Source organism: Polymorphobacter sp. PAMC 29334, assembly GCF_019431245.1.
Classification (GTDB): Bacteria; Pseudomonadota; Alphaproteobacteria; order Sphingomonadales; family Sphingomonadaceae; genus Polymorphobacter_B; species Polymorphobacter_B megasporae.
This window is the reverse complement of sequence record NZ_CP080243.1, coordinates 337,982-393,719: the sequence shown is the minus strand read 5'-3', so window position 1 is coordinate 393,719 and position 55,738 is coordinate 337,982. Positions and strand designations below refer to the sequence as shown.

Below are 55,738 nucleotides of genomic sequence, written 5' to 3'. Positions count from 1 at the left end.
GCAACGATGATGCATCCGGGGGCGGCCTTCGCGGCGGCACGGACGAGATCGGGATCGTCGAGCGCGGCGGTGCCCATGACGACGCGGGTGACGCCAAGGCTCAGCCAGCGGTCGATGTCGGCGCGGCTACGAATCCCGCCGCCGACCTGGACGCGTCCGGGGAAGGCGGCGACGATGCGCTCGACCGCGGCGGAATTGACCCCGCTCCCGGCGAACGCGCCGTCGAGGTCGACGACGTGGAGCGCGGCGGCGCCGTCGTCGTGGAAGCGGCGCGCCTGCGCGGCGGGGTCGTCGGCGTAGACCGTCGCCCGCGCCATGTCGCCCTCGGCGAGGCGAACGACCTGCCCGCCCTTGAGGTCGATCGCCGGGTAGATGGTGAAGCCGCTCACGGCCGCCACTCCAAAAACCCGCGGAGGAAGGCGAGGCCGTATGCCTGGCTCTTCTCGGGGTGGAACTGGACGCCGAGGATGTTGTCGCGCCCGACCATCGCGGCGATCGACCCGCCGTGATCGGTCGTCGCGAGGCGGTGCGCAGGGTCGGCGACCGTGAAGGCATAGCTGTGGACAAAATACGCCGCTGCGTCGGGAGTCAGCGCGGCGAGCGCGGGGTGGGCGGCATCGAGCGACACGGTGTTCCAGCCCATGTGCGGGACCTTGAGCGCCGCGACGTCGGGGACGATCCGCGCGACGGTGCCGCCGATCCAGTCGAGCCCGCGGTGGCTGCCGTGCTCGACCCCCTCGGTCGCAAGCAACTGCATGCCGACGCAGATGCCGAGGAACGGGACGCCGCGGCCCTTGACCGCCTGCGTCATCGCATCCTCGATCCCCGACGCCGAGCGCAGCGCGCCGATGCACTGGCCGAACGCGCCGACTCCGGGGAGGACGATGCGGTCGGCGCGGGCGATGACGTCGGGGTCGCTCGACACGCTGACCTCCGCGCCCGAGTCGGTGCCGACCGCGACGCGAAGAGCGTTATCGACCGAGCACAGGTTGCCCGCGCCGTAATCGATGACGACGACCTGCTCAGCCATCGAGCGCCGCGGCGGCACCGCCCAGCGTGCCCTTGGTCGACGGGATCGCGTCGAGCTTGCGCGGGTCGAGGCTCACCGCCGTCCGCAGCGCCCGCGCGAGGCCCTTGAAGCAGCTTTCGACGATGTGGTGGTTGTTGACGCCGTACAGCGTCTCGATGTGGAGCGTGATCCCCGCCGACCCGGCGAAGGCGGCGAACCATTCCTTGAACAATTCGGTGTCCATCTCGCCCAATCGCGGCTGGCTGAACGCGGTCTTCCAGACGAGGTACGGGCGCCCCGAGATGTCGAGCGCGACGCGGGTCAGCGTCTCGTCCATCGGGATCAGCGCGTCACCGTAGCGGGTGATGCCGCGCCGGTCGCCGAGTGCCTTCGCCACCGCCTCGCCGATCGCGATGCCGCTGTCCTCGGTGGTGTGGTGCGCGTCGATGTGGAGGTCGCCCTTCACCGTCACGTCGAGGTCGATCAGCGAGTGCCGCGACAGCTGCTCGAGCATGTGGTCGAGGAAGCCGATCCCGGTCGACACGGTGTAAACGCCGCTGCCGTCGAGGTTGACGGTGACGTCGACGCTGGTCTCGTTCGTCGCGCGGGCGACGGTGGCGGTGCGGGCGGTGGTCATGGGGCGGATCGGTCTCCGGCGGGCCTTGCGGGCTAGAGCAAGCCGCGCGCCGGGGCAAGCGCTGGCGGTGGTGCCGCGCGAGCGCAAGCGCTGGTGCGCGCCGCCGTAACTGCTTGGCGGGGGGACGTGCCGTGTTGCGGAGCTTGACCATGATGAAGTCGATCGCCGGGGTTGCCGTCCTGCTCGCCGTCCCCGCGCCGGGTCTAGGCGTCGCGGTCGCCGACCCTTCGGCGCCGGTCATCAACTTCGATCAGCTGCCGCTCGACGGCGGCCCGGACTTCGTCGATGTCGCAGCACGCGAATCGTGGCGTTCCCCGGCGGCAACGACCTCGCTCGCGACGCTCGAGATCGTCCCCGAGCCGCGTGTCTGGCTGCTGCTCGTCGCGGGCTACGGGATGGTCGGCTTTGCGCTGCGCAAGCGCGGGTTGCTGCGCCACGTCGCGGGTTAAGATCGAATTGAGTTCCGCCGAGTGGCCCGTGACCATCCGTCCAAATCGGGCAGAGGCTCGCCGACATATTGTATTGGCCATGCTGCAGCAGGCCGGCTGAGGTGCAAATTGCGGGCGCGGTAACGTACAGTAGTGGTCATGCCATTAAGCTCATGGATGCCAGCAGCCCTGTCGAACGATGCGCAAGTCTTTTCATGCTTCGTGCCGGGAACACGCCCGACCTCTGCTTGTTCGTTGGCCGATCAACGGACAGGACTGTCATGCAAAAGATATTCGCCGAAGGTATCGTCCCGCTATTGGGCGGCGCGCAGCCCGGTATCCGCGTGTCAGCGGTGACGGCATGAAGCGCGCCGCAGCGCTGCTCGCGACCGCCGCCCTCGCGGTCACGGTCGCCGGGATCGCCCGCGCGTCGGACACCGGCGGGCTGACGAAGGTCGCCGGTTTCGACCATCAGGTGACCGGCGTCAGCGTCACCCCCGACGGCAGGACGTTCGTCAACTTTCCGCGCTGGACCGATGACGCGCCGATATCCGTCGCCGAGGTTCTTCCCGGCAACAAGCTGCGGCCCTACCCCGACGCGAAATGGAATTCGTGGCGCAACGCTAAGCAGAACGAGATGCCGGTCGGCGATTACTTCGTCTGCGTCCAGTCGATCGTTGCCGACGGTCGCGGCTCACTCTGGGTTCTCGACCCGGCCGCGCCCGGCAACGAGAAGATCTTGCCGGGCGGTCCGAAGCTGGTGCGCATCGATCTCGCGACGAACAAGGTGGTCAAGGTCATCAAGTTCGCCGAGTCGGTCGTCCTGCAGGGCAGCTATCTTAACGACATTCGCTTCAGTCCCGACGGCAAGACTGGGTACATCACCGATTCAGGGACGCGCGGCGCAATCATCGTCGTCGATCTCGTTACCGGCGACTCGTTCCGCTTGCTCGATGGTCACCCGTCGACCCAGGTCGAGAAGGATGTCGTCGTCAAGGTCGACGGCAAGCCGCTGCGTCGCCCCGATGGCCGCCAGCCGGCGTTCGCCGCCGACGGCATCGCCCTGTCGAACGACGGCGCAACCTTATACTGGCAGGCGCTGACCGGACGGACGCTCTACTCGATCGCGACGAGCAGGCTGGCGAAGGGCGTGCCTGCTGGCGACGTCGCCGCAGCGGTGCGGACGGTCGGCACGACGACGGTCGCCGATGGTCTGTGGATGAGCCGGGCGGGCGTGCTCTACGTGACGTCGCCGATGGACAATTCGGTCAAGCGCTGGACCGGAAAGTCGCTTGAGACGGTCGTCAGTGATCCGCGACTGCGCTGGCCCGACACGATGTCGGAAGCGCCTGACGGGACGATCTACGTCACCGCGTCGCACATCCAGGACACGTCGTGGTTCAAGCCGGGCGCACCGGCATCACTCCCCACCGCGTTGTTCAGTTTCCAGCCGGGACGCTAGGCTGACCGCCGTCAGCTAAAGCTTGCGGCACAGTCGAGCGGGGCTTGTCCGGCGACGCTCGCTTATACGAGCGTCGTCGGCTGGGCTCGCAAATCCGGCGGGACAGCCTCGCCCGCCAGCAGCGCGACCGCTTCCGCCAGCGGCAGCACGCGCTGCTCACCGCCGCCGAGTGGGCGGAGCGCAACGGTGCCCTCCTCGGCCTCCCGCCGGCCGAGAACGAGCATGTACGGGACATGCGCGAGGCTGTGCTCGCGGACCTTGTAATTGATCTTCTCGTTGCGGAGGTCGGTGTCGACGCGCAGCCCCGCCTTGGCCAGCGCCGCCGAAACGGTTTCGGCATAGCCATCGGCGTCGGACACGATCGTCGCGACGACTGCCTGCACCGGCGCGAGCCACAACGGGAAGCGCCCGGCGTGGTGTTCGATCAGGATGCCGATGAAGCGTTCGAACGTGCCGAGGATCGCGCGGTGGAGCATGACCGGCTGGTGGCGCGCGCCGTCCTCGCCGACATAGCTCGCGTCGAGGCGCTCGGGCAGGACATAGTCGAGCTGGATCGTGCCGCACTGCCACGTCCGGCCGATCGCGTCGGTCAGATGGAATTCGAGCTTAGGCGAATAAAAAGCGCCTTCGCCCGGGAGTTCCTCCCAGCCATATTCCGGCCCCTGCCGCCCGGCGAGGCGAACCGCCTCGCGCAGGTCGTTCTCGGCGCGGTCCCACATCTCTTCGCTGCCGAAGCGCTTTTCGGGGCGCAGCGCCAGCTTGACGGCGTAGGTGTCGAAGCCGAGGTCCTTGTAGACGACGTCGAGCAGGTCGCAGAAACGCCGGACCTCGTCGACGATCTGGTCGTCGCGGCAGAAGATGTGCGCGTCGTCCTGGGTGAACTGGCGGACGCGCATGATGCCGTGAAGCGCGCCGTGCGGCTCGTTCCGATGGCAGCAGCCAAACTCGGCGAGGCGCAGCGGCAGGTCGCGGTACGACTTGATCCCCTGGCGGAAGATCAGGACGTGCGCCGGGCAGTTCATCGGCTTGAGCGCCATCAAATCGCCTTCGCCGGTCAGGATCGGGCCTTCCTCGTTGGTCCCGGGAACCTCGTCGGGCACGACGAACATGTTCTCGCGGTACTTGCCCCAATGTCCCGACGCCTCCCACTGGCGTGCGTCCATCAACTGCGGCGTCTTGACCTCGAGATAGCCCGCGGCGTCGAGGCGGCGGCGCATATACGCCTCGAGCGCGCGCCACAGCAGATAGCCCTTAGGGTGCCAGAATACCGAGCCCTGCGCCTCGGACTGGAGGTGGAACAGGTCCATCTCCGCGCCGATCCGGCGGTGGTCGCGTTTTGCCGCTTCCTCGAGCCGCAGCAGATGCGCATCGAGCTGCTTCTTGTTGAGCCAGCCGGTGCCGTAGATGCGGCTGAGCATCGCGTTTGCCTGGTCGCCGCGCCAGTACGCGCCCGACACCCGCGTCAGCTTGAACGCGTTCGGATCGAGCTTCCCCGTCGACGGCAGATGCGGCCCGCGGCACAGGTCGAGCCACGCGTCGTCGCCAGTCCCGGCGCGATAGATCGTCAGCGGCTCACCGTCGGGGAGCTCGGCCGCCCATTCGGCCTTGAAGGTCTCGCCGTGCGCGGCGAAGTGCGCGACGAGGCGGTCGCGCTCCCATTCCTCGCGCACCAGCGTCTCGTTACGCCCGATGATCCGGCGCATCTCGGCCTCGATCGCGGGCAGGTCGTCCTCGGTAAACGGACGATTCTTGGGCGCGAAGTCGTAGTAGAAGCCGTCGTCGGTCGATGGGCCAAAGGTGATCTGCGTCCCCGGGAACAGGTGCTGGACCGCCTCGGCGAGGACGTGGGCGTAATCGTGCCGCGCGAGATCGAGCGCTACGCCCTCGTCCTTCGACGTGACGAGCGCGAGCGATGCATCGCCCTCGATCGGCCGCGACAGGTCGACCAGCGTGCCGTCGACCCGCGCTGCGATCGCCGCCTTGGCGAGTCCCGGACCGATGCTCGCGGCGACGTCGGCACCCGTAGTCCCGCGCGAAACTTCGCGAACGGAACCATCGGGCAGGGTCAGGCGGATCATCTGGGTCATAGCGCCGCGCACCGTAGGAATGCGCCAAGCCAAGTCAACCACGACGGACCCGAAGCGGACCACTCGCGTTGGCCCGGCATCCTCACCATCACCGGAGCAGACCATGATCAAGGCCGTCGGCTACGCCGCCAAGCACAGCTACAGCAAGCTGAAGCGCTACGAATTCGAGCGCGAGGAGGCGAAGGCGAACGAGGTCGAGATCGCGGTCATGTTCTGCGGCGTCTGCCATTCGGATATTCACCAGGTGAAGGACGAATGGTCGAACACCGTCTATCCGTGCCTGCCGGGACACGAAATCGTCGGACGCGTGACCAAAGTCGGCGGCGACGTGACGCGCCACGCGGTCGGCGACATGGTCGGGGTCGGCTGCATGATCGACAGCTGCCGGACCTGCGAGCCGTGCCGCACCGGCGACGAAAATTATTGCGAAGGGCCGAACAGCTGGCTCGCGACGTACAACGGGCCGATGGTGCCCAAGGCAAAGGCCGACGACGGCAAAAATCATTATGGCCGCGACAATACGTTCGGCGGCTATTCGAACATCGTCGTCGTGCCCGCCGATTTCGCGCTCAAGATTCCGGCGGGGCTGCAGCCTGAAGTTGCCGCGCCGATCCTGTGCGCGGGCGTCACGACCTATTCCCCGATGAAGCATTGGGGGGTCAAGGCGGGCGACAAGGTCGGTATCGTCGGTTTCGGCGGGCTCGGCGACATGGCGGCGAAGATCGCCAAGGCGATGGGGGCCGACGTCACCGTTTTCACCACGACCAAGGACAAGCTCGACGAGGCCAAGCGGATCGGTGTGACCGGGGTCCTCGAGGACGACACCAAGACGATGACATCGCTCAAGTCGAGCTTCGACTTCATCCTCTCGACGATCCCCGAGAAGCACGACATCAACCCGTTCGTGAAGCTGCTCAAGCGCGACAAGACGCTGACGATCTGCGGCGCGCTCGAACCGATGAAGGGGGTCGACAACAGCGAAGTCGCGTTCCACCGCCGCTCGGTCGCGGGCTCGCTGATCGGCAATCTCGCCGACACGCAGGAAATTCTCGACTTCTGCGCCGAGCACCACATCGGTCCCGACGTCGAAGTCATCGCGATCGACAAGATCAATGACGCCTACAAGGCCGTCATCGATGGTGACGTCCGCTTTCGATATGTGATCGATCTCGCGACGCTCGATCGCAACGACGACTGATTCCGCGCCGCCGTTGCCGCGCTAGGCGGCGACGGCGGTCCCCCGACGACGGGCGCTGACGCCGACGAAAGCGAAGCCGGTGATCATCAGCGCCCAGCTGGCGGGCTCAGGAACCGGGGCGAGCGCGATGCCCTGGAACTTCGAATTGTCGGGGGCGGTGGCGAGCTTGACGAAGGTCTCGGTGGCGGCGCCGGTCGGGCGGGTTGTCGCCGATAACACGTCGGTGATGCCGTAGATATACGTCGCGCCGAGGTCGCCGATGATATAATTCGTCGCGTAAAGGTTGACGAGGCTGCCGTCGACTTCGCCCGCCAGGCCGAACAGTCCGGTCGTTCCCGATGCCGCGGTGTTGGCGACGAGGTTCAAACCGGCGAACAGCGTGTAGGCGAGGTTCCAGTTGCCGCTGCCGTCCTTGACCCACTTCTGCAAGCCGCCGTCGCCGAGGCTGGTGGCCGCCGAGTTGTTCTTCGGCTGGCCGGTGTCGGTAACGTACATGATCGACGACGTCGCGAAGAAATAGCTTTCGGGGCTAAGGTTGATCTCCTTGCCGACGGCGTTGACGCCGTTCGACGTCTGCGCGGTCAGCGTCAGCTTGCCGGTGCCGCCACTGTTGCCGAAGCCCGCAAGCTTGGTCGGGCCGTTGCCGCCGTTGGCGAGGGTTGTCGGCAGCGCGCCCGCGGTGCCGAGCGTGCCGACGAAGTCGCGATTGTTGCCGCTGCCCGACTTGCTGTCGACCGAGACGTAAAGCTGCCCGCCGACGACCTGGACGTCGCGGGTGTCCTGCGCCTGCGTCTTCGAATTGGTATCGAGGCCGGTGATCGCGGTCGCGCTCGAAGCGCCGCCGGTCGCGTAGAACACGCCGCCGGTGGCGTCGCCGCTGCGCCCCTGGCCCGAGATATAATACGACTTGCCGTCGACGGTGGCGACGCTGCGCGGGTTGTTGCCGTTGAATACGCCGTACAGCGCGGTGGTCGTGTCGACCGAGCCATTGGTGCCGATCCTGGCGACGACGCGCGCGACCGGGGTGTAGCCTGCACCCTTGAGGCTGCCCGATTGGCCGAGCGCGGTCGGCTTGCTCGGGTCGTTGACCGCGGTGCCGTATGCGGTCGGGTTGGCGTTGAACGCGGCGGCGTTGACCCCGTAGCCCGCAATGACGAGCGACTTGCCGTCGGCCGAGCGCTGGAGCAGCGCCTCCGACGACGACCCGTATTCGCCCGAAATCGCCGAGTTCTTGCCGATGGTCGTCTGCGGCAGGACGAGCTTGCCGGTGTACGCCGCGCTCGTCGTGCCGGTGTGCGAATATTCGAACAGCGACAGTGGCGCGGCGGCGTTGTCGGCGTAGGTGCCGGTGCCGCCGACGACGCCATTGCCTTCGACCGCGACGACCAAGCGCCCCTTGGTGAAGGTCAGCGCATCGGCGCTCGCGGTCAGCGTCGCGGCGGCGCACAGCAATAGGGCGGTGAACTTGATCGTCGTCATGGCGGTGTCCCCTTCGCGCGACCATGCCGATCGCAGTTACCTTGGCGTTAACAGCCGCGCATGACGGTTTTGCGTCAGTGTGCGGGGAGTTTCGCCGGGGCTGTCTCGCAACTAAGTGTGGAGTGATGACACTCCCTGCCACCCTCGACCGCGACGGCGTCGCGCTCGCCTATCGCTACCACGCGGGCTCGGGGCCGACGGTCGTCTTCCTCCCCGGCTATATGTCCGACATGAGCGGAAGCAAGGCCGAGGCGCTGGCGGTCTGGGCGGGGCGGCGGGGGAGGGGCTTTCTGCGCCTCGACTATTCGGGGTGCGGGGCGAGTGGGGGCGACTTCGCCGACGGCACGATCTCGCGCTGGGCCGGCGACGCGCTCGCGGTGATCGACGCGGTCTCGCCCGGGACGGTGGTTCTCGTCGGCTCGTCGATGGGGGCGTGGATCGCGCTACGAATCGCGATCACCCGACCCGAAATGGTCGCGGCGGTGGTGACGATCGCGGGGGCGCCCGACTTTACCGACTGGGGGCTCGACCTAAGCGCTGCCGATCGCACGGCGCTCGACCGCGACGGCTTCGTCGAACGCCCGAGCCTGTACGGCGCACCGTATCGGTACCACGCCGGGCTGATCGCCGACGGAGCCGTCAGCCGCGTCCTTGGCGGCGAGGTCGCGATCGATTGCCCGGTCCGACTGCTCCACGGGCAGGCCGACCCCGATGTGCCGTGGCATCTTAGCCTCGACGTCGCCAATGCCTTGCGTTCATCGAACGTGCAGGTGACTCTGATCAAGGACGGTGACCACCGCCTGTCGCGGCCGCAGGATCTTGCCCTGCTGTGCGCGACACTCGACGCCCTGGAGGCCTGAATGCGCGCGCTGCTCCCGTTGATGCTCGTCACCCTCGTTGCCGCCGCGCCCGCCCGGCCGCCGCTCGAGGCGCAGCGCTACCGCGAATGCCTCGCCCTTGCGCAGAGCGATCCGGCGCAGGCGATCGACAAGGCGACGCAGTGGCGCGGTGCGGGCGGCGGGGTGCCGGCGCGCCACTGCCTCGCGCTCGCGCAGGGGCAAAAGGGTGACTTCGCCGGCGCGGCGACAACGCTCGCCGGGGCGGCACAGGCCGCCGAGGCCGAGAACGATCCGCATGCCGCCGACCTGTGGGGGCAGGCGGGCAACGCCGCGATGCTGGCAAGGCAGAATTCGACCGCAATCAGCGACTTCGCCTCGGGGATCGCGGTCGCGGGCTCGGAGCCGACGCGGCTCGCAGCGCTGCTGACCGACCGGTCGCGCGCTTTGGTCGACGCGAACCGCACAACCGAGGCACGGTCCGACCTGACGCGGGCGACGTCGCTCGACCCGTCGGCGGTCCCCGGCTGGCTGCTGCTGGCGACGCTTGAACGGCGGATGAAGGACCTGCCTGCTGCCGAAAGGGCGATCCTCGAAGCTGCGAAGCGCGAGCCGACCGACCCCGACGTCGCGCTCGAAGCGGGCAATATTGCCGGGGCGCAGGGCCGTACCGACCTCGCGCGGGCCGAGTGGAAGAAGGTCGTCGACGGCGCACCGGGGTCGGAAGCAGCGGCGGCGGCGGCAAAGTCGCTCGCGCTGAATCCGTCTTAGATGCTGGCGCACGTTCCTGGCTGACCTATATTCGCCGCGTCCGCCAAGGAGCCGCCGAATGAAATATCTCCACACGATGGTCCGCGTTACCGACATCGACGCGAGCCTCGCCTTCTACAAACTGCTCGGGCTCGCGGAGATCAAGCGGATCGACAACGAGCGCGGGCGCTTCACCCTCGTCTTCCTCGCCGCGCCGGGCGACACCGCCGCGCAGGTCGAGCTGACCCATAATTGGGACCCCGAGGATTATACCGGCGGGCGCAATTTCGGGCACCTCGCCTACGCGGTCGACGATATCTACGACACCTGCGCGCGGCTCGCCGACGGCGGGGTGACGATCAACCGTCCGCCGCGCGACGGCCACATGGCGTTTGTCCGCTCGCCCGACGGCATCTCGGTCGAGCTCCTCCAGGCGGGCGGCGCCAAGCCCCCTGCCGAGCCGTGGGCGTCGATGCCGAACACCGGCGTCTGGTGATGGAAATCGTCCAGATCGCGGTGCTCAACGACAATTACGTCTATCTCGTGCACGACGGCGACGAGACAGTCGTGATCGACCCCGCGGTCGCGGAGCCTGTTCTCGCGGCGGCAGAAGCGCGCGGCTGGACGATCACGCAGATATTGAACACCCACTGGCACCCCGACCACACCGGCGGCAATCTGGCGATCAAGGCCGCGACCGGCTGCCGGATCACCGGCCCGGCGGGGGAGGCGGCGAAGATTCCCGGCATCGACCGCGCGGTCGCCGAGGGCGACACGGTGCAGGTCGGCTCGGTGACGGGCCGTGTGATCGACGTCCCCGGCCATACCGCCGGGCATAACGCGTATTACTTCGCGGGTGCCGACGTGCTGTTCTGCGGCGACACCCTGTTCGCGCTCGGCTGCGGGCGGCTGTTCGAGGGGACGCCGGCGCAGATGTCGGCGAGCCTCTCCAAGCTGATGGCGCTGCCCGACGATACGCTCATCTATTGCGCGCACGAATATACCCAGTCGAATGCGCGCTTTGCGGTCACCGTCGAGCCCGCAAATACCGCGCTCGCCAGCCGCGTGATCGACATCGACGCGGCGCGCGCGGCGGGGAAGCCGACGGTGCCGTCGACGATCGGCCTCGAACGTGCGACCAATCCGTTTACCCGCGCACGCTCGGTCGCCGACTTCGCGACCCGCCGCGCGGCGAAGGATGCGTTCCGCTGACACCGGGGCGCAGGTTGGTGCGTTGATCGTCGAGGGAGACCGAAAATGCGCCTGATCCTGCCGCTGCTCGCCGTGCTTGCCGCAGTTCCCGCGACCGCTGCCGTTGATGCCGCGCGAATGCTGTCGGGCCACGCCACCGGCCCGGCGATCAACTGCCTCCGCTCGCGCGAGATCGTCGGCCAGACGTTGGTCAACCAGAGCGTGATCGTCTTCGAGATGCGCGGCCACAAATACTACCGAAACGACATCGCGCCCGCGTGCGGCGCTCTCCAGTCCGACCGCTCGATCGTCACCCGCGAATACACGTCGGGGATATGCCAGGGCGACATCTTCCAGGTCTTCGACCCGACAAGCCGGATCGGCTACGGCGCCTGCACCTTCGGCCCCTTTACCCCGTACGAACTCCCGCCGCACAAATAATCCGGCGACGATGGGCCTAAGCGGCAGCGCGCCAACTAGGATCGCGCAACGTCCGGACAACCCACCAGGCAGGCAGCGCGAGCAAGGCGAGGAATACTAAGCCGGTCCAGCCGACCGAGGCCAGGCTGCCGAGCGGCCCGAGGTGGAGCGGCACCAGGCCGAGCGGATAGAGCAGCCCGACGGCGCACGTCCCGAGCCAGCCAATTCGCCGTCTTCAGCCGCGCATGAGCAAGAACAACAGCACGCGCAGCACAACAGCACAGACGAGCACTACAAGTGCGATCCTGGCCACTTTCTTGCGCGTATTTGTATCCAAAATGCGTTCCTTTCCCGTGGCCTATCATTGACGTCGCATTGTGGTCAATGCTGGTGCGGTGCCCGGCGACGATGCTCGCTGTCGCGGCTGTTGGGTTATTTTTGAGACGAATAGATGCTTGCGTCTGCAGCACCGAGGTCGGGCTGAGCGTCGGCTGATTGGCGCTGCCAAGCGTTCCGAACTCGGGTTTGCGATCGCGCCACCCCAAAATAATTTTCGCGCCGCCATTGTATCGTGAGCGCATTTAGATATATCTGTAATATCGATAGATCAAAATGGAGTTTCGATACGATGTTCAACCGTCACAATCACGAGCATAATCACGACCACGGCGGCGATGGCCGTCACAACTTTGGAGAACGAATGATGCATTTTCGCGGAATGGGCCGCCACGGTCACGGCGGACCCGGGCGCGGACGCGGCGGCCCGGGTGGCGGCCGGATGTTCCAGCACGGCGACCTTCGCCTGCTGATCCTCGCGCTGATCGCCGAGGCCCCGCGCCACGGCTACGAGATCATCCGCGAGATCGAGAGCCGCCTCGGCGGGGCGTATGCGCCGTCGCCCGGCGTCGTCTACCCGACGCTGACGATGCTCGAGGAGCTCGGCTTCGCCACCTCGGAAACCACCGAGGGCAGCAAGCGCCAGTATACGATCACCGACGCCGGCACCGCCAACCTCGCCGAGAACCAAGCGACGGTCGACGCGATTTTCGCCAAGATCGAAGACGCCGGCAGCGGCCCCGACTTTGGCCCGCGCATCCTGCGGGCGATGGCCAACCTCCGCTTCGCACTCAAGCTTCGGCTCGGTCGCGGCGGGGTCGACGACAGCGCCGCGGCGAAGATCGCGGCGGCGCTCGATGCCGCCGCCGCCGAAATCGAACGGAGCTAGGGCATGGACAGCGTCGCGACGATCCCGACCGCGAACGGGTCGAAGTATCTCCAGCAGCTGTGCAAGCACTGGAGCCACAAGTTCGAGGTCAGCTTCGACCCCGCCGCCGGGACAATCCCGTTCCCGACGTCGGTGCTCCACCTCGCGGCCAGCCCCGAGGCGCTAACCCTGACGCTCACCGCCCCCGACCCGGCGGTGTTCGACCGGATGGAGGGGGTGGTGATCGAACACCTCCAGCGGTTTGCCTTCCGCGAGGAACTGAAGGCCGACTGGGTGCGGGCATGATCGCCGGCAAGGACGCGGGGTGCAAGCAACCGCCCGGCGTCCTTGCGCCACGGATCGACGCGACACGATGCGAGGGCAAGGCGGATTGCGTCGTCGTCTGTCCGTATGACGTCTTCGTGGTCCGCAAACTCGACGCCGGCGAGCGCCGTGACCTTCCGCTCGTGACCCGGCTTAAAGTCTGGGTCCACGGCGGCGAGCAGGGCTTCGTCGTCAACCCCAACCAGTGTCACGGTTGCGGGCTCTGCGTTGCCGCATGTCCGGAAAAAGCGATCAGCCTGACGCGCCTCGTTGCCGAAATGGGCTGACGCCTTAGCCGTACAACCGATCGAGCTTTTCCCCGTAGACCGCCTCGATCGCATGCCGCCGGATCTTCAATGACGGCGTCATCTGCGCGTTCTCGACCGAGAACGGCGCATCGGCGACGATCACCCGGCGGACCTTCTCGACCGTCGCGACGCGGGCGTTGACGCGGTCGACCGCCGCCATCAGCGCGCGGGCGAATTCGGGTTCGGCGTGCAATTTCGCGACGTCGCCCGGCATGCCCATGTCGCGCGCCCAGCCGATCGCCCATTCGGGATCGGCGACGACGACCCCGACCAGATACGGTCGCCGGTCGCCGTGGACCATCGCCTGGAGGATTTCGGGCTGGAGCGTCAGCATCCCCTCGACCCGCGCGGGCGAGATATTGTCGCCCTTGTCGTTGACGAGGATGTCCTTCTTGCGGTCGGTGATGACGAGATGCCCGTCGGCGTCGATCTTGCCGATGTCGCCGGTCAGCAGCCAGCCGTCCTGGAGCGCGCGATGGCTCTCGACATCGTTCATCCAATAGCCGTCCATCACCAGTTCGCCACGGACGAGGATCTCGCCGTCGGCCGCTATCTTCAATTCGACCCCCGCGAGCGGCGGCCCGACGGTGTTCATCTTGATCCGTGCGCGCGGGCGGTTGCACGCGATCAGCGGCCCCGCCTCGGTCTGGCCGTACCCCTGGCACACCGACACGCCCAATGAGGCGAAGAACAGTCCGACGTCGGGGTTGAGCGGCGCGCCGCCCGAAACCAAAGTCTTCAACCGCCCGCCGAAGCGCCCCTGCACCCGCTTGCGGATCGTCGCGTCGAGGATCGCGTCGAGCGGGCGATCGAGCAGCGGCAGCGTGCCGCCGCGGTCGTAGCGTTTGCGCCCGAGCCGCAGCGCATTGTTGAGCAAAGTGATCGCGGTGCCGCCCTGCTTTTCGACCTGCTTGCAGATTCGCGCGCGGAGCACCTCGAACAGCCGCGGCACGACGACCATGATCGTCGGGCGGACCTCCTCCATGTTCGCCGCGAGCTTCTCAAGCCCCTCGGCATAATGGATCGACGCGCCAAGCCCGATCGCGACGAACTGCCCGCAGGTGTGTTCGTAGGCGTGACTGAGCGGCAGGAACGACAGGAACGAATCGCGTGCGCCGTCGGCGGGAAGCGGAAAGTCGGTCTCGATGATGCTGCTTGCGGCGGCGACGTTCTGCAGGATCGCGCCGTGGTGCTGCTTGACCCCACGCGGCACGCCGCCGGTACCGCTGGTATAGATCAGGCAGGCGAGGTCAGGGCGCCCGGCGGTGACACCGGCGCGGACCGCCGCAACGTCGCCGGGCTGGCTCGCGATCAGCGCCGCCCAGTCGAAGAGCGCGGTCCCCGACTCCTGGCCGATCCGCAGCGCCTCGATGCCGATGACGATGCGGCACGCCTCGGCGCGGAACACCGCCGGCATCAGCGTCGCGGCAAGTTTTGCGGTCGAGACGAACGCCGCGACCGCGCCGCTGTTGTCGAGGATGTGGAGGTGGTCGGCGCCGGTATTGGTGACATAGGTCGGCACCGTGATCGCACCTGCCGCCATGATCGCATGGTCGGCGATCAGCCATTCGGGGCGGTTCTCGCTGACGATGACGACGCGGTCGCCACGCTTGATCCCGATCGCCTTGAGCGCCGCCGCCATCGCCGCGATCCGCCGCGCGGTCTCGCGCCACGAGATCGACCGCCATGCGCCATCGCTCTTGTGCCACAGGAACGGCTCATCGCCGTAGAGGTCGGCCTGGTCGAAAAAGTGCAGGACGAGGTTGGTCGCGGCGTCCGCGCGCGCGGCGAAGGAGGCGGGAGTAGTCGTCATTCTAACGCCGATGTCATCCCCGCGAACGCGGGGACCCAAGGTCACTAATCTCGGTGACCTTGAGTCCCCGCGTTCGCGGGGATGACAGCTTTGAGGCGGCGCTCATGGTGATCCTATAACCCCAGCGCGACGCCTTCGCTGCGCGGATCGGCACCGCCGCGCCAGCCGCCGGCGATCCGCTCGATCCCGTTCGCCTTGAGGCCGAGCGGATATTGCACCGTCTTGTGCCCCATCGCCGTCAGCGCCGGCTCCATCGCGCCGAGCATCGTCCCCTTTTCGAGGATCAGCGTGTCGTCGTTGGTGAAGATCAGCGGCAACGCGATCGCGTCCTGGATGCTCAAATGCCAGTCGAGCACGCCGACGATCGCCTTCGCCACCTGCGCTGGGATCGTCGGCCCGCCTGCCGCGCCGACGACGAGGACGACCTTCCCCGCCTTGTCGTAGACGATTGCGGGCGACATCGACGAGCGCGGGCGCTTGCCGCCCTGCACCCGGTTGGCGACCTTCTCCCCGGCGATCTCGGGGGCGAAATCGAAGTCGGTGAGTTCATTGTTGAGGACGAAACCGTTCGCCACCAGCGACGAGCCGAACGCCCCCTCGACGGTCGAGGTCAGCGACGCGACATTGCCCGCGCGGTCGGCGACGGCGAAGTCGGTCGTCGCCGGGATCTCTCGCGACGGCGGCGCGTGACGGACGGGGGCTCCCGGCGGCGTCCCCGGCGCGGCATGGGCCATCGCCTTGGTCGCGCTAATCAACTTGCCGCGCGCCTTGATGTACCCTGGCGAGATCAGCCCGGCGGTCGGCACCTCGACGAAATCGGCGTCGCCGCCGTAGGCCGCGCGGTCGGCGAAGGCGAGGCGCTCGCTCTCGGCGAACAAATGCCACGCGACCGGGCTGTCCTTGCCCAGCTTGGTCATGTTGAAGCCCTCAAGCTGGCCGAGCATCGCGACGACCGCGATCCCGCCCGCCGACGGCGGCCCCATCGAGCAGACGCGGTAGCTGCGATACGCGCCGCACACCGGCGCCCGCGCCTTGGCGCGATACGCCGCCATGTCGGCCATCGTCATGTTCGACTTGTTCGTCGGGGCCGACGTCACCGCGGCGACGACCGCCGCCGCGACCGGACCCTTGTAGAAGGCATCGGGTCCGTTTGCGGCAATCGCCTCGAAGGTCTTCGCGAGGCGTTCGTTGACGATATGCTCGCCCGCGGTCTTCGGCGTGAGGTCGGCATGGAGGAATAATGCGGCGGCGTCGGGGGTGCGCGCGAGCGTCTTCGCCCGCTCGGCGATCGCGCTCGCCATCCGCGGGGTGATGTCATAGCCGCCGCGCGCGAGGGCGATCGCGGGTTCGAACAGCTTTGCCCACGGCAACTTGCCGTATTTATCGTGCGCCAGCTTGATCATCGCAACGTTGCCGGGAACCCCGACGCTGCGTCCGCCGGGAATCGCCTCGCGGTATGGCTGCGGCGTGCCGTCGGGCAGAAGGAACAGCTTGTCGGTCGCCGACGCTGGGGCCTTCTCGCGCCCGTCGAACGTCGCGGGGGTCGCGCTGCCGACCGGCTGGTAGACGAGGAAGCCGCCGCCGCCGATGCCCGACGATTGCGGCTCGACGACGGTCAGCGCGAGCAGCGTCGCCGCGATCGCATCCATCGCATTGCCCCCCGCCTTGAGCATCGTGATCCCGGCGGCAGCGGCGCGCGGGTCGGCGGCGGAGACCATCGCCTGCGGCGCGGCGGGGGCCTTGGCAGCGGTAACCGCTGGAACGAGCGCGCATAGTGCCAGCGCCGAGACGAAATGCTTCACCGGAATTCCCTGCTATCCTTGCGCAACCATATCGACGCCGGGCGCGCGATCAAGCGTCCAACCCCACCACATCGGCGACTGCGGCAAAGCCGTCGCGGCGAAGGAGGTTTGCAAGGTCGATCTTGATCTGCCCGACGGTCCCCGGGCCGCCGTAGACCAGCCCAGTGTAAAGCTGGACCGCGCTCGCCCCGGCGCGGAGCTTGGCATAAGCGTGCGCCCCCGTCGCTACTCCGCCCGCGCCGATCAGCGGCAGCGCCTTGCCGGTAGCGCGGGCGAAGGCGCGGAGGACTTCGGTCGACGGGGCGAACAGCGGCGCGCCCGACAAGCCGCCGCCCTCGGGGCTGGCGACGTCTGGACGCGCGAGCGTCGTGTTCGACACGATGAGCCCGGCGACCTTGCCGTCGAGCGCGACGCGGGCGATGCCGTCGATCGCGTCGTGGTCGAGATCGGGCGCAACCTTGACGAACACCGGTACGCGGCGCGCCTCGCCGAGCACGGCGGCGATCAAGGCGGTGAGTTCGCCGGGGTCCTGCAGGCCGCGCAGCCCCGGCGTATTCGGCGACGAGATGTTGACGGTGATGTAGTCGGCGACGTTGCGGACTGCGATCGTCCCGGCGACATAGTCGGCGACCCGGTCGACGCTGTCCTTGTTCGCACCGATGTTGAGACCGATCACGCCCGTCGGACGCTTCGCCCCGAGCCGCGCGACCGCCGCCGCGACGCCGCCGTTATTGAAGCCCAGCCGATTGATCACCGCTTTGTCGGCGACGAGGCGGAAAATGCGCGGCTTGGCGTTACCGACTTGCGGGCGCGGAGTAACGGTGCCGACCTCGACGAAGCCGAAGCCCAGCCGCAGCATCGCGCCGGGCACTCGCGCGTCCTTGTCGAACCCCGCTGCCAGCCCAACCGGATTCGGCAGCTGGATCCCGGCGATGGTCGTCGCAAGCAGCGGGTCGTCGAGGCGATCGCGCGGGCCAAGTCCCCATTCGAGCGCCGTGATCGTCAATTCGTGCGCACGTTCGGGGTCGATGCGGAAAAGCGCGGAGCGGATCAGGTCGAACACCGCGCCACCATGCACGGCAACACGCGTGGGGCCAACCGTCGCGGCGATGTATGCGGGCGCACGCAGCTTATATCAGAGGCCAACGCTCGGAGGATCGACATGGTCAAGGCAGTCTGGAACGACACGGTCATCGCGGAATCGAACGACACCGTGGTCGTCGAGAACAACCATTATTTCCCGATTCAGTCGGTCGCGCCGGGCATCCTGTCGCCGACCAAGACAACCAGCATCTGCCCGTGGAAGGGCACCGCCAAATATTATTCGGTAAATGCGGGCGGCAAGACCAACGTCGATGCAGCCTGGTATTACGCCGAACCGAAGACGGCGGCCGCCGAAATCAAGGGCCGCGTCGCCTTCTGAAAGGGCGTCAAGGTCAGTTGAACCGGGGGCGGCTCCCTCCGCCCCCGGTCCGGACCTTACTTCACCGACGCGAGCGTCTTGCCGAGTCCGGCGACCTTGTCCTTGGTCGCTGGCGTCGCATGGTCGGCGATCTTGGTCGTCTCTTCGGCAAGCTTGCCGACAAGCGTCTTGATCTTCTCGCCGTCGGGCTGGTCGGCGTGCAGCGCCTTCTTGAGCGCTTCGAGGTCGCGCACGATACCCTTGGCGCCGGGAATGTCGGCGTCCTTCAGGCTGACTTCCCAGTCGTCGATCAGCTTGATCGCGGCGGCGGGGGTGATGCTGTCGACGCCCTTTTCGAAGGCGTGCTCGGTTGCAGCGAAACGGGCAGGCATGGGTCAAGCTCCTGAATTGGCCGGGATGGCTGCGGCTCAACCGATGATGCGGAGGTTGGTTGTGCGGCGTTTCGGCACGCCGGGCCGTCCCGCAATCGTATTATTGTCATGACTTATCGGTTGACGCCGCCGCGTGACGTGCGATGTCGCAGCGGCGCTTATCCCACTTGCATTTAGCATCGACCCCGCAGGACCATGACCCCCAGGCCGATCCTCCTACTGATGCTTGTCGCGGGTTGCAGCGGGACGGCTCCGCCGAAGCCGAAAGCGGCGCTGACGGTCGCGACCGAGACGGCAGCGCTCACCGATTATTCGCCGCGCCTCACGGTCCTCGGTACCGTCACCCCGCTGCAATCGGTCGCAGTCCGGACGCGGGTCGACGGCCAGGTGACCGCCGTCCTGTTCCGCGAGGGCCAGACCGTCCGCGCCGGGCAGCCGCTGTTTCGCCTCGACGACCGCGCCGTCCGCGCCGGGCTCGAGCAAAACCGCGCTGCGATGGCGAGCGCGGCGGCCACCCGCCTCCAGGCCGCCGCCGACCTCAAGCGCAGCGAAGCGCTCGTCAACAGCGGCTTCGTCACCAAGGCGACGATCGAATTGAAGCAGGCGGCGGCCGATACCGCGGCGGCGAACATCGGCGGCGCGGCGGCGGCGATCTCGGCCGGGCAGACCGCATTGTCGTATCTCACCGTTCGCGCGCCGGTCGCGGGGCGGACCGGCGAGATCAACTTCAAGACCGGGGCGACCGTGCGGACCGCCGACCTCCTGCCGCTCGTTACAGTAAACCAGCTGTCGCCGATCCTTGTCCGTTTTGCGGTGCCGCCCGAACAGATCCAGCCGCTGCGCTCGGCGCTCGCGGCGGGGCCGGTGACGGTCGTCGCGCGGGTTCACGACAGCACGACGCCGATCGCGACCGGTAAGCTCGTTTTCCTCGACAACAGCGTCGACGCCAACACCGGCTCACTCGCGGCAAAGGCTGAATTCGGTAACTCCGGCGATGCGTTGTGGCCCGGTGCGCTGGTCGACATCGACGTCCCGCTCGGCGGCACCGCGCAGCGGATCGCAGTTCCCGAGGCGGCGGTCCAGAACGGCCCCGACTTCACCTTCGTCTGGACCGTTCCCGCGACCGGAGCGGCGACGATGACCAAGGTCGTCGTGGCCGGGCGCAGCGGCGGCAAGGCGTATCTCACGAGCGGCCTCAACCCCGGCGCGGTCGTCGTCACCGACGCACTCGCCAAGCTTCGCGACGGCGACAAGGTCAAGATCAAGCCGGCGAAAGCGAGTGGCGACGCCGCCGCATGACCTGGATCCGCGCCTTCGTCGACCGGCCGATCGCGACGATCCTGTTGACGATCGCGATCATCGCGGCGGGCATCTTCGGCTACCAGCAGCTCCCCGTCGCGGCGCTGCCGCAGGTCGATTTCCCGACAATCCAGATCAGCGCCAACCTGCCCGGGGCAAACCCGGCGACGATGGCGAGTGCGGTGGCGACGCCGATCGAGCGCCAGTTGTCGACCGTCGCCGGGATCGACCAGATCACGTCGTCGTCATCGACCGGATCGACGAGCATCACCGTCCAGTTCGCGCTCAACCGCAACATCGACGCCGCCGCATTGGACGTCCAGTCGGCGCTGTCGGCGGTCGCGCGCAAGCTGCCGATCGAGATGACGACGCCGCCATCGTTTCAGAAGGTCAATCCGTCCGACCAGTCGATCCTCGTGATGGCGCTACGCGACCCGACGATGCGGCTGTCCGACCTCCAGACGATCGCCGACACGACGATCATCCCGCGATTGTCGACACTGGAGGGCGTCGCCCAAATCGACGTCTTCGGCGCGCGCAAGTTCGCCGTCCGCATCCAGTTCGACCCGACCAAGCTCAGCGCCCGCGGGCTGACCCCGGAGGACGTTCGCGTCGCGGTCGCGGCGGCGAACAGCAACACCGCGGTCGGGCTGATCGGCAACGGCCCACGCAACTACATCCTCGACGCGACCGGCACCCTCAAGCACGCCGCCGACTTCACCCCGATCGTCATCGCCTACAAGAACGGCCTGCCGGTCCGCCTCGGCGACATCGCCACCTCGATCGACTCGATCGAAAACCTGCGCGGCGCGGCGAAGTTCAACGGCAACCCGGGGCTCGCAATGGGGATCAAGCGCCAGCCGGGGGCGAACGTCGTCGCGATGGCCGACCGGGTCGAGGCGCTACTGCCGTCGATCCGCGAGAGCCTCCCGGCGAACGCGCACTTCGACATCATCGTCGACCGCTCGCAGTCGATCCGCCATTCGGTCGCCGACGCGCAGACGACATTGGTCGGGACTGCGCTGCTCGTCGTGCTGGTGATCTACCTCGTCCTCGGCGACCTGCGCGCGACGCTGATCCCGGCGATCGTCCTGCCGGTCGCGGCAATCGGCACCTTCGCGGGCATGTTTCTCGCCGGGTTCAGCCTCGACAACCTCAGCCTGCTCGCACTGACGCTCGCGACCGGCTTCGTCGTCGACGACGCGATCGTCGTCCTCGAAAACATCGTCCGCCACGTCGAACACGGCGAAAAACCGCGCGAGGCGGCGGTGACCGGGACGAAGGAAATCGCCTTCACCGTCGTCTCGATCTCGGTCAGCCTCGTTGCGGTCTTCATCCCGTTGCTGTTCATGGGCGGCGTTATCGGGCGGCTGTTCCGCGAGTTCGCGGTGACGATGACGATCGCGATCGCGGTGTCGGCGGTGATCGCGCTGACGCTCGCGCCGATGATCGCGTCGCGGGTCCTGCGCGAGGGCGACGAGAAGCCGGGGCGGATCGCGCGCTGGTCGACGCGCAACTTCGACCGCGCGCAGCGCGGCTATGCGCGCGCGCTCGACTGGGTGCTGGCGCGACGGCGGATCGTCCTCGGGCTGACATTGGCGTCGATCGTCGTCGCGATCTGGGGCTTCGGCGCGATCCCCAAGGGCTTCTTCCCGACCGAGGACACCGGCAACATGTTCGTCGGTGTCGAGGTCGCGCCCGACGCCGCCTATCCGACGCTTCAGGCGAAGCAGGACATGATCGCCAAGATCATCCTCGCCGACCCCGCGATCCTCCGGGTCAATTCGTTCACCGGCACCGGCGGCGGCGCGGGACGGATATTCGCGCCGATGAAGCCGCGGAGCGAGCGCGATTCGGCCGAGGTGGTCCAGACGCGGCTGCGCAAGGCGCTGTCGGGCATCCCCGGCGTCCTCGCCTCGCCAAACATCCCGCAGAATCTGACGCTCGGCGCGCGGCCGAGCTCGACCAACTTCCAGTACACGCTCCAATCGGTCGACCAGACCGCGCTGTTCGCTTTCGGCCAGGCGTTCGAGGCGCGGATGCGCGCGACCCCGGGGTTCGAGGACGTCAATTCAGATCTCCAGCGCGGGGCACGGCAGGCGCGCGTGATCATCGACCGCGACGCCGCCTCGCGGCTCGGCGTGCCGGTCCAGGCGATCCGCGACACGCTATATTCGAGCTTCGGGACGCGGCAGATCTCGACGATCTACACCGACGTCGACAGCTATCAGGTGATCCTCGAGATCGCCGCCAACGAGCAAATGACCCCCGACAGCATCAACACGCTCTACGTTCGCGGCGACACCGGGGCGACGGTGCCGCTGTCGGCGGTGACCCGCGTCGTCATCGAGGGCGCGCCGCTGTCGATCAACCATCAAAGCCAACTGCCCGCGGTGACGATCAGCTTCAACCTGACCCCGGGCACCGCGCTGAGCCAGGCCAAGACGCGGATCGACGCCGCCGAGGCCGAGATGGGCATGCCGTCGACGATCGAGGGGTCGTTCCAGGGCAATGCGCAGGCGTTCGAGGCATCGACCGCCGGGATGGGCTGGCTGTTCCTCGCCGCAGTGCTGGTGATCTACATCGTCCTGGGCGTGCTGTACGAAAGCTTCATCCACCCGATCACGATCCTGTCGGGGCTGCCCGCCGCCGGCATCGGCGCGGTCGCGGCTTTGGCGATCTTCCACATGCCGTTGGACGTCATCGGCATCATTGGCGTCGTCATGCTGATCGGCATCGTCAAGAAGAACGCGATCATGATGATCGACTTCGCGCTCGCCGGGCAGCGCGCGCACGGCTGGACCCCGGCGGTGGCGATCCGCGCGGCGGCGACGACGCGCTTCCGCCCGATCATGATGACGACCTTCGCCGCGATCGCCGGGGCGCTGCCGCTCGCGCTCGGGCTCGGCGCCGGGGCCGAGCTGCGCCAGCCGTTGGGCGTTGCGGTCCTCGGCGGGCTGATGGTCAGCCAGGTGCTGACATTGTTCATCACTCCGGTCGTCTACCTGAGCATCGAATCGGCCGGCGAGCGGCGACGTGCGCGGCGGCTGGCGGCGCAGCCCGAACTGCCGCTCGACGAGCCAGCGGTGCGCCTTGCTGCCGAATGATGTGCGACATGACGTGCGGCATAACGTTCATCGGCGCGACAACCGGCGCAGTATAACGATGTCCGGTAGTTCGACGGGACGGTGTCACATGCGTTTACGCTTTCTCCTGCCGGTCACGCTGATGCTGGCTGGTGCCATGCCGGTCGCGGCGCAGGAATATCCGCCGCCCGACGGCTATGCCCAGTCAGGCTATGACACCGATGGCCAGTCGGTCGATTCGATCGCCGTGTTCTTCGAGCCGCTGTCGCGTTACGGGCGCTGGGTCGACAGCCGCTTCGGGCGCGGCTGGACACCGAACGTCAACCGCGACTGGCGGCCGTACACGATCGGCCATTGGGAACAGGGTGCCTATGGCCAGACATGGCGGAGTGACGAGCCGTTCGGCTGGGCGGTGTTCCACTTCGGCCGCTGGGGCTTCGACCCGGCGATCGGCTGGATATGGACGCCCGATACCGTCTGGGGCCCGGGCTGGGTCGCGTGGCGCGACAGCGACGACGTCACCGGCTGGGCCCCGCTGCCGCCGCGCGTCGTCCTCAACTTCGACGCCGGCTATGGCGACGGCTTCAATAGCTGGGGCTTCGACCAATGGTATCAGCCGGCGTGGGTGTTCGTCCCGCGCGGCAATCTTTATGGCCGCTCACTGCGCGGCGTGATCCTGCCGTACGGGCGCAACCGCGATTACTGGGGAGCAACGCGCGGCATCACGCATTACGATCGCGTTGGCGGCCGCGTCTTCAACCGCAGCTTCGACGGTGAGCGGGGGGGCGACCGGGGCCGCGGCGATCCGCGTGGCGGACGCCCCGATTTTCGCGGCAACCTCGGGGGTGAGCCGGTGATGCAGGGCGGCGGCCGCCGTCCCGACGTCCGCCCGCAGGGTGCGGTCGGCGGCGACGTTCGCGGCTATCAGGGGAATTCGCGACGCGACGGCCGCCCGCCCGACTTCGTGCCTCCGGCGAACGTGCCGCCGGGGACCATGCCGCCGCGCGACGGCCGTGGCGGCTTCCAACCGCGCGGAGGGTTTGTCCCGTTCCAGCCGCAGGGCGGTCGCCCACCCGTTGCGGTCGCCCCGGCGGGCAACGCGGCCCCCGTCCGGCAACCCGCGCCGATCGCCCAGCCGCGCCCCGAGGCACCCCGCCCGGCACCGCAGCCACGCACCGGTCCTACCCAGTCGCGCGAGGCCGGCGAGCGCGTTCGTCCTCAATGATGACGGGACAAATGACGATCGGGTGACACCAACCCCTTGCGCGGGCGCGCCGCACTGCACAGTATGCGGGCGAGCGACCAACGCCCGGAGGATGATTGCCGAACCCGCCCGCCTTCGACGAAATGTTCGGCCATGTCGCGTCGGGCGGCAGTATCCGCGATTGCTACGCCCCGATCGGCGCATGGCTCGCCGATTCCCCGTTCGAGGTGATGGCGACGCGGCGGCGGCAGGCCGAGCTGTTCTTTCGCCGCATCGGCATCACCTTCGCAGTCTACGGCGACCCTGATGCCGCCGAACGGTTGATCCCGTTCGACATCGTCCCGCGCATTCTCGGTGCCAAGGAATGGGCAACGATGGAGGCGGGGCTGGTCCAGCGCGTCGGCGCGCTCAATTCATTCCTCGCCGACATCTACGGCAAGCGCGAAATCCTCCGCGCCGGCATTCTCCCCGAGGAGCTTGTCCTGCGGAATCCGGGCTTCAGCCTCGCGATGGTCGGCAAGCGCCCGGTCGGCGACATCTGGGTCCATATCGCCGGGATCGACCTTGTCCGCACCGACGCCGACGATTTCTACGTCCTCGAGGACAATGCCCGGACGCCGTCGGGGGTGTCGTACATGCTCGAGAACCGCGAGGTGATGCTCAAGCTGGTCCCCGAGCTGTTCGCCAAGCTGCGCATCCGCCCGGTCGAAAATTACCCCGACATGCTGCTCGAAATGCTGCATTCGGTCGCCCCGGCGCGCGCGGGCAACGATCCGACGAGCGTGCTGCTGACCCCGGGGCAATTCAACAGCGCGTTCTACGAACACAGCTTTCTCGCCGACAAGCTCGGCATCGAACTCGTCGAGGGCTCCGACCTCTTCGTTCGCGACGAGCACGTCTATATGCGGACGACCGAGGGGCCGCAGCGCGTCGACGTCATCTACCGCCGCCTCGACGACGCATTTCTCGACCCGCTCGTCTTCCGCCCCGATTCGATGCTCGGCGTGCCCGGGCTGATGAGCGCGTACGACGCCGGCAACGTCAGCCTCGCGAACGCGGTCGGCACCGGCGTCGCCGACGACAAGGCGATCTACAGCTACATGCCCGAGATCATCCGCTTCTACACCGGGGCCGAGCCGATCCTGAAGAACGTGCCGACATGGCGCTGCCGCGAGCCCGAGGCGCTGGCGTACGTCCTCGACCATCTTCCCGAGCTGGTGGTCAAGGAAGTCGACGGGTCGGGCGGCTATGGCATGCTCGTCGGCCCGCACGCGCCCGCCGCGACGATCTCCGCCTTCGCCGCCAAGCTCCGCGCTAACCCCGAGAAGTTTATCGCCCAGCCGACGCTCGCGCTGTCGACCTGCCCGACCTTGTGCGACGCCGGCATCGAGGCGCGCCACGTCGACCTCCGCCCGTTCGTCCTGACCGGGACCAATGGCACGCGGATCGTGCCGGGCGGCTTGACGCGGGTGGCACTCGATCCGGGCTCGCTGGTGGTCAACAGCAGCCAGGGCGGTGGGACGAAGGACACGTGGGTGGTCGATGATTGAGATGCGCCACGCATCCTCACCCTGGTCGCCAAGCGGCGACCTGTCCCTCCCCCTCAAGGGGGAGGAAGTGCAGTGCTGAGCCGCACCGCCGGCAACCTCTACTGGGTCGGGCGCTACATCGAGCGGGCCGACTTCCTGTCGCGGCTGATCGAGGCGACGTTGCGGCTGGCGTCGCTGCCGTCGTCGTACGGCGGCATGACCAATGCGTGGGAATCCGCACTCGAAGCCGCGTGGATGACGCAGGCGCATGCCGAGCGCGGGCTCGCCGCCGACGAGTTCGGCGTCAGCGAGTTCCTGACAGTCGATCCGACCAACCCGAGCTCGATCCGCCGCTGCCTCGAATGTGCCCGCGCCAACGCCCGCGCGGTCCGCACCGCGCTGACGCTCGAGGCGTGGGAGGCGATCAACGGGGCGTGGCTCGACGTCCAGCGCTATGGCACGCGACTTGAAGGGCGCGACGATCTCGTCCGGCTGCTCGACACGGTCAAGGCGTCGATGCTCGCGTTCGACGGCGCGGCGCACCGGACAATGCTGCGCGGCGACGCCTATTGGTTCATCATGCTCGGCAGCGCGGTCGAGCGCGCCGACAACACCGCGCGGCTGCTCGACGTCAAATATCATTTGCTCCTGCCGCGCGGCGAGAAGGTCGGCGGGTCCCTCGACTACTTCCAGTGGACGACGATCCTGCGAACGGTATCGGCGCTGACCGCGTATCGCTGGGTCTACCGCGATTCGGTCAAGCCGTGGCTGATCGCCGACCTGCTGATCCTCAACCGCCAAATCCCGCGCAGCCTTGCGTCGTGCTACGAGGAAATCCTGCGCCGTCTCGACCAGCTGTCGCACGCGAGCGCGCGGCGCGGCCCGGCGCACCGGCTTGCCTCGGCAGGCTATGGCCGCCTCGAATCGGGCAATATCGACAAGATCTATTCGAGTGGTCTCCACGAATTTCTGCGCGACTTCATCGCCGACAACAACCGGCTGGGGGCAGCGATCGCCGAGCAATATCTTTTCTGATCGGGGGATCGGGTGCGCATACGAATCGACTACACGACTGCGTATGATTATTCGCAGGCAGCGAGCAGCGTCGTCCAGCTGCTTCGTGTCCAGCCGCGTGGCGGGTGGGACCAGCATGTCGCGCGGTGGCGGGTCGACGTCGATGCCGACGGCAGCCTGCGCGCCGGGACCGATGTCTTCGGCAACGCGACGCATTTGTTCACTGCGTCGTCGCCGGTCACCAGGCTGACGATCAGCGTCACTGGCGAGGTCGACACCGACGAGGCGCACGGCGCGGTCCGCGGCTTCCTCGAACCGCTGCCACCGGCGATGTTCCTCCGCACGACCGACCTGACCACCGCCGACCCGGCAATCACCGCCTTCGCCCATGACCAGCCGCAGGACGACATCCTCGATACGCTGCACGCGCTCAACCTGGCGATCAATGCGCGGATGGTGTTCGACGCCGACGCAACCGGCACCGGCACCGATGCGGTCACCGCTTTCGCGCAGGCGCGCGGAGTCTGCCAGGATTACACCCACGTCTTCTGCGCCGCCGCGCGGATCCTCGGTGTCCCGGCGCGCTATGTCTCGGGCCATTATGTCCGCCCCGAGGCGCAGCCGGCGGGGCACGCGTGGGCCGAAGCCCTTGTTCCCGACCTCGGCTGGGTCGGCTTCGACCCGACCAACGGCATCTCGATCACCCCCGCGCACGTCCGTGTCGCGGTCGGATTGGACTATCTCGACGCCGCCCCGGTCCGCGGCGCGCGGCGCGGCGGCGGGGTCGAGACGATGCACGTCGCCGTCAGCGCGGTCGACACCGGCGCGGTTTCGCGTCAAAGTCAGCATCAGGGACAGGCGTGAGCGTCCAGCACGGACAGTTCAGCGTCGAGGGGGAACCGATGACCTATTGCGTCGGGATTTTGGTCCGCGACGGGCTGGCGATGCTCGCCGACACGCGGACCAACGCCGGGTTGGACAACGTGTCGAGCTATCGCAAGCTGCGCGTGATCGATGCCGGTCCCGGGCGGACGATGGTCGTCGCCAGCGCCGGATCGCTGTCGGTGACGCAGGCGGCGATGACCCGGCTGACCGACGCGATGCTGCTGGCGGCGGTCGGGGAGGACGGCGGCGAGCGCGCCGGTGCGCCTGAGACGCTCGCCACCGCACCGACGATGTTCCGCGCTGCGACGCTGATCGGCCAGGCGCTCCACGCCGCGCGCGCCGCGGTCGACGAGGCGGTCGGCGGCGACCGGATCTCGACCAGCGCGACATTATTGTTCGGTGGCTGCATCGCCGGGCGCAAGCCGCGGCTGTTCCTGATCTACGCGAGCGGCAACTTCATCGAGTGCCAGCCCGACACCCCGTATCTCCAGATCGGCGAGCATAAATACGGCAAGCCGATCCTCGACCGCGTCGTCCAGTACGACACGCCGATCGCCGAGGCGGTCAAGGTTGCGCTGATTTCGTTCACCTCGACGATGCGGTCGAATCTGGCGGTCGGGCTGCCGATCGACCTGATGGTCCTGCGCAGCGGCGAAACCGAACCCGAGCTCGTCCACCGCATCACCGACGACGACGATTACTACCGCGAGCTCACCGAACGCTGGTCGGCCGCGATGCGAAACGCCACCGCGAGCATCCCGCTACCGCCGTATGGCGCGGCGGCGGGGCAGGGAGTGCTGGTCTAAGCCGTAACCGCGACCGTGGCGGTCTTCGCGGTCCGCGCCCGCAGCATGATCGCGAGCACCAGCCCAAGCCCCGCGACGCCGGTCATCGCGAGATAGCCCGGCGCGCCGATGCGGTCGTATAGCGGGCCCGACAGCAGCACGGCGGCGGCGTAGGTCGGCGCGTTGGCGAGGCCCATGTAGATCATCTGCGCGGTCGGCGTGCGGTCATCGCCGAACAATGTCTGGATGAAGCGCATCCCGCCGAGGAAGGTCGCGGCGAAGCTGAGTGCGTGGAGCAGTTGCAGCGGGATCAGGATCCACAGCGGCGGCAGCATCGCCAGCGCGGTCCAGCGGATCACCGCGCCGACGCCACCCGCGACGATCAGCGATTCGGGGCGGAAGCGCGCCGACCAGCCGCCGAGGAAGATGAGGAAGCCGACCTCGGCGAGCGTGCCGATGTTCCACAGCATCGCGATCGTGCCGCCCGAGAAATGCTGGACATTGGTCCAGACGAGCGACCCGGCGGTGTACAGGAAGGCGGCGCTCGCCTGAATCAGTCCGGCGGCGAAGATGAACAGCGTAAATTCGGGGTTGCGGAGCATGCCGAGGCCGGCCGCGAGCCGCTCGCCGAACGGCTCGCGCTTTTCGGCGCGGGCAAGGACGGGTTCGCGCGGCATCAGCGCGCTCCACGCGATCATCGCCGCCGAAATCACCAGCAGGAACGCCCAGATCGGCCAATAGCTTTGCGTCGCGTCGTTGAGGAATCCGACCGTCGTCGTCCCCGCGACGAAGGCCGCGCTCGCGAGGCCGCGCGCGACCCCATACGGCGGGCGGCCGGTGCGAGTCAGGCGGAGCAGCGTCGTCTCGACCACCGGCAGCAGCCCCCAGAAGGCGATGTCGAGGATAAGGATCAGCGCGAATACCGCGACGAAGCCGGTCAGCAGCTTAAGCACTGCGAATCCGGCGGTCAGGACGATCGTGAACATGAACAATGGCGCGCGGCGGTCGCTCCGCCCGTCGGCCCATGCTGCGGTCAATGGCCCGGCGAGCGCGCGGCTGAACCCGGCGATCGCGAGGACGACGCCGATCTCCGCACCCGAAAACCCGTGCACCTTTTCGAGCCACAGCGGCAGGAACGGGATCAGGCAGCCGAACCCGGCAAAATACAGGCAGGCGAGGACGGTCGAACGTATCGCTGGGGTCATGCACGGCTCCGGAGGCGTTCTCCACCATGCGACGCGGCGGACCGTCGCGGCAAGCCCGTAGCGCCCGCGAAAAGCGTCGGGACTCTTTACACATCCGTTACGGACTTATCTTTCCGATCGAAGGAAATCAGTTACATAACGGCATGGCACGCAAATTGCTTACATTCCCGTAACGAACGCATCGTGTGTTTGGGGAGTGTTTTTGGTGCGTATTCTGCTGTCGGCCCTCGTTTCGTTCCTGATTGCCTCGTCGGCATCGGCGCTGACTTATTATCCGAACGCCATGGGGATTCGCGTCACCAGCGCGACAGGATCGTTCATCCAGCTTGCCGAAGTCGTCGTCGCCGATAGCGAGGCGATCGACGTCGCCGCCGCCGCGAACGGCGGTGTGGCCTATGCCCTGAACGCGCTCGGGTCGAGCGGCGCGGCGAATGCAATCGATGGCCGGACCGGCGGCAACGCCGCGAGCGGAATTTACCAATCGGTCGGGACCGCCGGCGATTACCTCGACATTTACTTCGGCCGCCGCATCATCCTGTCGTCGATCGTGCTGTTCGGGCGCACCGATGCCGATACCGCCGGAAATACGTTCGTCGTCACGGTGTTCGACAACTTCGGCCGCTCGCTGTTCACGAAGATGGTTGACGCCAGCGCGGGACCGGCGACGATCTGGTTCGATGTCAACGGCACCGCCGTCGTGCCGGGACAGCAGGTGATCGAAGGGCGCGGCACCAGCGGCACCGTCCCCGAACCCGCGAGCTGGGCGTTGCTGATCGCCGGCTTCGGCCTGATCGGTACCGCGCTCCGCCGCCGCCGGACCGGCCACGCCGCCGCCTGACCGGCGCGATCCCTTTTCATTGGCGGGGTGCGCGCGCAGTGGCGTAGACCGGGGAAAATCCTTGGGAGCCCGACCGATGCCATTACCCGAACTGTTCGACCTGACCGGCCAGACCGCGCTGATCACCGGATCGTCGCGCGGCATCGGCAAGGCGATCGCCCACCGCATGGCCGAGCACGGCGCGAACGTCGTCGTCTCGTCGCGCAAGATGGACGTCTGCGAGGCGGCGGTCGCCGAGATCAACGCCGCCGTTGGGCGTGACGCGGCGGTCGCGATCCCGGCGAACATCGCGTCGAAGGAGGCGCTGCAGAAGCTCGTCGACAAGACGATCGAGCGCTTCGGCCGGATCGACACGCTCGTCTGCAACGCCGCGTCGAACCCGTACTACGGACCGCAGGCGGGGATCAGCGACGACCAGTTCATGAAGATCCTGCAGAATAATATCGTCTCGAACCATTGGCTGATCCAGATGGTCGCCCCGGCGATGCTCGCGCGCAAGGACGGCTCGATCACGATCATCTCGTCGATCGGCGGGCTCAAGGGGTCGACGATCATCGGCGCCTATTGCATCTCCAAGGCCGCCGACATGCAGCTCGCGCGCAACCTCGCCGCCGAGTTCGGGCCGTCGAACGTCCGCGTCAACGCGATCTGCCCCGGGCTGATCAAGACGGATTTCGCCAAGGCGCTGTGGGATGACCCCGCGACGCTCAAGGAAGCGACCGGCGGCGCACCGCTGCGCCGGATCGGCGTTCCGGACGAGATCGCGGGAATGGCGGTGTTCCTCGCCGGCAAGGCGGGCGGTTTCACGACGGGGCAGAGCTTCGCGATCGACGGCGGCGCGACGATCGTCTGAGGACTAGAACAGCCGCGGCTGCGCGGGGACAGGCACTGCGACCGGCGCGCCGCCCCGCCGCGCGACCTCGGTCCGCGCGGAGAAGCGGACGTCTTCGTCGCGGTCGGCAGCCAGCGCAGCGAGGCACGCGTCGTCGAGGTCACGCCAGTTCTTGCCGCGGTTCGGCCCGGCGGGGACGCGCGGCAGCAGCCCTGGCTCGGCGCTCCACGCGATCAATTGCTCGACGGGCGCGACGCTGAGCATGTCACGGAGATGGTGCGCGGTGACGTACGCGTCGGGTCCGGCGCGGTGGACCGGCAGCCCGAGGTCGCGGTCGAGCCCCTCCGGCATCCGCCAATAGCGCAGCACTTGGTTCGAGAACGACGGCGCACCCGGCCAAACCCGCAGCGCGCATTTCCACGTGCAAATCCACGGCAGCCCGCCGGTCAGTCGCGGGGTGCACCACTTGCCCTCGAAGCTCGCGCGGTGCGCGGCGAGCGCGACATGCGGCCCGCGCAGCACCCCGCTCGCGACGTCGGCGAACAAGGGCGAATCGGCGACGTCGCTGTCGATGATGTGGTGGACTGCGGCGGTTACCGGCGGGATGCTCCGCCCGGGGTGAGTGAGGAGGTTGCCGCGCCCCGGCGTCACCTGCCAGACGCCGTTGTCGTCCTGCGCGACGTCCTGCCAGCCGATTTCACAGACGCCGTGCGCCGACGGCTGGCCGCCGGTGGTCTCAAGGTCGATGACGCGAACGCTACGCACCGATGATATATGTGTCAAGTCTCGTGCAAATAGAAGCGCTTGGTCGCATTTAGCTGGTCATCGAGCTCGTAGACGATCGGCTGGCCGGTCGGGATCTCGAGGCTCGCGATGTCGGCATTGCTGATTCCGGACAGATGCTTGACCAATGCCCGCAGCGAATTGCCGTGCGCGGCGACGACGACGCGCTGCCCGGCGCGAAGTTCGGGGGCGATCGCGCTGTCCCAATATGGCAGGACGCGGGCGATCGTGTCCTTGAGGCTCTCGGTCGCGGGAACCGCGATCCCGGCATAGCGGCGGTCGGCGGACAGGTCGTAGCGCGACCCCGCCTCCATCGGCGGCGGCGGAATGTCGAACGAGCGCCGCCATTCGTGCACCTGCGCCTCGCCGTGCAGCGCCGCGGTCTCGGCCTTGTCGAGCCCGGTCAGCCCGCCATAATGGCGCTCGTTCAATCGCCAGTCCTTGACCACCGGCAGCCACAGCAGGTCCATCGCCTCGAGCATCAGGTTCGCGGTCTTGATCGCGCGAGACTGCACGCTGGTGAAGACGCGGTCGAAGTCATAGCCCCGCTCGCGCAGCAGTTCGCCCGCCGCGGTCGCCTCAGCGATCCCCTTCGCCGTCAGCGGCACGTCCCACCAGCCGGTGAAGCGGTTCTCAAGGTTCCACGCCGACTGGCCGTGACGGATCAGGACAAGCGTCGGCATGATCAAAGATCCAGGTGCATGAAACGCAGGAACGGGTCGGGGCGATAGTCGCCGAACATCTCGCCGTCCTTGAAGCCGAAGCGGCGATACAGCGCCAGCGCCGGATCGAACGCCGGGCCCGAGCCGGTCTCGAGCCCAAGGCGGATGTAGCCGCGGTCGCGCGCGACCCCGATGATATGCGACAGCAGCGCCTTGGCCACGCCTTTGCGCAGATGTTCGGGAGCGGTGCGCTGCGACTTGATTTCGCCGTGGCCCGAATCGACCTCGCGCAGCGCGGCGCAGCCCATCAGCGAATGGCCATCCCACACCGTCCACCACGCGATCTCCGGGGTGCGGAGGCTGGTGAGATCCAGCGAATGGCGGCTCGGCTCGGGCGAGTGCGCGCGCATCTCGCGCATATGGTATCCGACGAGGTCGGCGACCTCGGGTCCGGACAGATCGTCGTCGAGGGTGAGCATCGAATCGAGTTACCGCAGCCGGTCGACGACCTCAAGCAGTGCCGCGAGGCAATCGCGGCCAAGTGCCCGGCAGCGTTCGGGCGACCAGCCGGCTACGGGGTCGGGGTTCTCGGCGGCATCCTTGAACGGCATTTCGAGCGTCATCGCGAGACAGCCGAAGCGATTCGCGAGCTGGTTGGTGCTCATCGTCAGGTTCGCTCGGCCGGGGGCCGACGGCGGATAGCCGATCCGCGTCTGGAAGTCGGGCGAGAGGCGCGCGAGGATCGCCTTGTAATCGCCGAGCAACCCCAACTGCCGGTCGGTGATCTTCGGAATACCCTCGAACCCGGCGATGAAGTTGTGCGGCAGCGATTCGTCGCCGTGGACATCCATCGTGAAGTCGGCCCCGGTCGCGTCCATCGCGGCGAGCGCGTGGACCACTTCGGGCGAGCGGTCGAGCGTCGGCCCGGCCCATTCGCGGTTGAGGTTGGCCCCGACGGCGTTGGTCCGCAGATGTCCGCGGCGCGATCCGTCGGGGTTCATGTTGGGGATGATGTGGAAGCTCGCCTTCGCGCGCAGCGCGGTTGCGACAGGATCGGCGGCGTCGATCAGCCGGTCGAACGCGCCCTCCATCCAATACTCGGCCATCGTCTCGCCAGGATGCTGGCGGGCGTAGAGCCAGACCTGCAAGGGGCCGCCGGCGATGTCGATGCAGTCGAGATCCTGCCCGTCGAGCGTTGTACCCAGGACGCGAGTGGTGACGCCCGGCGCGGCGGCGATACGCGCGATAAGGTCGTGGTGCCGCTCCATCGTGTACGGCGCGAAGTAAGCGATCCAGATGCTGTCGGCCGCCGGGGTGACGTCGATCGTCAGGATGCCGTCGGCATAGCTCGTCTCGGTCCGCGTCCAAGTCTGCCGGTCGGTCGAGACTACGGCGCGATAATCGGGCCAACCGCCAGGATATGCCGACCCGGCGCAGTTGGTGATCCGCACGCGGCACGCCTCGCCGCGCGCCCCCGACAGGCGGAAATAAAACCACTGGTAGAAGTCGCTGTGTGCGTCCTTGCGGATCGCGAGGTCGATCGCCTGCGGCCCGTCGGCGCGCAGCACCTCGATATTGCCGCTGTCGAAGGCGGCAGAAACGGTGATCGGCAAGGCGTGCCCCTACTTGTACGGGTAATGCTGGGTGACGCCCGACGGTCCGGGGAAGCCGTCGAGCAGCGCATGCGCCATCGCCGGAACCGACCGCGACAACGATGCCTGCGGCGAGCGCGTGTCGATCGCGACCTCCGCATTGCCCTCCCAGATCAGCGCCTCGTCCGAGCGGCGCTTGACCGTCAGGTGCATCGCGTCGATCTCGACGGCGTTCTGGCTGCCATGGCCGACCGGGAACGACGCCCCGCCGCCGAGGCCGACCCCGCCGCCGCGACCGCCGGTGAAGCCGCCGCCGCCGATGCCGATCGAGAACGGCGATGGGCGGCGCGGACCGACCGCGACATTCTGATTGATCGCAAGGGTAGCAATATATGCGGGGCCGGTTTCGACCGGGACGGGGGTGAAGCCCTGCGCGCGAAGCGCGTTGGCGACCGCGTCGAAATAGCTGCGGGTTTCGAGCCCGAAGGTCGCCTTGGTGTCGGCGGGCACCAGCGCGATCGTGCCGCGCGTCACCGGTGCGCCCAGGTGGAAGCGCTTGACGTCGATCCCCGCGTTCGAGGTCGCGCATCCCGCGACGGCGACCAGCGCGGCGATCGGGAGCAGGCGAAACAGACTGATCATCAAAACTTACCCCAGTGAACCTTGTCGCGCCGTACCAACGCGCATAACGCGAGTCCGACGCATATCCCTTGCTCGAGCCACCCGGAGTAGCCAATGGCCACCGCGACCGCAACGACCGGCACCGTTCTCGTCACCGGGGGCGCCGGTTACATCGGCAGTCACGCGGTGCTCGCGCTCGTCGATGCCGGGCGGCCGGTCGCGGTGATCGACACGCTCGCAACCGGATTCCGCTGGGCGGTGCCCGAGGGCGTTCCCTTCTATCAAGGCGATGTCGCCGACCCCAACCTGATCGACCGGATCGCGAGCGAGCAGGGCATCTCCGCGATCATGCACTTTGCGGGATCGCTGCTCGTCCCCGAATCGGTGGTCAAGCCGCTCGACTATTACCGCAACAACGTCGTCGCCTCGCGCAGCCTGATCGAGTCGGCGGTGCGGAACGGCATCAAGCACTTCATCTTCTCGTCGACCGCGGCGGTCTACGGCGTCCCCGAAGTTGTGCCGGTCGACGAGATGACGCCGAAGTCGCCGATCAATCCGTACGGCAATTCGAAGCTGATGACCGAGATTATGCTCGCCGACGTCGCCCGCGCGCACCCGATCAACTATGGCGCGCTGCGCTACTTCAACGTTGCCGGGGCCGACCCGGCGGCGCGGAGCGGCCAGTCGACGCGCGGCGCGACCCACCTTATCCATGTCGCCGCCGAGGCTGCGCGGGGCCTGCGAAGCGAGGTCATGGTCTACGGCACCGACTACGACACCCCCGACGGCACCGGCGTCCGCGACTATATCCACGTCTCCGACCTCGCCGCCGCGCATGTCGCCGCGCTGGGCGCGCTCGAAGCCGCGCCGACCGAATCGTTCGCGCTCAACTGCGGGTACAGCCGCGGCTTCTCGGTGCTCGAAGTCCTCGACGCGGTTGACCGGGTGACCAACCTCAAGCTCAAGCGGACGATCGCGCCGCGCCGCGCCGGCGACCCCGACACGCTCGTCGCCGCCACCGCACGCATCCACGAGCGCCTCGACTGGACCCCTAAGTACGACCGGCTCGAAACCATCGTCAGCCACGCGCTCGAATGGGAGCGCCAGCTTGACTTGCGCGGGCTTCGTCCGTAGGCACCGCGCTCCATTCGCCTGCCTGTATTTCATCTTGGAAGTTCCCATGAAGGTCCGCAATTCCCTCAAGTCGCTGAAGTTGCGCCACCGCGACTGCCAGATCGTTCGCCGTCGCGGACGGACCTATGTGATCAACAAGACGAATCGCCGGTTCAAGGCGCGCCAGGGCTGATCTCGCTCCTGTCGCCGATTCCGGCGACAGCCAAGTGAAGACACCGACCGCAGTCGTCTGGGACGTCGGGCATGTCCTGTACGACTGGGACCCGCGCTATCTTTTCGCCAAGCTGATTCCCGACTCGGTCGAGCTCGACTGGTTCCTTAGCCACGTCGTGACCAAGGCGTGGCACTTCCAAAGCGATGCCGGCCGCCCGATCGCGACGATGATCGCCGAGCTGTCCGCGCGCTTCCCCAAATACGCCGATCTGATCGCCGCTTACTGGCCGCGCTGGCTCGAAACGATTCCTGGACCCATGCCCGGGATGCTCGACCTTGTCGCCGAACTCGACGCGGCCAACGTCCCGCAGTTCGCGATCACCAACTTCGGTGCCGAATTCTGGGCGATGTTTCGCCCGACCGCGCCGGTGTTCGACAGCTTCGGCGATATTGTCGTCTCGGGCGTCGAGAAGGTCGCCAAGCCCGACCCGGCGATCTACGCCCTCGCCCTCGCCCGCTTCGGCCTCGCCCCCAGCGAAGGCGTGTTCATCGACGACCGCGCCGACAATATCGCCGCCGCCGACACCGCCGGACTGATCGGCCACGTCTTCGTCGACGCCGCCGACACAAGGATGTGGCTGGCCGGGCAGGGCTTCTCTGCGGCTGCCGCCAAGTGACGATCATCACGATCGTCGCGGCGATCGTGATCGACGAACACGGTCGGGTATTGCTCGTTCGCAAGCGGGGAACGACGGCCTTCATGCAGCCGGGCGGCAAAATCGATCCTGGCGAAGCCGCAGAAGTGTGCCTCGCCCGTGAACTCCGCGAGGAGCTCGGCGTCGAGGTTGCGCCCGGCCCGGTCTTCGTCGGACGTTTTAGCGCGCCAGCCGCGAACGAACCGGACGCGATCGTCGACGCCTTGCTCTATCACGCTGCAATCGTCGGCGTGCCCTCGCCCGCAGCCGAGATTGACGCCATCACCTGGCTTTCGCCCGATTCTGCCGATCCGCCGCCGCTGGCTCCGCTCACCCGCGACATAGCGTTGCCGATGGCGGCCAGCCTGCGTTAGATCATCGTATGGATGGAATCGTCATTGGCGGCGGCAACACCGTGGCCGCCGACATAACGGCATGGCTGGCCGGACAAGGGATCCTGCCCGCGTGAACCGCAGCTTCGCCGCTGAGCAACGCGGCGTCGCGGTCCGCATGGCCCTCGCGGCGGTGACCACAGCGATCGCCCTCGGCGCCGGGATCGCAATTGCACCCGACCTCGGTATCGCGACGCTCCCCGACCGCATCGCCTTCGCGCTCCGCTGCGACGTCTTCGTCTTCGTCTGGGTCGTGGCGATGATCGCCCGGATCGCTGCGCTGCGCTTTTTCTCGCCCGCCGAGATCGATAGCAGCGGCACTTCGACCCCGAGTCCGCAAGTCACAAATGCCCGCGCCGTGTTGCAGAACACGCTCGAACAGGTGGTCATCGCCGCCCCGGCACATCTCGCGCTGGCGACACTCCTCCCCGCGCGGATGCTCGTCGTGGTCCCGATCGGCGTCGTCCTGTTCGGTATCGGCCGCGCCTTGTTCTGGGCAGGGTTCGCGCGGGGTGCGGCAGCGCGTGCGTTCGGCTTCGCGCTGACCTTCTATCCGACCGTCGCCGCGTCTCTTGCGGCCGTACTGCTCATTGTGTCGCAGGCCTGACCCGCGCTAGACCGGCGCATGGACCAGATCGTCATTCGCGGCGGCAACAAGCTGTCGGGCCGCATTCACATCTCGGGCGCGAAGAACGCGGCGTTGACGCTGATGCCGTGCGCGCTGCTGCTCGACGAGCCACTGACGCTGCGCAACCTGCCGCGCCTCGCCGATATCGACACCTTCGGGCACCTGCTCAACGGCCACGGCGTGTCGACGACGATCGAGGGGTCGCACCCGTCGGAGTTCGGGCGGGTGATGACCTTCCGCGCCAACCGGATCACGTCGACCACCGCGCCGTACGACATCGTCCGCAAGATGCGCGCGTCGATCCTCGTCCTCGGCCCTCTGCTCGCGCGCGCCGGCGAGGCGACGGTGTCGCTGCCCGGCGGCTGCGCGATCGGCAACCGCCCGATCGACCTCCACCTCAAGGCGCTGGAAGCATTGGGCGCGCACATCGAACTCGCGTCGGGCTACGTCAAGGCGACCGCGCCGAAGGGGCTGCAGGGCGGGCGCTACACCTTCCCTACCGTATCGGTCGGCGCGACCGAGAATGTCGTCATGGCAGCGGTGCTGGCGAACGGCGTCAGCGTCATCGACAACGCCGCGCGCGAGCCCGAGATCGTCGACCTGTGCCACTGCCTCGTCGCGATGGGGGCGAAGATCGACGGCATCGGCACCGAGAAATTGACCATCACCGGCGTCGCCAAGCTCCACGGCGCGACCTACGCCGTCATGCCCGACCGCATCGAGACCGGCAGCTACGCCTGCGCCGCGGCGATCACCGGTGGAGAAATTGAATTGGTTGGCGCCGACACCGCGAGCCTCGGCGCGACCTTCGACGCACTGCGCGAGGCGGGGCTGGCGTGCGAGCCGACCGCCGACGGCATCAAGGTCAGCCGCGCGAACGGCCTCCACGGCGTGACGGTGTCGACCGCGCCCTACCCCGGCTTCCCGACCGACATGCAGGCGCAGTTCATGGCGATGCTGTCGGTCGCCGACGGCGCGTCGCTGCTGACAGAGACGATCTTCGAGAACCGCTACATGCACGTCCCCGAACTCGCGCGGATGGGGGCCGACATCACCGTCCGCGGGCGATCGGCGGTGGTCCGCGGCGTCACCGAGCTCGTCGGCGCGCAGGTTATGGCGACCGACCTGCGCGCGTCGATGGGCCTTGTCCTCGCCGGGCTCGCGGCGAAGGGCGAGACCGTCGTCAGCCGCGTCTACCACCTCGACCGCGGCTACGAGCGGCTCGAGGAGAAATTGTCGGCGGTCGGGGCCGATATCGAGCGTATTTCCGATGGATGACGCGATTCCGATGGACGATGCCGGCTCGGTCGCCGACACTCGGCTGCTGCTTCTCGCGCAGGAGGCCGCAGAGGTGCCGCTGATCTCGGCGCTCGTTCAGGACGCGATCGTCCACCCTGCCGAGATCGCCTACGACCGGCGCGCGCGGCGGCTGGTCCTGCTGCTCGATCGCTACCGTTGGGAGACGGGCGACCGCACCCGCGTCCGCTCGGCGCTGCGGATCGAGAGCGTGACGCGGGTGCAGCGGCGCGGTTGGAGCGCGGCTGGGCCGCACGATCCCGACATCGCGGTGCTCGACCTGCTCGCGTTTCTGATCGAGGGCGACGTGCTGACGATCGCCTTCGCGGCGGGGCCGACGCTGCGGATCGAAACGGAGTGCGTCGATATCATCCTCGAGGATATCTCCGCGCCGTGGCTCGCGGGGAGCGAGCCGATGCATGGATAGGGCGATGCCCTCCGATGACTGTGATATCTGCGATCACGGCATGACCTGGGCGATCGCATGACCCCCTGCCCGACGTCGCACAATTTCATCTCGCAGCGGTTGCGGCTCCATTATGTCGACTGGGGCAATCCCGATGCGCCGCCGCTGCTGCTACTCCACGGCGGGCGCGATCATTGCCGTAACTGGGACTGGGTTGCGACCGACCTCGCGCGCGATTGGCACGTCATCGCGCCCGACCTTCGCGGGCACGGCGACAGCGCGTGGTCGCCCGACGGCAATTACGGCATGGCGGCATTCGTCTACGACCTCGCGCAGCTGATCCACGGCTTGAAGCTCGCGCCGCTGACGATCGTCGCGCATTCGCTCGGCGGCAATATCGCACTGCGCTACACCGGGCTGTATCCGGACAACGTCGCGAAGATCGTCGCGATCGAAGGGCTTGGGCCATCCCCGGCGATGCTTGCCAAGCGCGACGCGAAGACCTTCGACACCCGCCTGCGTGACTGGATTGACGAGGTCCGCGGCCTCAGCGCGCGCCAGCCGAAACGTTACGCCAGCGTCGCCGAGGCACTCGCCCGGATGATGGCGGAGAACAAGCATCTGAGCGAGGTCCAGGCGCGCCACCTGACCGCGCACGGCGTCCTGCAGAACGAGGATGGCAGCTATAGCTGGAAATTCGACAATTATATCCGCGGCTTCTCACCCGTAGACATGCCCTGCGCCGACCTTCAGGCGCTGTGGGGGCGGATCACCTGCCCAACCTTGCTCGTCTACGGCGCCGAAAGCTGGGCCTCGAACCCGGCGGTCGACGGGCGGATCACGGCGTTCCGCAACGCTCGCGTCGAGCTGTTCGACCGCGCCGGCCACTGGGTCCACCACGACCGGACGGCGGATTTCATCGCATGCGTGCGAAGCTTTCTTAATGAGCGTCATCCCCGCGAAGGCGGGGACCCATCACCTACAATATCGGGGTGATGGGTCCCCGCCGTCGCGGGGATGACGGTAAAAATCGATGGCAGCATAATGCCGATGACGGCAAGATTTTGGGGAGAACAAACATGACCGACTTCACCGGCAAGATCGCGCTTGTCACGGGGGCAGGCAGCGGCATCGGGCGTGCCGCCGCGCGGTTGTTCGCGGCGCGCGGGGCGAATGTCGTCGCGTTCGACCTGACCGACGCGGTCCGCGCCACCGCCGACGGCCATGTCAACATCGTCGCGCTGACCGGCGACGTCGGTAACAAGGCCGACGTCGACGCCGCCGTCGCGCGCGCGGTCGCCGACTTCGGCGGGCTCGATTTCGCCTTTGCCAATGCCGGGGTCGGCGGCGGGCTGGCAGCGTTCCTCGACCTGACCGTCGACGAATGGGAGCGCGTGCTGCGCGTCAATCTGATCGGGGTGTTCCTGACGATGCAGGCAGCGGCGCGGGTGATGGTCCCGGCGGGGCGCGGGTCGATCGTCGCCACCGCCTCGGTCGCGGGCATCCGCTCGGGCGCGGGCGGGATGCCGTACAGCGCGAGCAAGGCGGGGGTAATCAACCTCGTCGCCACCGCCGCGAACCAGCTTGCCGGCACCGGCGTACGGGTCAACGCGGTCTGCCCCGGGCTGACCGAGACGGGCATGACGCAGTTATGGTTCGATGGCGCGCGGGCGCGTGGGACCGAGCACAAGCTCGGCCAGCTCAATCCCTTGCGCCGCGCCGCCGGACCCGAGGAGATCGCCGAGGTCGCCCTGTTCCTCGCGTCGGACGCGGCGAGCTACATCAACGGCCAGGCGATCGCGGTCGACGGCGGCCTGTCGAGTTCGCACCCGACGGTGCCGGGGAAGATGGCCTAGGGCCGGCGCGACGCCGGAGCCAATCCGGGCGGAACGGGTTGAGCGGGTCACACCAACCGAGGACGATTCGATGAAGCTGATGTTCGCCATGACCGCCGCAGCCGCGCTCGCCGCCGCTGCCGCTCCCGCCAGCGCGGGCTGCCTGACCGGGGCCGCGGTCGGCGGTACCGCCGGGCACTTCGCCGGTCATCACGCGATCCTCGGCGCGGCAGCGGGCTGCGCCTATGGCCATCATCGCGCGGTCGTGGCGAAGCGGCAGGCGGCGGCTGCCGCAGCGGCGCAGCGCAATGCGAGCTATCAGCACGGCGCCGCCCCAGTGCATCAGTAAGGCGCGGCGACCGTTAAAAAATCGCTGTCCTACACCCTGCTAAGCCGCTTACTTTCGCGCAACGACTCGACTGTCCACCGGGACAGAAGCGCTCTTTCTCATTGCTGGCTTGTTCGAAGGAGACGACCTCCAAAGTCGTCATTCCCGCCTTCGCTGGGATGACGAGTGCGAGGGTACGGCAGTTGCTTCAACGAAAGTGCGTCTCGCTCTTTAACCGCGATGGTCGAAGAAGAAGACCAAAGGCGAAGGTCAAAGCGAAAATCAAAACACGCGCTTTTGTGTGAACTTATTTTGAACTTAACCACGGGCGGCCCCACAAATCAGTGGAAATCCCGTGACTTAGGCAAAACGCGGAGGTTGCGCGGGTGGCCGTGGGTCTGGGGGTAGCCCGGGTGGAGGTCCTCGACCGCGCGCGATTGCTCGGGCTCGCAGTCGTGGGTTTCCGACAGCCGGTCGAGTTCTGCGCTGCGGTCCTCGACCCGGCTCGCCATCAGATGGATGACGCCCTCGGGGCTGCGCTGGAGTTCGCCCTCGACGAGCATCAACCGCGACGCCATGATGTTGCGGCGGTAGCGCTCGAACAGCCGCGCCCAGATGACGACGTTGGTCACTCCGGTCTCGTCCTCCAATGTCACGAAGATCGCATTGCCCTTGCCGGGGCGCTGGCGGACGAGGACGATTCCGGCGGTTTTAAGCAGGCGGCCGTTCTTCGCCCCTGAAGTCTCGGCGCAGCTCGCCACGCCCTCGGCGGCGAAGACCGGGCGGAGGAAGGCCATCGGGTGCGCCTTCAATGACAGGCGGATCGTCTGGTAGTCGGCGGCGACCTGCTCGCCCGGGGTCATCGGCGGCAGTTCGGCGGCGGCCTCGACCCCGAGCTCGCGGGCATCCGCTGCGGCGAACAGCGGCAGCGTGCCGACGGGGGTGCGTCGCGCCTCCCACAGCGCCGCACGCCGGTCGAGCCCGATCGAACGGCAGGCATCAGCATCGGCAAGAAGATTGAGCGCGCGCTGCGGCAGGTCGGCCCGCCGGGCCAGTTCCTCGATGCTGGCGAACGGCCGCGCGGCGGTCATCCGCTCCGCCCATATTTCGCGGAAGCCGCTGATCTGGCGGAGGCCGAGGCGGACCGCGAAACCGCCGCTGCTGCCATCGCGGTCGAGGCTGTTGTCCCAGTCGCTCGCGTTGATGTCGATCATGCGGACATCGACGCCGTGGGCGCGGGCGTCGCCGACGATCTGCGCCGGGGCGTAGAACCCCATCGGCTGGGCGTTGAGCAGCGCCGCGGCGAACACCGCCGGGTAGCGGCACTTGAGGTACGACGACACCCAAACCAGCCGGGCGAAGGCGAGCGCGTGGCTTTCGGGGAAGCCGTAGCTGCCGAACCCCTCGATCTGCTGGTAGCAGCGCCGTGCGAACGCCTCGTCATAGCCGCGCCGGACCATCCCGCCGACCATCTTCACCTCGAACTGGTCCATCGTGCCGACGTTGCGGAAGGTCGCCATCGCCCGGCGCAGCTGGTTCGCCTCCACCGGCGTGAACTCGGCGGCGACGATCGCGAGCTTCATCGCCTGCTCCTGAAACAGCGGCACCCCGAGCGTCTTGCCGAGCACCTCGCGCAACTCGTTCGGGTCGTGCGGCGGTGACGGCGAGGGATATTCGACCGCCTCACGCTTTTGCCGCCGCCGAAGATAGGGGTGGACCATGTCACCCTGGATCGGCCCCGGGCGGACGATCGCGACCTGGATGACGAGGTCGTAGAGTTCACGCGGACGCAGCCGCGGCAGCATGTTCATCTGCGCGCGGCTTTCGACCTGGAACACCCCGACGCTGTCGCCGAGGCACAGCATGTCATAGACGTCGGGGGCGTCGTCGGGGACGTTGTCGAGCGTGTATTGGCGGCCGATGTGGGTCGCGATCAGCGCGAACGCCTTGCGGATGCAGCTCAGCATGCCGAGCGCGAGGATGTCGACCTTCATCAGCCCGAGCGCGTCGATGTCGTCCTTGTCCCACTCGATGAAGGTGCGGTCGGCCATCGCCGCATTGTGGATCGGCACGGTCTCGTCGAGCCGGTCCTCGGTCAAGACGAAGCCGCCGACGTGCTGCGACAGGTGGCGCGGGAATTTGAGGATCTGGCCGACGAAGTCGCCGAGCCGTGCGATCTCGGGGGCATCGGGGTCGAAGCCGGTCTCCTGCACGCGCCGGCGCTCGAGTTCGCTGGCGAAGCTACCCCAGACGGTGCTCGTCAGGCGGCTGGTGACGTCCTCGGTCAGGCCAAGCGCCTTGCCGACCTCGCGGACCGCGCTGCGCGGGCGGTAATGGATCACCGTCGCGGCGATGCCGGCACGCTCGCGGCCGTAGCGGCGGTAGACATACTGCATCACCTCCTCGCGCCGCTCGTGCTCGAAGTCGACGTCTATGTCGGGGGGCTCTTTCCGCTCCTCGGAGACGAAGCGCGAGAACAACAGGCTGTGCTTGGTCGGATCGACTGCGGTGATGCCGAGGACGAAGCAGATCACCGAATTGGCCGCCGACCCGCGCCCCTGGCACAGGATCCCCTCACCCTGGGCGAAGGCGACGATGTCGTGGACGGTGAGGAAGTACGCCGCGTACTGTAGCCTGGCGATCATCGCGAACTCGTCGGTCAGGAGCTTGGCGACCTTGTCCGGGATGCCGTCGGGCCAGCGCTTGGCGGCCTTGGTCAGCGTCAGTTCCTCGAGCCACGCTTGCGGCGTGTACCCCGGCGGCACCGGCTCGTGAGGGTATTCGTAGCGCAGGTCGTCGAGGGTGAAGGCGATCCGGGCGAGCAACTTGCCGGTCTCGGCGAGCGCGTCGGGGGCATCGGCGAACAGCCGCGCCATCTCGGCTTCGGGCTTGAGGTGACGCTCGGCATTCGCCGCGAGCAGCCGCCCGGCATCGGCGATCGTCCGCTTCGTGGCGATGCACGTCAGGATATCGTGGAGGGGGCGCTGCGCCGGAGTGGCGTAGAGCGCGTCGTTGACCGCGATCAGCGGCACCCGCGCGGCGGCGGCCCGGTCGATCGCCGCGCGCAGCCGCCGCCGGTCGCGCCCGCCGCGCAGCATCGTCGCGCCGAGCCACACCCGGCCGGGAGCGGCGCGGGCGAGGCGCGGCAGGATTGCCGCCGGATCGGGTCCGGGGAGGACGATCAGCATGAGGTCGTCGAGGTGATCGAGCAGGTCGGCGGCGAACAGGTGGCAGTCGCCCTTCACCGCGCGCAGGTTGCCGGTCGTCAGCAACCGCGTCAGCCGCCCCCAGCCGCGCCGCGTCGCCGGATAGACGATGATGTCGGGGGTGTCGTCGGCGAAGACCAGCCGCGCGCCGACGATGAGCTTGAAGTCGGGCAGCTTGAAGTCGGGCGGCTTATCGGGCTGCTGCTCCGCCGCCTCAAGCGCATCGCGCAACGCGACATGCGCTCGGACGACCCCGGCGACGGTATTGCGGTCGGCGATACCGATGCCGGTGTGGCCGAGTTCGAGCGCGGCGGCGACCATGTCGGACGGATGCGACGCGCCGTGGAGGAACGAGAAGTTCGTCGCGGCGGCGAGTTCGGCATAGCCGCTCATTGGATGTGGCTCACGCAAACAAGCCGTGGAGATACCATTCGGGGACCGCGCGCTCGACGCCGTACAGGCCGTGGCGGAACACCCAGAAGCGCCGCCCGGCCTGGTCCTCGACGCGGTAATAGTCGCGCGTCATCCCCGCGCCGCGCCGGTGCCGCCACCATTCGGCGGCGATCCGTTCGGGCCCCTCGGCACGCCGCACCTCGTGGAGCATCCGCCGCCAGCGAAAGCGAAACGGCGGGCCGTCGGGGACTTCGGCGATCGCCTCGATTCGTTGCGGCGGATCGAACAAATGGAGCGGACGCAGCGGCGGCTCGCCGGGCTCGGGGATCTGCCACGCGACCGGGGGCGCCGTGTCGGCGATCGGCAGGTCGAACGCCGCCTGTTCGGGGACATGACTATCGCCGGCGCGAAACCGCCGGACCCGCCCTTGGCCGAGCCGGATCGTCAGCCGGTCGATCAGCGCCGCAAGCTCGGCATCGGCGACCGCGCCGCCGTCGAGTTCGAGTTGCTGCGCGACCAGCGGCTCGGTCACCGGCACCGCGAGCCGGATCAGGTCATAGCCGAAGCCCGGATCGAGCGGGTCGGCGAGTGTGTCGATCCGCTCGCGGAACAGCCGGGCGAGGACGCCGGCATCGCGTGTCGGCTGGCCAGTGTCGATCCATAGGCGCGCAACATGGCCGTCGCTGCGGAACAGCGCCGCCTCGAACCGGCGCCCGCCCCGGCTGCGATCGGACAGCTCGGCGGCCGCCCGCCGCATCAGCGCGTCGAGCGTGGCAAGGACGGTCTCGGTCATCGCCACCGGCTCGGCGAAGCGGGTTTCGACCGCGATCTCAGGCGGGTGGCGGCGCGGGGTGATCCGCGGATCGGCCTCGCCGAGCAAGCGTTCGAGCGCGTTCGTCGTCGCTACGCCGAAGCGCGCCGCGAGCGGTCCACGCGGTCGCCGGGCGAGGCTGGCGATCGTCTTGAGCCCGGCGCGCCGCAGCGCCTGATGGATTTCGGCATCGACCCGCAACGCTGCGACCGGCAGAGCGTCAACGCTTCTGACCCCGAACGCCGCGAGCGCTTTCGCTGCATCGGGGGTATCGGCGAGCGCGGTCGTCAGGCTCAGCCCCTGGCGCTCGACCCGGTGGCGCAGATCGGCGGCGAGCCCCGCCTCGTCGCCAAACGGATGAATGCAGCCGGTGATGTCGATGACCACGCCGCGCGGCGGGTCGGTCGCGACGGTCGGCGAGTAGCGGTCGCAGGCGTCGGCGAGCCAGTCGAGCAAGGCCATGTCGGCGGCGGGATCGTGTGCCACCGCGACGAGGTCGGGGATGCGCGCGCGTGCGTCGGTTAGCGTTAGCCCCGGGGGGATCCCGAGTGCCGCCGCCGCCGCATCGACCGCGGCGACGCGCATCGCACCGCCGGCTTTCTCGACGAGGACGAAGGGGGTGTCACGCGGCGCGGCGCCGCTGCGTATCGCGCGTTCCGACGGCAGGAACGGCAGGTACAGCGCGAGGTAGCGGCGCATCGTAAAAGGCTCGACGGTCACGGTCCCACTCCACCCGGGCCTCGAATCCGGCAATGCCGCCGCGATGCCGCAGCAGGCTGATATCGAACGCCGGATGCCCCGGCGCATTGGCGGCAAGTGTCGCTGATGGCGCGGACGATACCGCCCACCGCGTTTCGGCAGCGCTCGGCACGGGCTGGGCACCACTGCGGAGGACGAGCGCCGTCACGCCCGACCGCGCGGCGGCGAAGGCGATGCGTCGCGATTCGGTCAGGCCGAACTCGGCGGCCTGTGCCCAAGGCTCGATGACGACGGTGCTGATCGCGGCGCATTTGACGGTGTCGGCAGCAGCCTGGAGGACGCCGCGCGTCGTGTCGGCGTGGACGAGGATGATCGAATCGGGGTCGGCGCCAAGCTCGACCAGACCCGCGCCGTAAAGGCGTCCGGCTTCGCGGACGGTGCGCGCGTCGCGGACCCAGAAAATCGGCCGGTCCGGCGATGCGCGCAAAGCAAGCAACACAGCGAAACCGGCGGCGGCGGCGCTGTCGGCAGGCACGGTGGCGAACACCTCGTGCAATGCCGCGCGCAGCAGTCCCTTCCCGAGCCGCGCGTCTGCGAAGACGGCACCGGTCGTGAGTCGGGAAGGCGACTCGGGAGGGGAAGGGCAAACTAAGTTCATGTTATGTTCTATTTGCGGGACTCGTTCGGATCGAGTCAAGGCGACTCTCTGTCGGATCGACCATTGCGCTCGGGCACCGTCATCGAATTGCCACGCGAGAGTTGGGTCACAGGTTGTTTCAATAAGTCGCAGGTAGCGCTACCAAGCGCTCCATGACCAACGCCTCAGCATCCTCGCCCGTCCTGCTGCTGTTCGGGGCTACCGGCGACCTCGCCCATCGGATGCTGCTACCGTCGCTGTTCGGCCTCGACGCCGACGACTTCCTGCCCGAGGGCTTCCGTATTGTCGCGACCGCGCGGAGCGTGATGGATTCGGCAGCATACCGCGCGATCGCCGCCGAGGCGCTGGCGGCGCATGTCGATGCCGACCGGCTTCAACCGGCATTGGTCGCGCGCTTCCTCGACCGGATCGATTATGTCGCGCTCGATGCGACCAAGGCCGATGGCTTCGGTGCTCTCGCGACCGCCGTCGGGTCGACGCAGAGCCTGTCGATCTTCCTGTCTACCGCGCCGTCGCTGTTCGGCTCGACGATTGCCGGGCTGGCCGCCGCGGGTCTTGCCGGGGCCAACGTCCGCCTCGCGCTCGAAAAGCCGCTCGGCCACGACCTTGCGTCGAGCCAGGCGATCAACGACCAGGTCGCGCACGTCTTCCCCGAGGAGCGGACCTTCCGCGTCGACCATTATCTCGGCAAGGAGACGGTGCAGAACCTGATCGCGCTGCGCTTCGGCAACGTCCTGTTCGAGCCGCTGTGGAATGCCGCCGGGATCGATCACGTCCAAATCACAGTGTCGGAGACCGTCGGGCTCGAAAGCCGCGGCGATTATTACGACGGCATGGGCGCGCTGCGCGACATGGTGCAGAACCACATGCTGCAGCTTGTTGCGCTCGTCGCGATGGAGCCACCGGCGCGGTTCGACGCGGCGTCGGTCCGCGACGAGAAGGTCAAGGTGCTGCGCTCGCTCCGCCCGATCGATGCCGGCACGGTCGAGACGTGCAGCGTCGTCGGCCAATATGGCGCGGGCGCGGCGGGCGGGCAGCCAGTGGCGGGCTATGCCGACGAGCTCGGCCGTCCGTCGAACACCGAGACCTTCGTCGCGCTGAAGGCGCATATCGACAACTGGCGGTGGAAGGGCGTGCCTTTCTATCTGCGGACCGGCAAGCGGCTGGCGACGCGCCAGTCGGAGATCACGATCGAGTTCAAGGCGGTGCCGCATTCGATCTTCGAGGGCGCCAAGGCGTCGGCCGATCTCAAGCCCAACCGGCTGATCATCCGGCTCCAGCCCGACGAGAATATCCGGCTGACGATCATGGCGAAGACCCCTGGGCTCGACCGCGACGGCCTGCACCTGCGCGAAGTCCCGCTCGACATCGGGCTGGCGAACGCATTCGCCGACGTCCGCCGCCGGATCGCCTACGAGCGCCTGATGCTCGACTTGATCGGTGGCGACCCGACGCTATTCGTCCGCCGCGACGAGGTCGAGGCGCAATGGACGTGGATCGACGCGATCCGCGATGGCTGGACCAAGAAAGGCATGACGCCGCGGCCATATGGTGCCGGGTCGTGGGGGCCGTCGGCGGCGATCGGCCTCGCCGAACGCGACGGGGTCAGCTGGCATGACTGACCTGCGCTGGGCGGCCGACGGCAGCGATGCCGCGGTCGTCGAGGCCGTCGCCGCAGTCGTTTCCCGGACCGGCCCGGTCACGTTGTGCCTGCCCGGCGGTTCGACCCCCGCCCCGATATTCACGAGCCTCGCCGCGATGCTGCTGCCGTGGGACAAGGTGACGATCATGCCGGGCGATGAGCGCCGCGTGCCGCACGACCATCCCGCGAGCAATGTCGGCCAGTTGCGCGCGGCGTTCGGCGCGACGGGCGCGACGATCGAGCCGCTGTCGCCCGACCTGCCGGTGCCGCGTTTCGACCTTATATGGCTGGGCATGGGCGGCGACGGGCATGTCGCGTCGCTGTTCCCCAGCGCCAATCCCGATCCCGCCGCAGCTCCTGCAGTGATCGACGTGACCCCCGAGCCGCTGCCCCCCGAGGCGCCGTTCGATCGGCTGACGCTCAACCTCGCCGCGATCGCCGACAGCGCCGCGATCATGCTCGTCATCCGCGGGGCGGCGAAGCGGTCGCTCCTCGAAGCCACTGTCGCCGGAGCCAACGACCTGCCGGTCGCGCGGCTGCTCAGGCTGGCCCCCGTTACCGCGTTCTGGAGCCCGGCATGAGCCTTCACCCGACCGTCGCCGCCGTCACCGACCGCATCATCGAGCGCAGCCGCGCCGGACGCGCCGCCTATCTCGCGCTGATCGACCGCGAAGCCGACCGGGGGCTCGACCGCCCGGCGCTGTCGTGCGGCAACCTCGCCCACGGCTTCGCCGCCGCCGAAGGCGACAAGCCGGCGATTCGCGGCGGCCGGGCGATGAACATCGGCATCGTCACCGCGTACAACGACATGCTGTCGGCGCATCAGCCGTACGGGCGCTACCCTGAGCAGATCAAGATTTTCGCCCGCGAGGCGGGGGCGACGGCGCAGGTCGCGGGCGGGGTTCCGGCGATGTGCGACGGCGTCACCCAAGGGCAGGTCGGCATGGAGCTGTCGCTGTTCAGCCGCGACACGATCGCGCTGTCGACCGCGGTCGCCTTGAGCCACGGCATGTTCGAAGGCGTCGCGCTGCTTGGCATCTGCGACAAGATCGTCCCCGGGCTGCTGATCGGCGCGCTGCGCTTCGGGCACCTGCCGACGATCCTGATCCCGGCCGGGCCAATGCCGTCGGGGCTGCCGAACAAGGAAAAGGCGCGCGTCCGCCAGTTGTTCGCCGAGGGCAAGGCGACCAAGGCCGAGCTGCTCGATGCCGAGGCGGCGAGCTATCATTCGCCGGGCACCTGCACCTTCTACGGCACGGCGAATTCGAACCAGATGATGATGGAGGTGATGGGGCTCCACGTCCCGGGAGCCGCCTTCGTCAATCCCGGGACCAAGCTGCGTCAGGAACTCACCCGCGCCGCGGTCCACCGGCTGGCGGCGGTCGGCCATGGCGGCAACGACTATCGTCCGCTCGGGCGCTGCATCGACGAGCGCGCGATCGTCAACGCCGCGGTCGGCCTGCTTGCGACGGGCGGGTCGACCAACCACGCCATCCATCTCCCCGCGATCGCTCGTGCCGCCGGGATCGTCATCGACTGGGAAGATCTCGACAAGCTGTCGTCGGTCGTGCCGCTGATCGCGCGGATCTATCCGAGCGGCGACGGCGACGTGAACCGCTTCCACGCCGCCGGGGGCATGGCCTTCACCATCCGCACCTTGCGCGACGCAGGGCTGCTCCACGACGTCGTGACGATGGCCGACGGGATCGACGATTATGCGCGCGAGCCGATCCTCGACGGCGAGGCACTGGCGTGGCGCAGCGCCCCCGTCGAATCGCGCGACCCGGTCATCCTGCGCAGCGCGACCAGCCCGTTCGCGCCCGAAGGCGGGATGCGGCTGGTCGAGGGCAACCTCGGCCGCGCGACGTTCAAGACGAGTGCGGTGGTTCCCGAGCGCTGGACGATCGAGGCCCCCGCGCGGGTTTTCTCCGACCAGAACGACGTCGTCACCGCGTTCAAGGCGGGAGAGCTCGACCGCGATGTCGTCGTCGTCGTCCGCTTCCAGGGCCCCCGCGCCAACGGCATGCCCGAGCTTCACAAACTGGTTCCGGCGCTCGGCGTCCTCCAGGACCGCGGCTTTCGCGTCGCGCTCGTCACCGACGGCCGCATGTCGGGCGCGAGCGGCAAGGTGCCGGCGGCGATCCACATCCACCCCGAGGCGGCACTCGGCGGTCCACTCGCGCGGATCGAGGACGGCGACATCGTCCGGCTGTGCGGGGTCGACGGAACGCTTGCGGTGCACGTCGACGCGGAGATCCTCGCGGCGCGAACCCCGGCGGCGATGCCGCCTCCGATCATCGGCACCGGTCGCGAGTTGTTCGCGATGATGCGCGCCGGCAGCGACGACGCCGAGCATGGCGCGTCGGCGATGCTTGCGGCGGCAGGACTATAGTGGAGGTCGTCGCAGCCGATATCGGCGGCACCCACGCCCGCTTCGCGATCGCCGAAGTCGCCGGCGGGCGCGTCGTCGGATTGAGTTCGCAGGTCACGATGAAGGCGAGCGAGCACGCCAGTCTCCAGCTCGCGTGGCACGCGTTCGCCACCGCGATCGGCCGCCCGCTGCCCCGCGCCGCAGCAATCGCGGTCGCCTGCCCGGTCGGCGGCGACGTCCTCAAGCTGACCAACAACCCGTGGATCATCCGCCCGGCGCTGATCCCCGAGAAGCTCGAAGTCGACAGCTATTCGCTGTGCAACGATTTCGTCGCGGTCGCGCACGCCGTCGCGACGCTCGGCGAGGAGGGCGTCGCGCATCTGTGCGGCCCCGACCAGCCGCTCGCCCCCGCCGCCGTCGTCAGCATCGTCGGCCCCGGCACCGGGCTCGGCGTCGCCATGCTCGTGGGGTCGCAGGGCGGCTACCGCGTCGTCGGGACCGAGGGCGGGCATCCCGATTTCGCCCCGCTCGACAGCATCGAGGATGCGCTGCTTCGCCGCCTCCGCGCCCGCCACAACCGCGTCTCGGTCGAACGCGTCGTCGCCGGGCCGGGACTGTCGGCGATCTACAAGACCCTCGCCGTGATCGAGGGCGTGACGACGCCCGACTTGACCGACCAGGCGCTGTGGACGGCGGCGCTGGCGGGGCAGGACCCCCTCGCCGCCGCCGCGCTCGACCGTTTCTGTCTCAGCCTCGGCGCGGTCGCAGGCGATATCGCGCTGACGCAGGGGGGGTTCGGCGGAGTCGTCATTGCCGGCGGGCTCGGCCTGCGGCTGGCCGGGCATCTACCGCGATCGGGCTTCCGCCAGCGCTTCGTCGCGAAGGGGCGTTTCGAGACGCTGATGGCGTCGATCCCGGTCAAGCTGCTGACCTATCCCCAGCCCGGTCTCTACGGGGCCGCCGCCGCCTTCGCGCAGGAGCACGACACATGAACATCGACGCCGTGATGCGGCTCGCCCCGGTCATTCCGGTAATCGTCATCGACGATGCCGCGCGGGCACGTCCGCTGGCCGAGGCGCTCGTAGCAGCGGGTCACCGCGCGCTCGAGGTGACGCTGCGGACTCCCGCTGCGTTTGAGGCAATCGCCGAGATGGCGAAGGTCGAAGGCGCGGTCGTCGGGGCCGGTACCGTCCTCGACGAAGCCCAACTCGACCGCGCGATCGCTGCCGGTGCGCGCTTCATCGTCTCGCCCGGACTGACCGAGCGTGTCGGCCGCGTGGCGATCGAGCGCGGCATCGCTTTCCTGCCCGGCATCGCCACCGCCGCCGACATCATGCGCGGGCTCGACATGGGCCTCGACCGCTTCAAATTCTTCCCAGCGGTCGCGAGCGGCGGTATCCCGGCGTTGAAGGCGCTGTCGGCACCGTTTGGCATGGCGCGCTTCTGCCCGACCGGGGGCATCACCGAAGCCACCGCTCCCGACTGGCTCGCGCTGCCATCGGTCGTCTGCGTCGGCGGATCGTGGATGACCGCGCCCGCCTAATCGGCCGAGCGCGCCTTACCGGCTCGATTGGACCGCAGGGAAGTCGGCCTCGGTCACGAGCGATGCATCCCCGGCGAAATGTCCGACGGCGACCCGGCGCGGGCCGCCATCCATCGCCCAGCCCGGGCCGGCGGGATCGAAGCGGGCGAGGGTCCGCGGCTCGATTTTCACGGTGGCGCGCCGCGTTTGGCCGGGCGCGAGGGTGAACCGACTCCAGCCCGCGAGGCGATCGGTCCTGACGCCGGCGCTGCTCGTCGCCGCGACATAGACCTGCGCGACGTCGCTTCCGGAGCGCTTGCCGGTATTGGTCACGTCGAAGCTGATCGTAGACGACTTGGGGTCCACTTTTAGCCCAGTGTAGCGAAACTGCGTGTACGACAGGCCGTAGCCGAATGGGAACGCGGGGCGCAGCTTCTGCCGCTGATACCAGCGGTAACCGACATCGGCGCCTTCGACATAGTCGACCGGAAAAGACGCGAGATCACCCTTCTCCCCGGCGGCACTGAGCGCGCCCAGGCCAAGCGCGACCGGACGGGGAGCATCCTCGGCACGGGCAGGAAAGCTGATCGGCAGGCGCCCGGCTGGATTGACATCGCCAAGGATCAGTCGGGCGATCGCCTCGCCGCCGCGCTGCCCTGGATACCAGGCTTCGAGGACCGCCGGGACGCGGTCGAGCCACGGCATCAAGACGGGGCCGCCGGTTTCGAGCACGACGAGGGTCCGCCGGTTCGCCGCCGCGACGGCATCGATCAGAGCATCTTGCTTGTCTGGCAGCGCCAGCGTTTTGGCGTCGACCGCCTCGGTCTGCCATTGCGTCGCAAAGACGATCGCGAGGTCGGCATCGCGCGCAGCGGCTGCGGCCGCCGCCGGATCGTTGCCGTCGACATAGGTGATCGTCGCGCCGGGCAGGGCTGCGCGCAAGGCGAGCAGGGGCGATGACGCGTGCCATGTCACCCGCGCAAACGATGCCGCGGCCCCCGATTTCAACGGTATTTCGACCGGTGCTCCGCCCACCGAACGGACCTGCGACGAGCCGCCGCCGGACAGCACACCGACATCGGCATGGCCGCCGATCAGCACGATGCGCCGAGTGGTCCGGGCAAGCGGCAGCAGGTCGCCATTGTTCTTGAGCAGGACCGCCCCTTCCTCCGCCGCACGCTGGGCAACGGCAGCATGCGCGGCATAATCGATCGGCTGCGGCGACGCCGGTGCGGGATGATCGAGCAGGCCGGTGGCGATCACCCCGTGAAGGATCCGCGTCACCATATCGTCGAGCCGAGTTGCGGGAACGCGCCCGGCTGCGATCGCGTCTCTGAGCGCGGTCCCGAAATACACCGCTTTGTCGAGTTCCTGCCCCGACTCCTGGTCGAGCCCGGCGAGCGCCGCCTTGTCGGTCGAATGAACCGCCCCCCAGTCCGACATCACCCAGCCGCGATAGCCCCAGTTGTTCTTGAGCACGCCCGTCAGCAACGCCGCGTTTTCGCAGGCATAGTCGCCGTTGATCCGGTTATACGCGCACATCACCGACCCCGGATGGCCGCGTTCGATCGCGAGCTGGAAGGCGAGCAGGTCGCTTTCCTTGAGCGCCGCAGGGTCGATCCGGGCGTCGAGCACCGTTCTTCCGGTTTCCTGCGAGTTGAGCACATAATGCTTGATCGTCGAGACGATGTGGTTGCTTTGAACGCCGCGGATCGCTTCTCCCGCCATTGTTCCGGCGAGCAGCGGATCCTCACCGAGATATTCGAAGTTGCGCCCGTTCCACGGATCGCGCGTCAAATTGACTCCGCCAGCGAGCAACACGTTGAAGGTCTTGGCGCGCGCCTCGGCGCCGATCATCGCCCCGCCCGCATACGCGAGATCGGGGTCGAAACTTGCGGCCGTGGCGAGCCCGGCCGGAAGCGCAGTAGCGACGTCGCCCTTGCGCTGCTCGATCTGGTTGGCGACCCCAAGGCTCGCGTCGCTCTCGCGCAGCGTCGGGATGCCGAGCCGCGGAATGCCGGGAATATGCCCCGCCGACGGCGTCATCGCGATCGGCGGAACCGGCTTGGCCAGTGGTGGGAAATAGCCGTGGACGAGGGCAAGCTTTTCCGCGGTCGTCATCTTCGCGACCAGCGCAACCGCGCGGTCCTGGACGGCGTCGGATTGGGCCAACGCCGGCATGGTAAGGGTGACAGCACCAGTCGTGACCAATGCCGCTATCGAAAATGCCTTCATCGACCGGTCCCCGTTCGTTTGTCGCCTACAGCGGTAATCGATCATCAAAGCTTTGACGACAGTCTGCTTTTGCCGAATCATAAGCTCGGTTTTGCGGTTCCGGGAGGGAAGAGTGTGATTCGCCGATCGATCGTGCTGAGTACGCTCGTCGCTGCAGGATTGCCGGGAAATGCCGTCGCGCTGACGCCTCACGCCGACCAGCCCCCGGTGGCCGAATTTGTGTTTGAGGAGGTGGTGACGCTCGCGATTGATGTAAA

General features: G+C 68.0%; 56 protein-coding genes (2 of these 56 cut by a window edge). 37 read left to right on the top strand and 19 right to left on the bottom strand.

Annotated elements, in window-relative coordinates:
- The 3 genes in view from hisA to hisB are tightly spaced (each overlapping or abutting the next) and all read right to left on the bottom strand, a layout consistent with a single transcriptional unit that may run on beyond the window.
- Window positions 1-389, bottom strand: partial view of a 1-(5-phosphoribosyl)-5-[(5-phosphoribosylamino)methylideneamino]imidazole-4-carboxamide isomerase gene (gene hisA, locus KZX46_RS05700; RefSeq protein ID WP_219775833.1) — the 5' portion only. Its footprint begins 337 nt before the window's first position; 389 of the gene's 726 nt are visible here — the first part of the coding sequence; the start codon lies at window positions 387-389; the stop codon falls past the left edge of the window.
- The gene (gene hisH, locus KZX46_RS05695) at window positions 386-1,030 is read right to left on the bottom strand and encodes an imidazole glycerol phosphate synthase subunit HisH (RefSeq protein ID WP_219775832.1); all 645 of its coding nucleotides are present in this window, start codon (window positions 1,028-1,030) and stop codon (window positions 386-388) included. The genes hisA and hisH overlap by 4 nt, the downstream gene beginning before the upstream one ends.
- Complete coding sequence (hisB, locus tag KZX46_RS05690; protein ID WP_219775831.1) at window positions 1,023-1,646, bottom strand: imidazoleglycerol-phosphate dehydratase HisB; 624 nt, start codon at window positions 1,644-1,646, stop codon at window positions 1,023-1,025. Before hisB ends, hisH begins: the two co-directional genes overlap by 8 nt.
- 149 nt (window positions 1,647-1,795) lie before the next feature.
- Between hisB and KZX46_RS05685 the strand changes: the two genes are divergently transcribed.
- Both KZX46_RS05685 and KZX46_RS05680 read left to right on the top strand, forming a co-directional pair.
- Window positions 1,796-2,095: a hypothetical protein gene (locus tag KZX46_RS05685; RefSeq protein ID WP_219775830.1), complete on the top strand. Its 300-nt coding sequence runs from the start codon at window positions 1,796-1,798 to the stop codon at window positions 2,093-2,095.
- Between the two features lie 340 nt (window positions 2,096-2,435).
- The gene (locus KZX46_RS05680) at window positions 2,436-3,536 is read left to right on the top strand and encodes a major royal jelly family protein (protein ID WP_226896122.1); all 1,101 of its coding nucleotides are present in this window, start codon (window positions 2,436-2,438) and stop codon (window positions 3,534-3,536) included.
- Window positions 3,537-3,598: 62 nt separating this feature from the next.
- Here the strand turns inward: KZX46_RS05680 and thrS are convergent, their stop codons facing one another.
- On the bottom strand, window positions 3,599-5,623 hold the full coding sequence (gene thrS, locus KZX46_RS05675) for a threonine--tRNA ligase (RefSeq protein ID WP_219775828.1): 2,025 nt from the start codon (window positions 5,621-5,623) through the stop codon (window positions 3,599-3,601).
- 103 nt (window positions 5,624-5,726) lie between these two features.
- Here thrS and KZX46_RS05670 point away from each other — a divergent pair, with 103 nt between their 5' ends.
- Window positions 5,727-6,821 (top strand): NAD(P)-dependent alcohol dehydrogenase, encoded by a 1,095-nt coding sequence (locus KZX46_RS05670; protein WP_219775827.1) that lies wholly within the window; start codon window positions 5,727-5,729, stop codon window positions 6,819-6,821.
- A 21-nt stretch (window positions 6,822-6,842) separates the two neighbouring features.
- Here KZX46_RS05670 and KZX46_RS05665 read toward each other — a convergent pair whose 3' ends face one another.
- Complete coding sequence (locus KZX46_RS05665) at window positions 6,843-8,300, bottom strand: PEPxxWA-CTERM sorting domain-containing protein (RefSeq protein WP_219775826.1); 1,458 nt, start codon at window positions 8,298-8,300, stop codon at window positions 6,843-6,845.
- A gap of 125 nt (window positions 8,301-8,425) precedes the next feature.
- Here KZX46_RS05665 and KZX46_RS05660 point away from each other — a divergent pair, with 125 nt between their 5' ends.
- The 8 genes from KZX46_RS05660 to KZX46_RS05625 all read left to right on the top strand — a co-directional run bounded on the left by KZX46_RS05660 (window position 8,426) and on the right by KZX46_RS05625 (window position 13,312).
- Window positions 8,426-9,160 carry an alpha/beta fold hydrolase gene (locus KZX46_RS05660; protein ID WP_219775825.1) on the top strand — a complete coding sequence of 245 codons (735 nt, stop codon included), beginning with the start codon at window positions 8,426-8,428 and terminating at the stop codon, window positions 9,158-9,160.
- Window positions 9,161-9,907, top strand: coding sequence for a tetratricopeptide repeat protein (locus tag KZX46_RS05655; protein WP_219775824.1), 747 nt, complete (start codon window positions 9,161-9,163; stop codon window positions 9,905-9,907).
- Between the two features lie 58 nt (window positions 9,908-9,965).
- Entirely contained in the window at window positions 9,966-10,382 is a 417-nt protein-coding gene (locus KZX46_RS05650) for a VOC family protein (protein WP_219775823.1), read from the top strand.
- Window positions 10,379-11,098, top strand: a complete 720-nt coding sequence (gene gloB, locus KZX46_RS05645) for a hydroxyacylglutathione hydrolase (protein ID WP_219776870.1) — start codon at window positions 10,379-10,381, stop codon at window positions 11,096-11,098. Before KZX46_RS05650 ends, gloB begins: the two co-directional genes overlap by 4 nt.
- A 45-nt stretch (window positions 11,099-11,143) precedes the next feature.
- Window positions 11,144-11,518: a hypothetical protein gene (locus tag KZX46_RS05640; RefSeq protein ID WP_219775822.1), complete on the top strand. Its 375-nt coding sequence runs from the start codon at window positions 11,144-11,146 to the stop codon at window positions 11,516-11,518.
- Between the two features lie 679 nt (window positions 11,519-12,197).
- The gene (locus tag KZX46_RS05635; protein WP_216709499.1) at window positions 12,198-12,722 is read left to right on the top strand and encodes a PadR family transcriptional regulator; all 525 of its coding nucleotides are present in this window, start codon (window positions 12,198-12,200) and stop codon (window positions 12,720-12,722) included.
- Between the two features lie 3 nt (window positions 12,723-12,725).
- On the top strand, window positions 12,726-13,007 hold the full coding sequence (locus tag KZX46_RS05630) for a DUF2218 domain-containing protein (RefSeq protein ID WP_219775820.1): 282 nt from the start codon (window positions 12,726-12,728) through the stop codon (window positions 13,005-13,007).
- Window positions 13,004-13,312: a 4Fe-4S binding protein gene (locus KZX46_RS05625; protein WP_219775819.1), complete on the top strand. Its 309-nt coding sequence runs from the start codon at window positions 13,004-13,006 to the stop codon at window positions 13,310-13,312. Before KZX46_RS05630 ends, KZX46_RS05625 begins: the two co-directional genes overlap by 4 nt.
- A gap of 4 nt (window positions 13,313-13,316) precedes the next feature.
- Here KZX46_RS05625 and KZX46_RS05620 read toward each other — a convergent pair whose 3' ends face one another.
- From KZX46_RS05620 to KZX46_RS05610, 3 genes are all read right to left on the bottom strand, one after another.
- On the bottom strand, window positions 13,317-15,146 hold the full coding sequence (locus KZX46_RS05620) for a long-chain fatty acid--CoA ligase (RefSeq protein ID WP_219775818.1): 1,830 nt from the start codon (window positions 15,144-15,146) through the stop codon (window positions 13,317-13,319).
- Between the two features lie 113 nt (window positions 15,147-15,259).
- Entirely contained in the window at window positions 15,260-16,948 is a 1,689-nt protein-coding gene (ggt, locus tag KZX46_RS05615) for a gamma-glutamyltransferase (RefSeq protein WP_226896121.1), read from the bottom strand.
- Window positions 16,949-16,997: 49 nt separating this feature from the next.
- The gene (locus tag KZX46_RS05610) at window positions 16,998-18,011 is read right to left on the bottom strand and encodes a quinone-dependent dihydroorotate dehydrogenase (RefSeq protein WP_226896120.1); all 1,014 of its coding nucleotides are present in this window, start codon (window positions 18,009-18,011) and stop codon (window positions 16,998-17,000) included.
- A 99-nt stretch (window positions 18,012-18,110) separates the two neighbouring features.
- Here KZX46_RS05610 and KZX46_RS05605 point away from each other — a divergent pair, with 99 nt between their 5' ends.
- A complete protein-coding gene (locus KZX46_RS05605) occupies window positions 18,111-18,371 on the top strand; it encodes a DUF427 domain-containing protein (RefSeq protein ID WP_219775816.1) in 261 nt (86 codons plus the stop codon).
- Window positions 18,372-18,427: 56 nt separating this feature from the next.
- Here KZX46_RS05605 and KZX46_RS05600 read toward each other — a convergent pair whose 3' ends face one another.
- Window positions 18,428-18,742 carry a hypothetical protein gene (locus KZX46_RS05600; protein WP_219775815.1) on the bottom strand — a complete coding sequence of 105 codons (315 nt, stop codon included), beginning with the start codon at window positions 18,740-18,742 and terminating at the stop codon, window positions 18,428-18,430.
- Between the two features lie 195 nt (window positions 18,743-18,937).
- Here KZX46_RS05600 and KZX46_RS05595 point away from each other — a divergent pair, with 195 nt between their 5' ends.
- The 7 genes from KZX46_RS05595 to KZX46_RS05565 all read left to right on the top strand — a co-directional run bounded on the left by KZX46_RS05595 (window position 18,938) and on the right by KZX46_RS05565 (window position 28,565).
- Window positions 18,938-20,041 (top strand): efflux RND transporter periplasmic adaptor subunit, encoded by a 1,104-nt coding sequence (locus KZX46_RS05595; protein WP_219775814.1) that lies wholly within the window; start codon window positions 18,938-18,940, stop codon window positions 20,039-20,041.
- Window positions 20,038-23,148: an efflux RND transporter permease subunit gene (locus tag KZX46_RS05590; protein WP_219775813.1), complete on the top strand. Its 3,111-nt coding sequence runs from the start codon at window positions 20,038-20,040 to the stop codon at window positions 23,146-23,148. Before KZX46_RS05595 ends, KZX46_RS05590 begins: the two co-directional genes overlap by 4 nt.
- Before the next feature lie 88 nt (window positions 23,149-23,236).
- Window positions 23,237-24,352: a DUF6600 domain-containing protein gene (locus KZX46_RS05585; protein WP_219775812.1), complete on the top strand. Its 1,116-nt coding sequence runs from the start codon at window positions 23,237-23,239 to the stop codon at window positions 24,350-24,352.
- A 122-nt stretch (window positions 24,353-24,474) separates the two neighbouring features.
- Window positions 24,475-25,881, top strand: a complete 1,407-nt coding sequence (locus KZX46_RS05580) for a circularly permuted type 2 ATP-grasp protein (protein ID WP_219776868.1) — start codon at window positions 24,475-24,477, stop codon at window positions 25,879-25,881.
- Between the two features lie 72 nt (window positions 25,882-25,953).
- Window positions 25,954-26,895 (top strand): alpha-E domain-containing protein, encoded by a 942-nt coding sequence (locus KZX46_RS05575; RefSeq protein WP_216709489.1) that lies wholly within the window; start codon window positions 25,954-25,956, stop codon window positions 26,893-26,895.
- Between the two features lie 12 nt (window positions 26,896-26,907).
- On the top strand, window positions 26,908-27,738 hold the full coding sequence (locus KZX46_RS05570; protein WP_219775811.1) for a transglutaminase family protein: 831 nt from the start codon (window positions 26,908-26,910) through the stop codon (window positions 27,736-27,738).
- Window positions 27,735-28,565 (top strand): peptidase, encoded by an 831-nt coding sequence (locus KZX46_RS05565; protein ID WP_226896119.1) that lies wholly within the window; start codon window positions 27,735-27,737, stop codon window positions 28,563-28,565. Before KZX46_RS05570 ends, KZX46_RS05565 begins: the two co-directional genes overlap by 4 nt.
- On the opposite strand, the gene KZX46_RS05560 is transcribed toward KZX46_RS05565, so the two are convergent.
- Window positions 28,562-29,749, bottom strand: a complete 1,188-nt coding sequence (locus KZX46_RS05560) for an MFS transporter (protein WP_216709487.1) — start codon at window positions 29,747-29,749, stop codon at window positions 28,562-28,564. The two genes, KZX46_RS05565 and KZX46_RS05560, sit on opposite strands and share 4 nt — an antisense overlap.
- A 205-nt stretch (window positions 29,750-29,954) precedes the next feature.
- Here KZX46_RS05560 and KZX46_RS05555 point away from each other — a divergent pair, with 205 nt between their 5' ends.
- Window positions 29,955-30,587, top strand: a complete 633-nt coding sequence (locus KZX46_RS05555; RefSeq protein WP_226896118.1) for a PEPxxWA-CTERM sorting domain-containing protein — start codon at window positions 29,955-29,957, stop codon at window positions 30,585-30,587.
- Between the two features lie 76 nt (window positions 30,588-30,663).
- A complete protein-coding gene (locus KZX46_RS05550; protein ID WP_219775810.1) occupies window positions 30,664-31,440 on the top strand; it encodes an SDR family NAD(P)-dependent oxidoreductase in 777 nt (258 codons plus the stop codon).
- Window positions 31,441-31,443: 3 nt separating this feature from the next.
- Here KZX46_RS05550 and KZX46_RS05545 read toward each other — a convergent pair whose 3' ends face one another.
- The 5 genes from KZX46_RS05545 to KZX46_RS05525 are packed head-to-tail and all read right to left on the bottom strand — an operon-like array spanning window position 31,444 to window position 35,098.
- Entirely contained in the window at window positions 31,444-32,184 is a 741-nt protein-coding gene (locus KZX46_RS05545) for a 3'-5' exonuclease (RefSeq protein ID WP_219775809.1), read from the bottom strand.
- 14 nt (window positions 32,185-32,198) lie between these two features.
- Entirely contained in the window at window positions 32,199-32,885 is a 687-nt protein-coding gene (gene gpmA, locus KZX46_RS05540; RefSeq protein ID WP_219775808.1) for a 2,3-diphosphoglycerate-dependent phosphoglycerate mutase, read from the bottom strand.
- Window positions 32,886-32,887: 2 nt separating this feature from the next.
- Window positions 32,888-33,343: a GNAT family N-acetyltransferase gene (locus tag KZX46_RS05535; protein ID WP_219775807.1), complete on the bottom strand. Its 456-nt coding sequence runs from the start codon at window positions 33,341-33,343 to the stop codon at window positions 32,888-32,890.
- Window positions 33,344-33,352: 9 nt separating this feature from the next.
- Window positions 33,353-34,477 (bottom strand): M14-type cytosolic carboxypeptidase, encoded by a 1,125-nt coding sequence (locus tag KZX46_RS05530; protein ID WP_219775806.1) that lies wholly within the window; start codon window positions 34,475-34,477, stop codon window positions 33,353-33,355.
- A 9-nt stretch (window positions 34,478-34,486) separates the two neighbouring features.
- A complete protein-coding gene (locus KZX46_RS05525) occupies window positions 34,487-35,098 on the bottom strand; it encodes a hypothetical protein (protein ID WP_216709482.1) in 612 nt (203 codons plus the stop codon).
- A 93-nt stretch (window positions 35,099-35,191) separates the two neighbouring features.
- Between KZX46_RS05525 and galE the strand changes: the two genes are divergently transcribed.
- The 10 genes from galE (at window position 35,192) to KZX46_RS05475 (ending at window position 41,965) form a co-directional block, all read left to right on the top strand.
- On the top strand, window positions 35,192-36,211 hold the full coding sequence (galE, locus tag KZX46_RS05520) for a UDP-glucose 4-epimerase GalE (protein WP_219775805.1): 1,020 nt from the start codon (window positions 35,192-35,194) through the stop codon (window positions 36,209-36,211).
- A 46-nt stretch (window positions 36,212-36,257) separates the two neighbouring features.
- Entirely contained in the window at window positions 36,258-36,383 is a 126-nt protein-coding gene (gene ykgO / locus KZX46_RS05515; RefSeq protein WP_174276400.1) for a type B 50S ribosomal protein L36, read from the top strand.
- A 34-nt stretch (window positions 36,384-36,417) separates the two neighbouring features.
- Window positions 36,418-37,041 carry an HAD-IA family hydrolase gene (locus KZX46_RS05510; RefSeq protein ID WP_219775804.1) on the top strand — a complete coding sequence of 208 codons (624 nt, stop codon included), beginning with the start codon at window positions 36,418-36,420 and terminating at the stop codon, window positions 37,039-37,041.
- Complete coding sequence (locus tag KZX46_RS05505; RefSeq protein WP_219775803.1) at window positions 37,038-37,433, top strand: NUDIX domain-containing protein; 396 nt, start codon at window positions 37,038-37,040, stop codon at window positions 37,431-37,433. Before KZX46_RS05510 ends, KZX46_RS05505 begins: the two co-directional genes overlap by 4 nt.
- 91 nt (window positions 37,434-37,524) lie before the next feature.
- Window positions 37,525-38,058 carry an MAPEG family protein gene (locus tag KZX46_RS05500; RefSeq protein ID WP_226896117.1) on the top strand — a complete coding sequence of 178 codons (534 nt, stop codon included), beginning with the start codon at window positions 37,525-37,527 and terminating at the stop codon, window positions 38,056-38,058.
- Between the two features lie 18 nt (window positions 38,059-38,076).
- The gene (murA, locus tag KZX46_RS05495) at window positions 38,077-39,357 is read left to right on the top strand and encodes a UDP-N-acetylglucosamine 1-carboxyvinyltransferase (RefSeq protein WP_219775801.1); all 1,281 of its coding nucleotides are present in this window, start codon (window positions 38,077-38,079) and stop codon (window positions 39,355-39,357) included.
- Window positions 39,350-39,802, top strand: a complete 453-nt coding sequence (locus KZX46_RS05490; RefSeq protein WP_219775800.1) for a DUF2948 family protein — start codon at window positions 39,350-39,352, stop codon at window positions 39,800-39,802. The genes murA and KZX46_RS05490 overlap by 8 nt, the downstream gene beginning before the upstream one ends.
- A 57-nt stretch (window positions 39,803-39,859) precedes the next feature.
- Window positions 39,860-40,777, top strand: a complete 918-nt coding sequence (locus tag KZX46_RS05485) for an alpha/beta fold hydrolase (protein ID WP_219775799.1) — start codon at window positions 39,860-39,862, stop codon at window positions 40,775-40,777.
- An 83-nt stretch (window positions 40,778-40,860) separates the two neighbouring features.
- Window positions 40,861-41,637, top strand: a complete 777-nt coding sequence (locus KZX46_RS05480) for an SDR family NAD(P)-dependent oxidoreductase (protein WP_219775798.1) — start codon at window positions 40,861-40,863, stop codon at window positions 41,635-41,637.
- A 70-nt stretch (window positions 41,638-41,707) separates the two neighbouring features.
- Complete coding sequence (locus KZX46_RS05475) at window positions 41,708-41,965, top strand: hypothetical protein (protein WP_219775797.1); 258 nt, start codon at window positions 41,708-41,710, stop codon at window positions 41,963-41,965.
- Between the two features lie 320 nt (window positions 41,966-42,285).
- On the opposite strand, the gene KZX46_RS05470 is transcribed toward KZX46_RS05475, so the two are convergent.
- From KZX46_RS05470 to KZX46_RS22775, 3 genes are read right to left on the bottom strand one after another with little or no spacing between them, the layout of a single operon-like run.
- Window positions 42,286-45,543 (bottom strand): error-prone DNA polymerase, encoded by a 3,258-nt coding sequence (locus KZX46_RS05470; RefSeq protein WP_219775796.1) that lies wholly within the window; start codon window positions 45,541-45,543, stop codon window positions 42,286-42,288.
- 10 nt (window positions 45,544-45,553) lie between these two features.
- On the bottom strand, window positions 45,554-47,053 hold the full coding sequence (locus tag KZX46_RS05465) for a DNA polymerase Y family protein (protein WP_226896315.1): 1,500 nt from the start codon (window positions 47,051-47,053) through the stop codon (window positions 45,554-45,556).
- Window positions 46,977-47,711: an ImuA family protein gene (locus KZX46_RS22775; RefSeq protein ID WP_226896116.1), complete on the bottom strand. Its 735-nt coding sequence runs from the start codon at window positions 47,709-47,711 to the stop codon at window positions 46,977-46,979. The genes KZX46_RS05465 and KZX46_RS22775 overlap by 77 nt, the downstream gene beginning before the upstream one ends.
- Window positions 47,712-47,863: 152 nt before the next feature.
- On the opposite strand from KZX46_RS22775, the gene zwf reads away from it, so the two are divergent.
- Genes zwf through eda form a run of 5 tightly spaced genes read left to right on the top strand, consistent with a single transcriptional unit; the run spans window position 47,864 to window position 53,267 of the window.
- Entirely contained in the window at window positions 47,864-49,333 is a 1,470-nt protein-coding gene (zwf, locus tag KZX46_RS05460; RefSeq protein WP_219775794.1) for a glucose-6-phosphate dehydrogenase, read from the top strand.
- Window positions 49,326-49,934 (top strand): 6-phosphogluconolactonase, encoded by a 609-nt coding sequence (locus KZX46_RS05455; RefSeq protein ID WP_219775793.1) that lies wholly within the window; start codon window positions 49,326-49,328, stop codon window positions 49,932-49,934. The genes zwf and KZX46_RS05455 overlap by 8 nt, the downstream gene beginning before the upstream one ends.
- On the top strand, window positions 49,931-51,745 hold the full coding sequence (gene edd / locus KZX46_RS05450) for a phosphogluconate dehydratase (protein ID WP_219775792.1): 1,815 nt from the start codon (window positions 49,931-49,933) through the stop codon (window positions 51,743-51,745). Before KZX46_RS05455 ends, edd begins: the two co-directional genes overlap by 4 nt.
- Complete coding sequence (gene glk, locus KZX46_RS05445; protein ID WP_219775791.1) at window positions 51,745-52,716, top strand: glucokinase; 972 nt, start codon at window positions 51,745-51,747, stop codon at window positions 52,714-52,716. The genes edd and glk overlap by 1 nt, the downstream gene beginning before the upstream one ends.
- Window positions 52,713-53,267 carry a bifunctional 4-hydroxy-2-oxoglutarate aldolase/2-dehydro-3-deoxy-phosphogluconate aldolase gene (gene eda / locus KZX46_RS05440; protein WP_219775790.1) on the top strand — a complete coding sequence of 185 codons (555 nt, stop codon included), beginning with the start codon at window positions 52,713-52,715 and terminating at the stop codon, window positions 53,265-53,267. Before glk ends, eda begins: the two co-directional genes overlap by 4 nt.
- Before the next feature lie 15 nt (window positions 53,268-53,282).
- On the opposite strand, the gene KZX46_RS05435 is transcribed toward eda, so the two are convergent.
- Window positions 53,283-55,427 carry a beta-glucosidase gene (locus KZX46_RS05435; protein WP_226896115.1) on the bottom strand — a complete coding sequence of 715 codons (2,145 nt, stop codon included), beginning with the start codon at window positions 55,425-55,427 and terminating at the stop codon, window positions 53,283-53,285.
- Here KZX46_RS05435 and KZX46_RS05430 point away from each other — a divergent pair.
- Window positions 55,335-55,738, top strand: partial view of a DUF3237 domain-containing protein gene (locus KZX46_RS05430; protein ID WP_226896114.1) — the 5' portion only. It continues 373 nt past the right edge of the window; only the first 404 of its 777 coding nucleotides appear in the window; the start codon lies at window positions 55,335-55,337; the stop codon falls past the right edge of the window. The genes KZX46_RS05435 and KZX46_RS05430 overlap by 93 nt on opposite strands.

Excerpts from the sequence above, each read along its gene's own strand:
- KZX46_RS05595 (WP_219775814.1), top strand. The coding sequence starts at position 18,938 with ATGACCCCCAGGCCGATCCTCCTACTGATGCTTGTCGCGGGTTGCAGC.
- hisH (WP_219775832.1), bottom strand. The coding sequence starts at position 1,030 with ATGGCTGAGCAGGTCGTCGTCATCGATTACGGCGCGGGCAACCTGTGC.
- edd (WP_219775792.1), top strand. The coding sequence starts at position 49,931 with ATGAGCCTTCACCCGACCGTCGCCGCCGTCACCGACCGCATCATCGAG.
- KZX46_RS05660 (WP_219775825.1), top strand. The coding sequence starts at position 8,426 with ATGACACTCCCTGCCACCCTCGACCGCGACGGCGTCGCGCTCGCCTAT.
- KZX46_RS05685 (WP_219775830.1), top strand. The coding sequence starts at position 1,796 with ATGATGAAGTCGATCGCCGGGGTTGCCGTCCTGCTCGCCGTCCCCGCG.
- KZX46_RS05655 (WP_219775824.1), top strand. The coding sequence starts at position 9,161 with ATGCGCGCGCTGCTCCCGTTGATGCTCGTCACCCTCGTTGCCGCCGCG.
- KZX46_RS05585 (WP_219775812.1), top strand. The coding sequence starts at position 23,237 with ATGCGTTTACGCTTTCTCCTGCCGGTCACGCTGATGCTGGCTGGTGCC.
- KZX46_RS05535 (WP_219775807.1), bottom strand. The coding sequence starts at position 33,343 with ATGCTCACCCTCGACGACGATCTGTCCGGACCCGAGGTCGCCGACCTC.
- KZX46_RS05625 (WP_219775819.1), top strand. The coding sequence starts at position 13,004 with ATGATCGCCGGCAAGGACGCGGGGTGCAAGCAACCGCCCGGCGTCCTT.
- hisB (WP_219775831.1), bottom strand. The coding sequence starts at position 1,646 with ATGACCACCGCCCGCACCGCCACCGTCGCCCGCGCGACGAACGAGACC.
- KZX46_RS05480 (WP_219775798.1), top strand. The coding sequence starts at position 40,861 with ATGACCGACTTCACCGGCAAGATCGCGCTTGTCACGGGGGCAGGCAGC.
- KZX46_RS05665 (WP_219775826.1), bottom strand. The coding sequence starts at position 8,300 with ATGACGACGATCAAGTTCACCGCCCTATTGCTGTGCGCCGCCGCGACG.
- zwf (WP_219775794.1), top strand. The coding sequence starts at position 47,864 with ATGACCAACGCCTCAGCATCCTCGCCCGTCCTGCTGCTGTTCGGGGCT.
- KZX46_RS05435 (WP_226896115.1), bottom strand. The coding sequence starts at position 55,427 with ATGCCGGCGTTGGCCCAATCCGACGCCGTCCAGGACCGCGCGGTTGCG.
- eda (WP_219775790.1), top strand. The coding sequence starts at position 52,713 with ATGAACATCGACGCCGTGATGCGGCTCGCCCCGGTCATTCCGGTAATC.
- ykgO (WP_174276400.1), top strand. The coding sequence starts at position 36,258 with ATGAAGGTCCGCAATTCCCTCAAGTCGCTGAAGTTGCGCCACCGCGAC.
- KZX46_RS05580 (WP_219776868.1), top strand. The coding sequence starts at position 24,475 with ATGTTCGGCCATGTCGCGTCGGGCGGCAGTATCCGCGATTGCTACGCC.
- KZX46_RS05590 (WP_219775813.1), top strand. The coding sequence starts at position 20,038 with ATGACCTGGATCCGCGCCTTCGTCGACCGGCCGATCGCGACGATCCTG.
- murA (WP_219775801.1), top strand. The coding sequence starts at position 38,077 with ATGGACCAGATCGTCATTCGCGGCGGCAACAAGCTGTCGGGCCGCATT.
- KZX46_RS05560 (WP_216709487.1), bottom strand. The coding sequence starts at position 29,749 with ATGACCCCAGCGATACGTTCGACCGTCCTCGCCTGCCTGTATTTTGCC.
- KZX46_RS05550 (WP_219775810.1), top strand. The coding sequence starts at position 30,664 with ATGCCATTACCCGAACTGTTCGACCTGACCGGCCAGACCGCGCTGATC.
- KZX46_RS05670 (WP_219775827.1), top strand. The coding sequence starts at position 5,727 with ATGATCAAGGCCGTCGGCTACGCCGCCAAGCACAGCTACAGCAAGCTG.
- KZX46_RS05485 (WP_219775799.1), top strand. The coding sequence starts at position 39,860 with ATGACCCCCTGCCCGACGTCGCACAATTTCATCTCGCAGCGGTTGCGG.
- KZX46_RS05525 (WP_216709482.1), bottom strand. The coding sequence starts at position 35,098 with ATGATCAGTCTGTTTCGCCTGCTCCCGATCGCCGCGCTGGTCGCCGTC.
- KZX46_RS05635 (WP_216709499.1), top strand. The coding sequence starts at position 12,198 with ATGATGCATTTTCGCGGAATGGGCCGCCACGGTCACGGCGGACCCGGG.
- KZX46_RS05620 (WP_219775818.1), bottom strand. The coding sequence starts at position 15,146 with ATGACGACTACTCCCGCCTCCTTCGCCGCGCGCGCGGACGCCGCGACC.
- KZX46_RS05470 (WP_219775796.1), bottom strand. The coding sequence starts at position 45,543 with ATGAGCGGCTATGCCGAACTCGCCGCCGCGACGAACTTCTCGTTCCTC.
- KZX46_RS05650 (WP_219775823.1), top strand. The coding sequence starts at position 9,966 with ATGAAATATCTCCACACGATGGTCCGCGTTACCGACATCGACGCGAGC.
- thrS (WP_219775828.1), bottom strand. The coding sequence starts at position 5,623 with ATGACCCAGATGATCCGCCTGACCCTGCCCGATGGTTCCGTTCGCGAA.
- KZX46_RS05465 (WP_226896315.1), bottom strand. The coding sequence starts at position 47,053 with ATGCGCCGCTACCTCGCGCTGTACCTGCCGTTCCTGCCGTCGGAACGC.
- KZX46_RS05630 (WP_219775820.1), top strand. The coding sequence starts at position 12,726 with ATGGACAGCGTCGCGACGATCCCGACCGCGAACGGGTCGAAGTATCTC.
- KZX46_RS05605 (WP_219775816.1), top strand. The coding sequence starts at position 18,111 with ATGGTCAAGGCAGTCTGGAACGACACGGTCATCGCGGAATCGAACGAC.
- galE (WP_219775805.1), top strand. The coding sequence starts at position 35,192 with ATGGCCACCGCGACCGCAACGACCGGCACCGTTCTCGTCACCGGGGGC.
- KZX46_RS05680 (WP_226896122.1), top strand. The coding sequence starts at position 2,436 with ATGAAGCGCGCCGCAGCGCTGCTCGCGACCGCCGCCCTCGCGGTCACG.
- KZX46_RS05600 (WP_219775815.1), bottom strand. The coding sequence starts at position 18,742 with ATGCCTGCCCGTTTCGCTGCAACCGAGCACGCCTTCGAAAAGGGCGTC.
- KZX46_RS05455 (WP_219775793.1), top strand. The coding sequence starts at position 49,326 with ATGACTGACCTGCGCTGGGCGGCCGACGGCAGCGATGCCGCGGTCGTC.
- KZX46_RS05640 (WP_219775822.1), top strand. The coding sequence starts at position 11,144 with ATGCGCCTGATCCTGCCGCTGCTCGCCGTGCTTGCCGCAGTTCCCGCG.
- KZX46_RS05475 (WP_219775797.1), top strand. The coding sequence starts at position 41,708 with ATGAAGCTGATGTTCGCCATGACCGCCGCAGCCGCGCTCGCCGCCGCT.
- gpmA (WP_219775808.1), bottom strand. The coding sequence starts at position 32,885 with ATGCCGACGCTTGTCCTGATCCGTCACGGCCAGTCGGCGTGGAACCTT.
- KZX46_RS05490 (WP_219775800.1), top strand. The coding sequence starts at position 39,350 with ATGGATGACGCGATTCCGATGGACGATGCCGGCTCGGTCGCCGACACT.
- KZX46_RS22775 (WP_226896116.1), bottom strand. The coding sequence starts at position 47,711 with ATGAACTTAGTTTGCCCTTCCCCTCCCGAGTCGCCTTCCCGACTCACG.